At 59.4% G+C, this 54853-nt stretch carries 63 protein-coding genes and 1 tRNA gene (2 of these 64 cut by a window edge); 25 read left to right on the top strand and 39 right to left on the bottom strand.

All coding sequences use genetic code 11. The features are described from left to right. Positions 1-272, bottom strand: partial view of a peptidylprolyl isomerase gene (locus PSJ8397_RS15705; protein ID WP_085865578.1) — the 5' portion only. Its footprint begins 235 nt before the window's first position; 272 of the gene's 507 nt are visible here — the first part of the coding sequence; its start codon is at positions 270-272; its stop codon lies beyond the left edge, outside the window. A gap of 120 nt (positions 273-392) precedes the next feature. Here PSJ8397_RS15705 and PSJ8397_RS15700 point away from each other — a divergent pair, with 120 nt between their 5' ends. The 3 genes from PSJ8397_RS15700 to PSJ8397_RS15690 all read left to right on the top strand — a co-directional run bounded on the left by PSJ8397_RS15700 (position 393) and on the right by PSJ8397_RS15690 (position 3067). Continuing rightward, positions 393-1571, top strand: a complete 1179-nt coding sequence (locus PSJ8397_RS15700) for a phosphoglycerate kinase (RefSeq protein WP_085865642.1) — start codon at positions 393-395, stop codon at positions 1569-1571. 172 nt (positions 1572-1743) lie between these two features. Continuing rightward, entirely contained in the window at positions 1744-2634 is an 891-nt protein-coding gene (locus PSJ8397_RS15695) for a fructose bisphosphate aldolase (RefSeq protein ID WP_085865641.1), read from the top strand. Between the two features lie 136 nt (positions 2635-2770). Continuing rightward, on the top strand, positions 2771-3067 hold the full coding sequence (locus tag PSJ8397_RS15690; RefSeq protein ID WP_085865577.1) for an FtsB family cell division protein: 297 nt from the start codon (positions 2771-2773) through the stop codon (positions 3065-3067). A 3-nt stretch (positions 3068-3070) separates the two neighbouring features. On the opposite strand, the gene PSJ8397_RS15685 is transcribed toward PSJ8397_RS15690, so the two are convergent. After that, entirely contained in the window at positions 3071-3562 is a 492-nt protein-coding gene (locus tag PSJ8397_RS15685; RefSeq protein ID WP_085865576.1) for a GNAT family N-acetyltransferase, read from the bottom strand. A gap of 175 nt (positions 3563-3737) precedes the next feature. Between PSJ8397_RS15685 and pdhA the strand changes: the two genes are divergently transcribed. Genes pdhA through PSJ8397_RS15670 form a run of 3 tightly spaced genes read left to right on the top strand, consistent with a single transcriptional unit; the run spans position 3738 to position 7480 of the window. Further along, the gene (pdhA, locus tag PSJ8397_RS15680; RefSeq protein WP_085865575.1) at positions 3738-4751 is read left to right on the top strand and encodes a pyruvate dehydrogenase (acetyl-transferring) E1 component subunit alpha; all 1014 of its coding nucleotides are present in this window, start codon (positions 3738-3740) and stop codon (positions 4749-4751) included. Beyond that, positions 4751-6130: a pyruvate dehydrogenase complex E1 component subunit beta gene (locus PSJ8397_RS15675; RefSeq protein ID WP_085865574.1), complete on the top strand. Its 1380-nt coding sequence runs from the start codon at positions 4751-4753 to the stop codon at positions 6128-6130. The genes pdhA and PSJ8397_RS15675 overlap by 1 nt, the downstream gene beginning before the upstream one ends. A gap of 12 nt (positions 6131-6142) precedes the next feature. After that, the gene (locus PSJ8397_RS15670; RefSeq protein ID WP_085865573.1) at positions 6143-7480 is read left to right on the top strand and encodes a pyruvate dehydrogenase complex dihydrolipoamide acetyltransferase; all 1338 of its coding nucleotides are present in this window, start codon (positions 6143-6145) and stop codon (positions 7478-7480) included. 216 nt (positions 7481-7696) lie between these two features. Here PSJ8397_RS15670 and cysE read toward each other — a convergent pair whose 3' ends face one another. From cysE to fabF, 21 genes are all read right to left on the bottom strand, one after another. Further along, positions 7697-8506 (bottom strand): serine O-acetyltransferase, encoded by an 810-nt coding sequence (gene cysE, locus PSJ8397_RS15665; protein ID WP_085865572.1) that lies wholly within the window; start codon positions 8504-8506, stop codon positions 7697-7699. Between the two features lie 75 nt (positions 8507-8581). After that, positions 8582-8890 (bottom strand): DUF7742 family protein, encoded by a 309-nt coding sequence (locus tag PSJ8397_RS15660; RefSeq protein ID WP_085865571.1) that lies wholly within the window; start codon positions 8888-8890, stop codon positions 8582-8584. Beyond that, positions 8890-12792 (bottom strand): baseplate multidomain protein megatron, encoded by a 3903-nt coding sequence (locus PSJ8397_RS15655; RefSeq protein WP_085865570.1) that lies wholly within the window; start codon positions 12790-12792, stop codon positions 8890-8892. The genes PSJ8397_RS15660 and PSJ8397_RS15655 overlap by 1 nt, the downstream gene beginning before the upstream one ends. Positions 12793-12797: 5 nt before the next feature. Beyond that, complete coding sequence (locus PSJ8397_RS15650; RefSeq protein WP_085865569.1) at positions 12798-13241, bottom strand: NlpC/P60 family protein; 444 nt, start codon at positions 13239-13241, stop codon at positions 12798-12800. A 2-nt stretch (positions 13242-13243) separates the two neighbouring features. Further along, positions 13244-14128, bottom strand: coding sequence for a DUF2163 domain-containing protein (locus tag PSJ8397_RS15645; RefSeq protein WP_085865568.1), 885 nt, complete (start codon positions 14126-14128; stop codon positions 13244-13246). Next, entirely contained in the window at positions 14125-14757 is a 633-nt protein-coding gene (locus PSJ8397_RS15640; protein WP_085865567.1) for a DUF2460 domain-containing protein, read from the bottom strand. Before PSJ8397_RS15640 ends, PSJ8397_RS15645 begins: the two co-directional genes overlap by 4 nt. A gap of 12 nt (positions 14758-14769) precedes the next feature. Further along, a complete protein-coding gene (locus PSJ8397_RS15635; protein ID WP_085865566.1) occupies positions 14770-15429 on the bottom strand; it encodes a phage tail tape measure protein in 660 nt (219 codons plus the stop codon). Next, positions 15422-15652, bottom strand: coding sequence for a rcc01693 family protein (locus PSJ8397_RS15630; protein ID WP_268794674.1), 231 nt, complete (start codon positions 15650-15652; stop codon positions 15422-15424). The genes PSJ8397_RS15635 and PSJ8397_RS15630 overlap by 8 nt, the downstream gene beginning before the upstream one ends. Then, a complete protein-coding gene (locus PSJ8397_RS15625) occupies positions 15649-15978 on the bottom strand; it encodes a gene transfer agent family protein (protein ID WP_085865640.1) in 330 nt (109 codons plus the stop codon). Before PSJ8397_RS15625 ends, PSJ8397_RS15630 begins: the two co-directional genes overlap by 4 nt. Before the next feature lie 14 nt (positions 15979-15992). After that, positions 15993-16412 carry a phage major tail protein, TP901-1 family gene (locus tag PSJ8397_RS15620; protein ID WP_085865564.1) on the bottom strand — a complete coding sequence of 140 codons (420 nt, stop codon included), beginning with the start codon at positions 16410-16412 and terminating at the stop codon, positions 15993-15995. Between the two features lie 35 nt (positions 16413-16447). Then, complete coding sequence (locus PSJ8397_RS15615) at positions 16448-16858, bottom strand: DUF3168 domain-containing protein (protein WP_085865563.1); 411 nt, start codon at positions 16856-16858, stop codon at positions 16448-16450. Further along, positions 16855-17193: a head-tail adaptor protein gene (locus tag PSJ8397_RS15610; protein WP_456107106.1), complete on the bottom strand. Its 339-nt coding sequence runs from the start codon at positions 17191-17193 to the stop codon at positions 16855-16857. The genes PSJ8397_RS15615 and PSJ8397_RS15610 overlap by 4 nt, the downstream gene beginning before the upstream one ends. After that, positions 17190-17789: a head-tail connector protein gene (locus tag PSJ8397_RS15605; RefSeq protein ID WP_085865561.1), complete on the bottom strand. Its 600-nt coding sequence runs from the start codon at positions 17787-17789 to the stop codon at positions 17190-17192. The genes PSJ8397_RS15610 and PSJ8397_RS15605 overlap by 4 nt, the downstream gene beginning before the upstream one ends. Before the next feature lie 187 nt (positions 17790-17976). Beyond that, positions 17977-19206: a phage major capsid protein gene (locus tag PSJ8397_RS15600; protein ID WP_085865560.1), complete on the bottom strand. Its 1230-nt coding sequence runs from the start codon at positions 19204-19206 to the stop codon at positions 17977-17979. Positions 19207-19250: 44 nt separating this feature from the next. After that, complete coding sequence (locus PSJ8397_RS15595) at positions 19251-19790, bottom strand: HK97 family phage prohead protease (protein ID WP_085865559.1); 540 nt, start codon at positions 19788-19790, stop codon at positions 19251-19253. A gap of 11 nt (positions 19791-19801) precedes the next feature. Next, positions 19802-20017 (bottom strand): GTA head formation protein, RCAP_rcc01685 family, encoded by a 216-nt coding sequence (locus tag PSJ8397_RS15590; protein ID WP_085865558.1) that lies wholly within the window; start codon positions 20015-20017, stop codon positions 19802-19804. After that, positions 20010-21203 (bottom strand): phage portal protein, encoded by a 1194-nt coding sequence (locus PSJ8397_RS15585; protein WP_085865557.1) that lies wholly within the window; start codon positions 21201-21203, stop codon positions 20010-20012. Before PSJ8397_RS15585 ends, PSJ8397_RS15590 begins: the two co-directional genes overlap by 8 nt. Positions 21204-21332: 129 nt before the next feature. Beyond that, a complete protein-coding gene (locus tag PSJ8397_RS15580) occupies positions 21333-22565 on the bottom strand; it encodes a DNA-packaging protein (protein WP_407691758.1) in 1233 nt (410 codons plus the stop codon). A 37-nt stretch (positions 22566-22602) separates the two neighbouring features. Further along, a complete protein-coding gene (locus tag PSJ8397_RS17290) occupies positions 22603-22956 on the bottom strand; it encodes a hypothetical protein (protein ID WP_235000797.1) in 354 nt (117 codons plus the stop codon). A gap of 179 nt (positions 22957-23135) precedes the next feature. Next, the gene (gene mltG / locus PSJ8397_RS15575) at positions 23136-24308 is read right to left on the bottom strand and encodes an endolytic transglycosylase MltG (protein WP_085865555.1); all 1173 of its coding nucleotides are present in this window, start codon (positions 24306-24308) and stop codon (positions 23136-23138) included. Next, a complete protein-coding gene (fabF, locus tag PSJ8397_RS15570) occupies positions 24309-25568 on the bottom strand; it encodes a beta-ketoacyl-ACP synthase II (RefSeq protein WP_085865554.1) in 1260 nt (419 codons plus the stop codon). It abuts the gene before it with no gap. A gap of 157 nt (positions 25569-25725) precedes the next feature. Here fabF and PSJ8397_RS15565 point away from each other — a divergent pair, with 157 nt between their 5' ends. After that, positions 25726-26610, top strand: a complete 885-nt coding sequence (locus PSJ8397_RS15565) for a PilZ domain-containing protein (protein WP_085865553.1) — start codon at positions 25726-25728, stop codon at positions 26608-26610. Here PSJ8397_RS15565 and PSJ8397_RS15560 read toward each other — a convergent pair. From PSJ8397_RS15560 to PSJ8397_RS15545, 4 genes are all read right to left on the bottom strand, one after another. Continuing rightward, entirely contained in the window at positions 26607-26840 is a 234-nt protein-coding gene (locus PSJ8397_RS15560; protein WP_085865552.1) for an acyl carrier protein, read from the bottom strand. The two genes, PSJ8397_RS15565 and PSJ8397_RS15560, sit on opposite strands and share 4 nt — an antisense overlap. Before the next feature lie 203 nt (positions 26841-27043). Then, positions 27044-27781, bottom strand: a complete 738-nt coding sequence (fabG, locus tag PSJ8397_RS15555; protein WP_085865551.1) for a 3-oxoacyl-[acyl-carrier-protein] reductase — start codon at positions 27779-27781, stop codon at positions 27044-27046. Between the two features lie 68 nt (positions 27782-27849). Beyond that, a complete protein-coding gene (fabD, locus tag PSJ8397_RS15550; protein ID WP_085865550.1) occupies positions 27850-28785 on the bottom strand; it encodes an ACP S-malonyltransferase in 936 nt (311 codons plus the stop codon). A 188-nt stretch (positions 28786-28973) separates the two neighbouring features. Next, complete coding sequence (locus tag PSJ8397_RS15545) at positions 28974-29546, bottom strand: hypothetical protein (RefSeq protein ID WP_143515502.1); 573 nt, start codon at positions 29544-29546, stop codon at positions 28974-28976. Positions 29547-29914: 368 nt separating this feature from the next. On the opposite strand from PSJ8397_RS15545, the gene rpsF reads away from it, so the two are divergent. From rpsF to PSJ8397_RS15525, 4 genes are all read left to right on the top strand, one after another. Beyond that, positions 29915-30268: a 30S ribosomal protein S6 gene (gene rpsF / locus PSJ8397_RS15540; protein ID WP_085865548.1), complete on the top strand. Its 354-nt coding sequence runs from the start codon at positions 29915-29917 to the stop codon at positions 30266-30268. Positions 30269-30297: 29 nt separating this feature from the next. Then, positions 30298-30525 (top strand): 30S ribosomal protein S18, encoded by a 228-nt coding sequence (gene rpsR / locus PSJ8397_RS15535; RefSeq protein WP_085865547.1) that lies wholly within the window; start codon positions 30298-30300, stop codon positions 30523-30525. Positions 30526-30537: 12 nt separating this feature from the next. Continuing rightward, entirely contained in the window at positions 30538-31173 is a 636-nt protein-coding gene (gene rplI, locus PSJ8397_RS15530; RefSeq protein WP_085865546.1) for a 50S ribosomal protein L9, read from the top strand. Positions 31174-31311: 138 nt separating this feature from the next. Continuing rightward, complete coding sequence (locus tag PSJ8397_RS15525; RefSeq protein ID WP_159453159.1) at positions 31312-32523, top strand: EAL domain-containing protein; 1212 nt, start codon at positions 31312-31314, stop codon at positions 32521-32523. 1 nt (position 32524) lies between these two features. On the opposite strand, the gene PSJ8397_RS15520 is transcribed toward PSJ8397_RS15525, so the two are convergent. From PSJ8397_RS15520 to PSJ8397_RS15505, 4 genes are all read right to left on the bottom strand, one after another. Next, positions 32525-32992 (bottom strand): hypothetical protein, encoded by a 468-nt coding sequence (locus PSJ8397_RS15520; RefSeq protein ID WP_143515501.1) that lies wholly within the window; start codon positions 32990-32992, stop codon positions 32525-32527. A gap of 125 nt (positions 32993-33117) precedes the next feature. Then, positions 33118-33591, bottom strand: a complete 474-nt coding sequence (locus PSJ8397_RS15515; RefSeq protein ID WP_085865543.1) for a hypothetical protein — start codon at positions 33589-33591, stop codon at positions 33118-33120. A gap of 180 nt (positions 33592-33771) precedes the next feature. Continuing rightward, a complete protein-coding gene (tig, locus tag PSJ8397_RS15510; protein ID WP_085865542.1) occupies positions 33772-35103 on the bottom strand; it encodes a trigger factor in 1332 nt (443 codons plus the stop codon). A gap of 48 nt (positions 35104-35151) precedes the next feature. Further along, positions 35152-35236: transfer RNA gene (locus PSJ8397_RS15505), tRNA-Leu, on the bottom strand. A gap of 292 nt (positions 35237-35528) precedes the next feature. On the opposite strand from PSJ8397_RS15505, the gene PSJ8397_RS15500 reads away from it, so the two are divergent. The 4 genes from PSJ8397_RS15500 to PSJ8397_RS16925 all read left to right on the top strand — a co-directional run bounded on the left by PSJ8397_RS15500 (position 35529) and on the right by PSJ8397_RS16925 (position 38626). Further along, positions 35529-36020 carry a Hint domain-containing protein gene (locus PSJ8397_RS15500; protein ID WP_085865541.1) on the top strand — a complete coding sequence of 164 codons (492 nt, stop codon included), beginning with the start codon at positions 35529-35531 and terminating at the stop codon, positions 36018-36020. Between the two features lie 337 nt (positions 36021-36357). Then, entirely contained in the window at positions 36358-36696 is a 339-nt protein-coding gene (locus PSJ8397_RS15495) for a P-II family nitrogen regulator (RefSeq protein ID WP_085865639.1), read from the top strand. A 54-nt stretch (positions 36697-36750) separates the two neighbouring features. Continuing rightward, a complete protein-coding gene (glnA, locus tag PSJ8397_RS15490; RefSeq protein ID WP_085865540.1) occupies positions 36751-38157 on the top strand; it encodes a type I glutamate--ammonia ligase in 1407 nt (468 codons plus the stop codon). A gap of 169 nt (positions 38158-38326) precedes the next feature. Continuing rightward, positions 38327-38626 carry a hypothetical protein gene (locus PSJ8397_RS16925; protein ID WP_143515499.1) on the top strand — a complete coding sequence of 100 codons (300 nt, stop codon included), beginning with the start codon at positions 38327-38329 and terminating at the stop codon, positions 38624-38626. Here PSJ8397_RS16925 and PSJ8397_RS15485 read toward each other — a convergent pair. Beyond that, positions 38609-39361 carry a heme-dependent oxidative N-demethylase family protein gene (locus PSJ8397_RS15485; RefSeq protein WP_085865539.1) on the bottom strand — a complete coding sequence of 251 codons (753 nt, stop codon included), beginning with the start codon at positions 39359-39361 and terminating at the stop codon, positions 38609-38611. The two genes, PSJ8397_RS16925 and PSJ8397_RS15485, sit on opposite strands and share 18 nt — an antisense overlap. A 94-nt stretch (positions 39362-39455) precedes the next feature. On the opposite strand from PSJ8397_RS15485, the gene dddP reads away from it, so the two are divergent. After that, entirely contained in the window at positions 39456-40796 is a 1341-nt protein-coding gene (gene dddP / locus PSJ8397_RS15480) for a dimethylsulfonioproprionate lyase DddP (RefSeq protein ID WP_085865538.1), read from the top strand. A 102-nt stretch (positions 40797-40898) separates the two neighbouring features. Further along, the gene (locus PSJ8397_RS15475; protein WP_085865537.1) at positions 40899-42107 is read left to right on the top strand and encodes a bifunctional alpha/beta hydrolase/OsmC family protein; all 1209 of its coding nucleotides are present in this window, start codon (positions 40899-40901) and stop codon (positions 42105-42107) included. A 159-nt stretch (positions 42108-42266) separates the two neighbouring features. On the opposite strand, the gene PSJ8397_RS15470 is transcribed toward PSJ8397_RS15475, so the two are convergent. The 3 genes from PSJ8397_RS15470 to PSJ8397_RS15460 all read right to left on the bottom strand — a co-directional run bounded on the left by PSJ8397_RS15470 (position 42267) and on the right by PSJ8397_RS15460 (position 43750). Then, entirely contained in the window at positions 42267-42923 is a 657-nt protein-coding gene (locus PSJ8397_RS15470; protein WP_085865536.1) for a biotin transporter BioY, read from the bottom strand. A gap of 87 nt (positions 42924-43010) precedes the next feature. Next, the gene (locus PSJ8397_RS15465; RefSeq protein ID WP_085865535.1) at positions 43011-43421 is read right to left on the bottom strand and encodes a DUF6314 family protein; all 411 of its coding nucleotides are present in this window, start codon (positions 43419-43421) and stop codon (positions 43011-43013) included. After that, complete coding sequence (locus PSJ8397_RS15460) at positions 43421-43750, bottom strand: hypothetical protein (protein WP_085865534.1); 330 nt, start codon at positions 43748-43750, stop codon at positions 43421-43423. Before PSJ8397_RS15460 ends, PSJ8397_RS15465 begins: the two co-directional genes overlap by 1 nt. An 83-nt stretch (positions 43751-43833) precedes the next feature. Here PSJ8397_RS15460 and purB point away from each other — a divergent pair, with 83 nt between their 5' ends. Beyond that, positions 43834-45135 carry an adenylosuccinate lyase gene (purB, locus tag PSJ8397_RS15455; protein ID WP_085865533.1) on the top strand — a complete coding sequence of 434 codons (1302 nt, stop codon included), beginning with the start codon at positions 43834-43836 and terminating at the stop codon, positions 45133-45135. A gap of 49 nt (positions 45136-45184) precedes the next feature. Here the strand turns inward: purB and PSJ8397_RS15450 are convergent, their stop codons facing one another. Next, entirely contained in the window at positions 45185-45799 is a 615-nt protein-coding gene (locus PSJ8397_RS15450) for an acyl-homoserine-lactone synthase (protein ID WP_085865532.1), read from the bottom strand. Between the two features lie 224 nt (positions 45800-46023). Continuing rightward, complete coding sequence (locus PSJ8397_RS15445) at positions 46024-46632, bottom strand: helix-turn-helix transcriptional regulator (protein ID WP_085865531.1); 609 nt, start codon at positions 46630-46632, stop codon at positions 46024-46026. 144 nt (positions 46633-46776) lie between these two features. Between PSJ8397_RS15445 and PSJ8397_RS15440 the strand changes: the two genes are divergently transcribed. The 5 genes from PSJ8397_RS15440 to nthA all read left to right on the top strand — a co-directional run bounded on the left by PSJ8397_RS15440 (position 46777) and on the right by nthA (position 49784). Then, the gene (locus tag PSJ8397_RS15440; protein ID WP_085865530.1) at positions 46777-47265 is read left to right on the top strand and encodes an autoinducer binding domain-containing protein; all 489 of its coding nucleotides are present in this window, start codon (positions 46777-46779) and stop codon (positions 47263-47265) included. Between the two features lie 105 nt (positions 47266-47370). Continuing rightward, complete coding sequence (locus PSJ8397_RS15435) at positions 47371-48426, top strand: FliG C-terminal domain-containing protein (RefSeq protein ID WP_085865529.1); 1056 nt, start codon at positions 47371-47373, stop codon at positions 48424-48426. Between the two features lie 152 nt (positions 48427-48578). After that, a complete protein-coding gene (locus tag PSJ8397_RS17375; protein WP_085865638.1) occupies positions 48579-48887 on the top strand; it encodes an SH3-like domain-containing protein in 309 nt (102 codons plus the stop codon). After that, the gene (locus tag PSJ8397_RS17370; RefSeq protein WP_085865528.1) at positions 48884-49159 is read left to right on the top strand and encodes an SH3-like domain-containing protein; all 276 of its coding nucleotides are present in this window, start codon (positions 48884-48886) and stop codon (positions 49157-49159) included. The genes PSJ8397_RS17375 and PSJ8397_RS17370 overlap by 4 nt, the downstream gene beginning before the upstream one ends. After that, a complete protein-coding gene (gene nthA, locus PSJ8397_RS15420; protein ID WP_085865527.1) occupies positions 49149-49784 on the top strand; it encodes a nitrile hydratase subunit alpha in 636 nt (211 codons plus the stop codon). The genes PSJ8397_RS17370 and nthA overlap by 11 nt, the downstream gene beginning before the upstream one ends. On the opposite strand, the gene PSJ8397_RS15415 is transcribed toward nthA, so the two are convergent. Further along, positions 49781-50488 (bottom strand): DUF1223 domain-containing protein, encoded by a 708-nt coding sequence (locus PSJ8397_RS15415; protein ID WP_085865526.1) that lies wholly within the window; start codon positions 50486-50488, stop codon positions 49781-49783. The genes nthA and PSJ8397_RS15415 overlap by 4 nt on opposite strands. 263 nt (positions 50489-50751) lie before the next feature. Between PSJ8397_RS15415 and acnA the strand changes: the two genes are divergently transcribed. Together acnA and PSJ8397_RS15405 are read left to right on the top strand one after the other, a co-directional pair. After that, positions 50752-53454 carry an aconitate hydratase AcnA gene (gene acnA / locus PSJ8397_RS15410; RefSeq protein ID WP_085865525.1) on the top strand — a complete coding sequence of 901 codons (2703 nt, stop codon included), beginning with the start codon at positions 50752-50754 and terminating at the stop codon, positions 53452-53454. 145 nt (positions 53455-53599) lie between these two features. Next, the gene (locus PSJ8397_RS15405) at positions 53600-54400 is read left to right on the top strand and encodes an arginine deiminase family protein (RefSeq protein ID WP_085865524.1); all 801 of its coding nucleotides are present in this window, start codon (positions 53600-53602) and stop codon (positions 54398-54400) included. On the opposite strand, the gene PSJ8397_RS15400 is transcribed toward PSJ8397_RS15405, so the two are convergent. Continuing rightward, positions 54376-54853 carry the 3' portion of a DsbE family thiol:disulfide interchange protein gene (locus PSJ8397_RS15400; RefSeq protein WP_085865523.1) on the bottom strand. Its footprint extends 65 nt past the window's final position, so 478 of the gene's 543 nt are visible here — the last part of the coding sequence; its start codon lies off the right edge, out of view; it ends in the stop codon at positions 54376-54378. The two genes, PSJ8397_RS15405 and PSJ8397_RS15400, sit on opposite strands and share 25 nt — an antisense overlap.

Below are 54853 nucleotides of genomic sequence, written 5' to 3'. Positions count from 1 at the left end.
TCAGCCGGCAGATCCGGCAAATCAGACCCGCCGGTGCCCGCGCGCCCGATGTTGAAATCCTTTTCCATGTTGCCGTTGGCCACATCACCTGTCTGCGCCATGAACCCGTCAATCACCCGGTGAAAGGCCACGTTGTCATAGGCACCGGCGCGGGCCAGTTCTTTCATGCGGGCCACGTGTTCGGGTGCGACGTCGGGCAGCAGCTCAATCGTGACCGTCCCGCCTTTCAGCTCCATCAGGATCGTGTTCTCTGGATCTTTGATCTCGGCCATGGGGGCCTCCTTTGATGTTGTTTGGGCGGAACCTAAGGCGCTGCGGCCAGATTGCCAAGCGCGGTTGACGCGACGGTCGCGATTGGCGATATCCCCGCCCATATGAAGCAGGAGGCGAAGATGGGCTGGAACACTCTCGACGATATGGATCTGGACGGCAAAGTGGTGCTGACCCGCGTGGACATTAACGTGCCCGTCGACCAAGGAGAGGTGACAGACGCCACTCGCATCGAACGCATCAAGCCCACCGTGACAGACATCCTCGCCAAGGGCGGCAAGCCGGTTCTGCTGGCCCATTTTGGCCGCCCCAAAGGCCAGCCCAACCCTGATATGTCCCTGCGCATCACCGTGCCGACGTTGGAAAAGGTGCTGGGCCGCACTGTGACCTTCATGGAACGCCCCAGCCGCGACGACATCGATGCCGCCCCCGCAGATTCGGTCATTCTGGTGGAAAACACGCGCTTTTCCTCCATGGAAACGGACAATGATCCCAAAATGGCGCAATTTTTGGCCTCTTTGGGGGATGTCTTTTGCAACGATGCATTCTCCGCCGCGCACCGTGCCCATGCCTCCACGACCGGCGTGGCGAAATTGCTGCCCAACTGCGCGGGCCGCCTGATGGCCGAAGAACTCGGCGCGCTTGAGAAAGCCTTGGGCAGCCCAGAACGGCCCGTGGTGGCTGTCGTCGGCGGGGCCAAAGTCTCCACCAAGCTGGATTTACTCGGCAACCTGATCGACAAGGTCGACGTCATCGTCATCGGCGGCGGCATGGCGAATACGTTTCTGGCGGCCCAAGGCCTCGATGTGGGTAAATCCTTGTGCGAACATGATCTGGCCGACACCGCCCGCGACATCGCCGAAAAGGCCGCCGCGAAAGGCTGCGAAATCCTGCTGCCCCGCGATGTGGTTGTCGCCGCGGAGTTCAAAGCAGGTGCTGCTGCCACCACGGTGATGGCCGAAGAGGTGCCCGCCGATCAAATGATCCTCGATGCAGGGCCAGACAGTGTCGCGCATATCGCGCAGGTGTTCGCGCGCGCCAAAACCGTGATCTGGAACGGCCCCCTTGGCGCGTTCGAGATCGAGCCGTTCCACAAGGCCACCTTTGCCGCAGCGCAGGATGCTGCGGCCAAAACCAAGGCCGGTGAACTGATCACCGTGGCGGGCGGGGGCGACACGGTTGCGGCCCTCAATCAGGCGGGTGTGTCCGGTGATTTCACCTATATCTCATCAGCCGGCGGGGCCTTTCTGGAATGGATGGAGGGCAAGACATTGCCCGGCGTCGCAGCCCTGCACACCTGATCCACCCCCCATGAATGACACCAACAGGGCGCCCCAAGCGCCCTGTTTTGTTGCGTTTTGCGGTGTTAGCGCAACCCGTTAGCGTAACCAGAATTGTGCGCCCCTGCCTGCGTGTCCTAGACCAAAGACAACCTCGGTTTGACCCTTTGGAAAGGAACGCAGCATGTTGGACATGACGAACATTCAGGCAAAGATGGCAGACCAGATCCGGCGCGGTCAGGGATTTATCGCGGCCCTTGATCAATCCGGCGGCTCAACGCCCAATGCACTCAACCTGTATGGCGTGCCTGAGGACGCCTACGCCGGTGAAGATGAGATGTTCGATCTGATCCACGAGATGCGCGCCCGCATCATCAACGCACCCGCCTTTGACGGCAGCAAAGTGATCGGGGCAATCTTGTTTGAGATGACGATGGACCGACAGGTCAACGGCAAACCCACAGCCCTCGCCCTGTGGGAAGACAAAGGCGTGGTGCCGTTTTTGAAAATCGACAAAGGGTTGGAGGCCCCATCGGACGGCGTCAAACTGATGAAACCCATGCCCCATCTGGGCGATCTGCTGCCCCGCGCGCGCGCGGGCGGCATTTTCGGCACCAAAATGCGCGCCGTGATTGATGAGGCAAATGAGGCTGGCATCAACGCCGTCGTCGATCAGCAGTTTGATGTGGGGGCCGAGGTTTTGTCCCACGGGTTGGTTCCCATCCTTGAGCCTGAGATCACAATCACCATGGACAACAAAGCCAAGGCGGAGGCGATGTTGCAGGACGCGCTGCTGTCGCGCCTGGACAAAATGGACGACGACATCATGCTGAAGCTGACCCTGCCCGATGTGGCGGGCCAATATCAGGCGCTGGTGGATCATCCCCGCGTGATGAAGGTTGTGGCCCTGTCTGGCGGCTATGACCGGGCGGAGGCGAACGCACGGTTGGCCCAGAACTCCGGCATCGTGGCCAGTTTCAGCCGCGCCCTGACCGAAGGTCTGTCCGCCCAGCAAAGCGATGACGCCTTCAACGCAACCATCGCCGACACCATCGACAGCATCCACGCGGCCTCGGTCGCGTAACAAATCCTCTCAGAGGATTTGCCTACAGACTTTCGAGGAAAGTCTGGGGTCCGCACAAAGGGGATTCCCTTCGCGAATCAAATATGCGATTCTGTGCCAAAGGCGGCCCGTCAGAGGCCGTAGATGAGGCAGACGAATGCGCAAAACCCGCGCCCCCATGGGGGTTCTTCTTTATTTCGCAGGCAGCCTGATGTTGGCGGTCTATTTCACCTTTGCCGCCGTGCAAGGCGATTTCGGCGTCTTCAAGCGCGCAGAGATTGAGGCAGAGGGCCGGATGCTGCGTGAAGAACTCAGCCTCGTGCAGGCCGAGGTTGCCCGCATGGAAAACCTGACCCGTCGTTTGTCCGACACCTATCTGGATCTGGATCTGTTGGACGAACAGGCCCGCGATGTGCTGGGCATGGTCCGCGCCGATGAGATCGTGATCCGCTAAGGTTTATGGCGTCAGCAGCGGGTGCAGCGACAGCGGCCCCGACGGATCAGCACCAAAAGGCAGGACCTGAATGTAATCCGCGCCCTCCCCTTCGTAGGTGATGGCCGCCACACGTTTGAACCCGAACCGGCTGTAGTACTTGGGGTCCCCCATCAACACGACACCGTCGCGCCCGTACACCCGGGCAACACCCAAGGCGTGGCCCATCAGATCGGACCCGATCCCCTTGCCCTGATGGCCCGGCAGCACCGCGATGGGCCCAAGGCACAGATACGGGCTGTCACCGATCTTGGCCGGCGACAGGGCGACCTGCCCGATCACCTCCCCGCCCGCCTCCGCGACAAGCGACAGCACAAGGCTTCCGTCGTCGCGCAGGCGTTCCACGATCACCGGATCGTCCGGATCCTCAAAGGATTTTCCCTTGAAGGCTTGCGCGACCACATCGCGGATCGCTGCGGCATCGCCTTCTTTTTCTTGTCTGATCTTGTATTTCATACCGCAGTCTTCCCGACCCTTGCACTGGGCGCAAGGCAGGTTTTCAAGCGATCACTAACCTAACGTCATATTGTTGGTCGATTTTTCGGAACAAACGGTTTATGAGATAGTTTAACGCTAAACTATATTTTGGCAGGCGTGTTTTGACGCCGCGAAAACGACCCCGGGAGGACCCATGGCAGCCAAGAAAAGTTCAAAGAAACCAAACATCTCCAAAGAGGAGCTGTTGGGCTACTACGAAGATATGTTGTTGATTCGCAGGTTCGAAGAGAAAGCGGGCCAGCTGTATGGGATGGGCCTGATCGGCGGGTTCTGCCACCTGTACATCGGACAGGAAGCCGTTGTTGTGGGCCTTGAGGCCGTCGCCAAGGACGGCGACAAACGCATCACATCCTACCGCGATCACGGCCACATGTTGGCCTGTGGCATGGACCCGGGCGGCGTGATGGCCGAACTGACCGGACGTGAGGGCGGCTATTCCAAAGGCAAAGGCGGCTCCATGCACATGTTCTCGAAAGAGAAGCACTTTTACGGGGGCCACGGCATTGTGGCGGCCCAGGTGCCACTGGGTGCCGGTTTGGCCTTTTCCGACAAGTACAAAGGCAACGACAACGTGACATTCGCCTATTTTGGCGACGGTGCCGCGAACCAGGGCCAGGTCTATGAGACCTACAACATGGCCGAACTGTGGGATTTGCCCGTCGTGTTCGTCATCGAAAACAACCAATACGCCATGGGCACCTCTGTCCAGCGGTCCACCAAATCCCCGTCGCTGTGGGAACGCGGTGCCGCCTACGGGATTGAGGGCGAGGCCGTGGACGGCATGGACGTGCTCGCCGTCAAAGAGGCCGGCGCACGCGCCACCGAACACTGCCGCGCAGGCAACGGCCCCTACATTCTGGAAGTGAAAACATACCGGTATCGCGGCCATTCCATGTCGGACCCTGCCAAATACCGGACCCGCGAAGAAGTGCAGAAAATGCGCGACGAACGCGATCCCATCGAACAGGTCCGCGATCTGCTTCTCACCGGCAAACACGCCTCCGAAGACGATCTCAAGGCCATCGACAAAGACATCAAGGCCCGCGTGAACGCATCAGCCGACTTTGCCAAGGAAAGCCCCGAGCCTGACCTGTCAGAGCTTTGGACAGACATCTATGCCACCGAAATCCCGCAGGAGAACGTATAATGGCGACTGAACTTCTCATGCCCGCGCTGTCCCCCACGATGGAGGAAGGCACCCTCGCCAAATGGCTCGTCAAAGAAGGCGATGAGGTTAAATCCGGCGACATCATCGCCGAGATCGAGACCGACAAGGCCACCATGGAATTTGAGGCCGTGGACGAAGGCATCGTCGGCAAGATCCTGATCGAAGAAGGCACCGAAGGCGTCAAGGTCAACACCCCCATCGCGATCATCGGCGAAGAGGGGGAGGACATGTCCGCCGCGTCCGCTGCCCCGCAAGAGGCCTCCACCCCGGCCCCTGCCGCGCTCAGCAGCGAAGAAGGCAAGGTTGCGGCCCAACCAACGCAGGCCCCCGCCGCCCCTCAGGCCGATCGGTCCCCCGACTGGCCCGAAGGCACGGAGATGAAAACCATGACCGTCCGTGAGGCCCTGAACGAGGCCATGGCCGAAGAGATGGAGCGCGACGAAGACGTCTTCCTCATGGGTGAAGAAGTCGCCGAATACCAAGGCGCTTACAAAATCTCCCAAGGGTTGTTGGACAAGTTTGGCGACAAACGGGTGATCGACACGCCCATCACCGAACATGGCTTCACCGGCATCGCCGTGGGGGCTGCGTTCGGCGGACTGAAACCCATTGTGGAATTCATGACGTTCAACTTCGCCATGCAGGCGATTGACCAGATTATCAACTCCGCCGCCAAGACGCTCTATATGTCCGGCGGCCAAATGGGCGCGCCCATGGTGTTCCGTGGCCCCAATGGCGCCGCTGCCCGCGTGGGCGCACAGCACAGCCAGGATTACGCCGCATGGTACGCGATGGTGCCGGGCCTCAAGGTGGTCATGCCCTACTCCGCCGCCGACGCGAAGGGCCTGATGAAAACCGCGATCCGTGACCCCAACCCGGTGATCTTCCTAGAAAACGAGATCCTCTACGGTCGCTCGTTCGAGGTTCCGGTGCTTGACGATTTCACCATCCCCTTCGGCAAGGCCCGCGTGGCCCGTGAGGGGGATGATGTCACCATCGTCAGCTTCGGCATTGGCATGACCTACGCCATGGAAGCCGCCGAAAAACTGGCCGAAGACGGTGTAAGTGCCGAGGTCATCGACCTGCGCACCCTGCGCCCCATCGACTACGACACGGTTCTGGACAGTGTCCGCAAAACCAACCGCTGTATCACCGTCGAAGAGGGCTGGCCCGTGGGCTCCATCGGCAACCATCTGGGTGCCACGATCATGCAAAAGGCGTTCGATTACCTCGACGCGCCGGTGATCAACTGCACCGGTAAGGATGTGCCGATGCCTTATGCGGCCAACCTCGAAAAGCACGCGCTGATCACCACCGCCGAAGTGATCGAAGCGGTCAATCAAGTCACCTACCGGTAAGGAGCAACAGAAATGGCAACCGAAATTCTGATGCCCGCCCTGTCCCCCACGATGGAGGAAGGCACGCTGGCGAAATGGCTGGTCAAGGAAGGCGACACCGTTCAGGCGGGCGACCTGCTGGCCGAGATTGAAACCGACAAAGCCACCATGGAGTTTGAGGCCGTGGACGAAGGCGTCGTCGGCAAGATCCTCGTGGCAGAAGGCAGTGAGGGCGTGAAGGTGAACACCCCCATCGCCATCATTGGCGAAGAGGGGGAGGACATGTCCGACGTCGCAGCCCCCAAAGGTGAAGAAACCGTAAATAATCAAGAGGATACCTTACCCGCGGATAAGGCATCCGAGGCCCCGGCAGAGGTTCAGGCCACAGCCGCATTGCCGACCCCGGCACCGGCACCGGCCACCAGTGCGGATGGCTCACGTCTGTTCGCAACCCCACTGGCCCGCCGGATCGCCAAGGACAAAGGTCTCGATCTGGGTCAGATCAAGGGCTCCGGCCCCCATGGCCGGATCATCAAGGCGGACGTCGAAAACGCCAAGCCGCAGACCGCGTCCGCATCTGAGGCCGCAACATCCCCCGCTGCAGCCCCTGCCGCCACCGCGGCCGCCGCTACGGCAACAGGTCCGACCACAGATCAGGTCAAGAAAATGTATGAGGGCCGCACGTTCGAAGAGGTCAGCCTCGATGGAATGCGCAAAACCATCGCCTCCCGTCTGGTGGAAGCCAAACAAACCGTGCCGCATTTCTATCTGCGCCGTGACATTGAACTGGACGCTTTGCTGAAATTCCGCAGCCAGATCAACAAGACACTGGAACCGCGTGGCGTGAAACTCAGCGTCAACGATTTCATCATCAAGGCCTGCGCCTTGGCCCTGCAACAGGTGCCGGACGCCAACGCCGTCTGGGCGGGCGACCGTGTGTTGAAAATGCAGGCCTCCGACGTAGCCGTGGCTGTCGCCATCGAAGGCGGGCTGTTTACACCAGTGTTGCAAGACGCAGACAGCAAATCCCTGTCGGCCCTGTCCACCCAGATGAAGGACTTGGCCTCCCGCGCACGCGATCGAAAACTGGCCCCTCACGAATATCAGGGCGGCAGCTTTGCGATCTCCAATCTTGGGATGTTCGGCATCGACAACTTCGATGCCATTATCAACCCACCCCACGCCGCTATTCTGGCTGTTGGGGCAGGTGCCAAGAAACCGGTTGTCGGGGAAGACGGGGAAATCAAGGTCGCCACTGTGATGTCCACAACCCTCTCCGTGGATCACCGCGTCATCGACGGGGCATTGGGTGCGGACCTTCTGAACGCAATCAAAGCCAACCTTGAGGATCCAATGGGCATGCTGGCCTAACCGCCCCATCCCATCCCCGAAAACACGAAAGCCGCGCCTCACCCGCGCGGCTTTTTATTGGACTTTTTCGAAATCCCCGGCCTCCACGGCCCCCCGTCTTTGGCCTCCTGTCTTTGTTTCAAAAATATCCTGGGGGTGGCGCCTTGCGCCGGGGGCAAAGCCCCATGCGCCGCGTCAGCGGCGCGGATCGGACGGGCATAGCCCGTCCGAAATCCTTTAGCCGTGTGTGCGCAACAGCTGATCCATGGTCTGCGACGGCTGCGAACATCCCGCCTCACCCACGACCTTGGCGGGAACCCCCGCGACGGTCTTCATCGGTGCCACGGCCTCCAACACCACAGACCCCGCAGCAATGCGGCTGCAGTATCCAATCGTGATGTTACCCAAAACTTTCGCGCCAGCCCCGATCAGCACACCGTCACCGATCTTGGGATGACGATCCTCTTCCTCTTTGCCCGTCCCGCCCAAAGTCACGGAATGCAGCATCGACACATTGTCGCCAACCACAGCCGTCTCCCCGATCACGATCGAATGGGCATGGTCAATCATCAGGCCCTTGCCAATCGTGGCACCAGGATGAATGTCGACGCCGAAAATTTCAGACACGCGCATTTGCACATAATAGGCCAAATCACGCCGTCCCTGCCGGAACAACCACGCGCCCAGCCGGTGTGCCTGAATGGCTTGAAACCCTTTAAAAAACAACAAGGGCTGCAAAAAGCGGTGGCAGGCCGGATCTCGGTCAAAAATGGCCACGATATCCGCACGGGCCGCCTCCGCCAGAGACGGCTCTGCGGCGTAGGCCTGATCTGCAATCTCACGCAGCATCTGCGCGGACATGTCGGCAGAGGCCAGCTTCATCGAAATCCGGTACGCCAATGCACTTTCCAATGAGGCGTGATGCAAAACGGAAGTATGCACAAAGCCCCCCATCAGCGGCTCGTCCGAGATCGCGGCCTCAGCTTCGTCACAGATACGCTGCCAAACCGGATCGACTTTTGCAATTTTCGGTTGGATCTGGGCCATGGTGCACCTCACTTTCAGGATTGTCCTACTCCACATAAGGTGGATTTTCAAAGAACAAACCTGTGACTCTGCAGATCAAGAATTTTGATGGCCCATACGCCGCCCGTCTTTCCGCCATGCCTGCAATGCGTTCAAAACAATGGACATTGCGTCAACATAGGCAGAACTTGCCCCCACCACAGGTGCCACATCGTAAAGCTGGGCTTGCGCATGAAGTGAACCCGTTCCGCCCGATGGATGGGCCACGCCAAAACGCTTACGCCAGAGATCACTGGCATGGGCATCCTCGATCAAACCTGAGGCAAATTGCTGCTGCCTTGGCCCAGCGACGCGCATCACAGCGCGCGCCGCAAGGTCAAGATCGGTCAGGCCAACTGCCCGCATTATGCACCAACCGCGATGGACGCCGCGGGGCCTTCTCCGAAGGCGTCGGAAATCTGGGCAACTTCAATGCGGATGTCACCAGACCCATCCAAAATCCGCATCAGGTTCGTGTAACGCCAGGACGGGGCGTTTGATGTGGTCCGGCGCCGCAGAACGCCGTCGCGGTAAACCCGAATGGCATAGCGTTCAAAGGCTTCTGACAAGGGCACCTCTTCGGTCTCCCAACTGTCTCCGCCCACCCGCGCGCGGCGGATCCAGCTGACATCGTAGGCGTCGCCATCCTCTGACACGGTCAAATGCGCCACGCGGTAGGGTCGCAGTCCGACACCCGCAAAGGTTTCTGTGCGGTAGCCATAACTTTGATCTGTCAGAGGCCGCGTGCCCGGACCGAACCGCAGGTGTTGTGTCACCCCAACGGACGCAGGCGGAAGCGCCATTTGTTCCGGTGTGCCGTCCAACAAAACGAAAAACGACCCCGCAGGCCAGGCCTGTGGTGCAATTCCGTCCGTGCCCGCTTGCCCGCGCAGTCGCAGGCTAAGCTGATAGGTGTTTTCCCCAACAATCTCTGCACTTTGGAATTGGAAGACCTCCCAGTTTCCAACGGTGCCGTCACCGATGGCGGCGGTATTGGCACCGCTTAGCATTTGGGTCAGAGAAACGGACGAAAGCGCGCCGCGGATCAATTCAACCTGCAAGGATGGCCCCCGATCAACGACCCCGGGGCAGGCCCGCCCCATCTCACTTTGTGTGATCCCCATAACCGAGGCCGACGCCACAAGACGGTTCAACCCGTAATCCGCATCTTGCGGGGCCGAATACACAGCCACACTGCCCGGCCAAGGCAGACCCGACGCCGCAACATAGGGCGCCACCGGGTCTTCATCCCCGCGCAGCAAGGGCAGATCCATGAACTGAACTTCGACCGGCACCGGCGCCACGAAATCACGCAAATTGAACGTCTTTTCGGTGACGTCTTGCGGTTCATAGACCGCAGGTTCGATCCGCACCGCCTCAAGCGTCTGGCGGTCTGTTTGTTCTGAATGGTCCACACGATAAAGGCCGTCCCCCTGCTCATCCGGCAGACGGACCACATCGCCCGCACCCACATTCATCATCGAAGGTGGCAAGGCAAAGCGCGCAGTATCCCGTGCCACGCGGGCCTCAGACAGCCAACGTTCCGCGATCCGCTGCCCTTCCGCATAAGTCAGAACAAGCGGCAATTCGGACCCAGACGTCGTCAGGCCTCGGTCATCTGGAAACACCGCCTCGGCGCTGCGCACTTCGTAGTCGGCGTCTGCCTCCACGAAGCCCAGCCGCACGCGACCAGCGACCTCTGCCTCTTGGTTGCGGGTCAGTTCCACCGCGCCATCCGCGTCATACTCATACACAAACCCATCAGAGGAGAGCGCCGCATCCAAACGCGCGCCGCGCGTGCGGAACACCAACACGCCGTCCCGTTCAATCGCATCGAACCCGTAGGCCACCATCAAAGGCTGCAATGCGGACCGCGCCGTCGTCACATCATCGACGCCGTAGCCACGCACAACACCGTGCAGGTCAGACACATCGTAAGACGTGATGCCCGCGTCCTCACAAATCTCTGCCACCACCGACGACAACGGACGAGAAGCGGCACGCCCGTTGATCCAGTGCCCGCGAGAATAATTCACGTTGTCTGACCACAAGGTCGCATTGCCAGGAAAGGCTGGAAACGGCCGCGCGTCCCAGGCCCATACATGAATGCGGTCCGGGTCAACCATGCGAATACCTGTGACATCCGACGTTGGATTGGACAGATCATCATTGTAGAATTGATACATCGCGCGCAGATATTGCATCTGGATATAATCATCGCGGATCCCGTTGGACGCCCGCGGCAGACCACTTTCTGACGATTTCAGATCGACAAAGCGGTTGGGTTCGTTGGTCGCCTTATCGACTGCGGCACAGCCGATCTCTGTGAACCAAATGGGCTTTGACCCTGGTTCCCACGCTGTGGGCAACGGTTGGCGCACCCCGTCAATCCGGTCATGATGCGCCCGCAGCCACCAGTTTTTAAGGTCTTTATACCGCCAAATCCACGGCTCCCCCTCACCATCGGTGATGGGCGTGCGAATTTGCGCCTCGGTTGCCTCCGCGCTGGCATAGAACCAATCATACCCCTCACCGCCGGCGATGTTCGCCGTCAGGTAATCCAGGTTATAAATCGACCCGAAGTCTGCATCGAGGTGCTCCTCCCCCTCGCGCCAATCGGACAGGGGCATGTAGTTGTCGATACCGATGAAATCGATGTCCGCGCTGGCCCACAACGGATCGAGATGGAAGATTTTGTCGACCGTCCCGACTGGCTGATAGCCATGATATTCCGACCAATCCGCCGCGTAACCAATCTTGACGTCAGGCCCCAGAACAGCGCGTACATCCGCCGCCAAAGAGACCATAGCGTCCACCGCAGGAAATCCATTCGCCCCGCGAATTTGCGTCAGCGACCGCATCTCAGATCCGATACAGAACCCGTCCACATCACCGGCAAGCGCGCACAGATGTGCGTAATGCAAAATGAAGCGCCGGTAGGACCACTCATCCGGCCCCGAATAAACGACGCGGTCACCGACAACGGCAAAATCACCTGGCTGCGCCGTCCCAAAGAACGCCGCGACCTCCGCATCGGCGGTCGCGGTCCGGTCCGGCGTACCCGCCACAGTGGGCGCGAGAGAGGTCGTAATCCGGCCGCGCCATGGCAATGGCGGCTGACCTTCGGCGCCGGTCCACGGGTCTGTCAACGTGTTGCCCGCAACCTGTTCCATCAAAATAAACGGATAAAAGACTGCCTTTTGCCCTCGTTCCGTCAAATCACGCAAAGCTTCAACAACCGCGGCATCCGCAGGTGTGCCACCATAAAGTGGGCGCCCCGCCTCAAGCGGAACGGTTTCGGCCTCGGCCCGGGCAATGTCGGCCACGCGCCATGCCATTTCGTCACCGTCGGCCTCTGTCTGTTCGACCTTGGGCTTCAGCTGGCAGTTGCCGCAGCGCAAATCGTCGCCAAACCACGAAACAACCATGGTCACGGACCCGCACTTTGGCAGCTCCTCTTCCATGGCCTCCACAGACACCAGATAATCCGTCTTGCCCGACGGAGTGTTGACGTTGGCCGACTCCCGCCGTCCATACCCCTTCGGCAGGGTCACAGCCGTTGTGGCCAAGGAATACTCCCCCGTGCCCGGCACCAAGGCCACGCCGGTGACCAAGGAGGCCAGATCGGAATGCACCGCCTCATCGCCCTGCCCCGGGCGCATCACCTCGAACGAGAATTGCGGCACACGGTTGCCGAACTGCCCCAAATCAAGATCTTCCAATACCACATAGGCCGTGCCGCGATAGGCCGGCACCTGCCCCACGCCTTCGACGGCTTCCATCTTGGGGTCGGGCAGTTGGTCATCGCTGCCGGTGTAGACCCGCATATTCAGATCATCACGCGCAATTTCCTCGCCGTCGGCCCACACACGCCCGACGCGCGAAATCTCCCCCTCGCCCAGACCAATCGCCAGCGAAACAGAATAGCTATAGGTCGTCGTCTTGGGCTTGGGTGGCCCGCCTTTGCCCCCCCCGGAGGTCGAGGAGGTTTCAACAAACCGCGTGGCCCAAATCACCTGCCCCGCCACCCGCATCCGGCCATAAAGCCGCGACATGCCCGAGCCTTCGCTGGCCCCCGTCAGACGAAACCGGTCCACGCGACCGGTTTCAACCGCATCGCTGCCCGCCCCCATCAGGCGTTGATCAATCGCGCGGCCAAGTGTCGCCCCCGCCGCGCGTCCAATCGTCGCCATGCCAAGGCCCAAAACCGTGCCCCCAACGGAGCCGCCCAGCGCCATACCCGCTGCCGAAAGTACAATCGTCGCCATGGTGTTCAGACCTCTTTAAGTTCAAAAACGGGGGCTGCAAACCGCGCAACCATCCGGCGTTGCCAGGGGGCGGAGAAGGCGTTTTCAACCACGCCATGCCCCTGATATGCATGAATAAAAGTCGGGGTATCGCCGCATGCCGCCTGCAACCCCACGTGTTTGGCCACAGCGCCCTGGCGCATGCGGAATAACACCACGTCGCCTGGTGCAGCATCGCCCAATTGTTTGCGGGTCAGGCGTTTTGACACCTCTGACCACAACCGTTCATCGCCCTGCGCTTCGGACCAATCAGGGGTATAGGCGGGCACGGGCTGCAAAGGCGTTTGCGTAACCTGGGCCCAAACGCCGCGCAACAGCCCCAAGCAATCGCATCCCGCGCCGCGTACTGCGGCTTGATGCACGTAAGGCGTTCCAATCCACGCGCGGGCCTCTGCCACCAATATCGACATCGTTACACCCCCCGCCGCAGGCTGCCGCCGGTGGTCTGGCCCGACCGTGTGGGGGTGCTGACCAGCCAGTCATCGCCCGGAATGTCGGGAAACCCGCGGAAATTCACCAAATTGTTGAACTTTGTCCGGCAGGTCTCAAACCGTTTGTCGCAACCGGCCTCAAGTCGCACCAGATCGCCGGGGGCGAGTTCCGCGCGAAACGCCTCCCAGACCTCAATATGGCGATCCTCACCCACAAAGCGGTCCCGCTTGATCACGGCGATCAGCCCCTCTGCTGCCCCGGACAGAACACGCAAACGCCCGCGTTCGAACCACGCAGGCTCAAACGTGGTCATGTCGGGAAAGATCAGGCGGCGGGCTTCTTCAATCTGAACCACCGAAAGTTCCGCAAAGAACCCATCCGTATTCAGATCAAAGGCACATGCCCCATCGCCCAAAACCGCAGGACAGGCCGTTTGATAGATCTTGCCTTGCGGCTGGTTGAGCATTTCAGTCAGCCCGCGCAATTCGGCATGAAACGCACCGCCTGCGCGCCGCAACTCCCCGATGGAGCCTGCGAACCGCAGGCTGCGCATTTCAACATCCGCCCAATTGACAAGCCACGCCTTGACCTCGGCGCCATCAAACCGGCCCGCTTCGATGTCAGCTTCGGTGATCGCCGCATCACTCAACGCACCCATCGCCTCAGAGTTATCGACAGACAACCCTGTCGCGGACACAATGGCCCGTGCCGTCATGCCCGCATCCGCCTTAAACGTGATCCCATCAAACGTCAGCGGACGGTCATGATCGGTGAAGCCGTAAGTCGTGCCATCACGGCGCACCACAGCCCAACACCGCGCCAGCGTGGTGGTGCCCGTGTCCAGATGATCCTGCAAAGATGTCATACGCGCACCTCGACCACCGGAATGTCGGGGACTTCGCCTGCTTGAAACGTCGCCATGGATGTCACGATCGCATCGGTATCAAACCGCACGGGCACGTCGTATTCATAGCCCGCGGTGACCTCACCCTGCAGATCCGGCGGATGATCAAACGTCACAACACCTGTCAGATGATCGACAGAATAATCGACCCCTTCGACCATGACCTCACCGCCCACAGCAACCAGCACCGTCCCCTGCACGGGTTTGACCACCGGGCGGCTGTAAATTTGTGTGCCGGAACGATAGTTCTTCAGCAGTTGAAATTCGGTGCGAACCTCGTCCCCCATGCCCAGAACCTGATCATCTGGCGTGATTTCGGCTTTGGGCTTGGCGGACCGAAAGTCAGCCCAGTCTTTCCAGCGAAACCCGAACATCTGACCCTGCCGCGCCTCAAAGAAGGCAACCACAGCCTCCACATCCTCCAGCGACCGCAGCCCCATTCCTGCGTCATACCGGCGACGCGAATGGGCCCAGGGCGTGTTACGCTCCTCAAACCCGTTGGCCAACGTCACAATCTCGGTGCGCCGCTCAGGCCCGCCCAGCGCGCCAAAACTCAAACCCGTTGGGAACTGTACTTCGTGAAAACTCATTTTTCGTCTCCCTTAGCGGTTGCGCTGGCCACGGCTCAGTGCGCGGCTCATTGAGGCAGCAATCTGGCTTTGGCTGCGTTGGAAACCCGCCACATCGGGCGTTGAGATATTCATGGTCACATTGACGGTCTGCCCCCCCTGCGCCTTGACGCCAAGGCTGCCATCTGGCCCACGGCTGAGCGGCATAATCGCCTCTGGCCCCGCCTCGCCCATCAGCCCCGTGCCGCCCCGCATAGGAAACGTCATCGGCCCATCCACGACGCCGCCACGGGCGAATGCCCGCACCTGACCACCGCTGAACGCCCCGCCTTTTTCAAACGGCATCAGCCCCGACACCAACGCATTGACACCACCGGCCAAAATACCGCCGAAATGATCGGTGACCGGCTTCATCGCGTTGTTGTAAACCGTGCGCGACATGGCCTGACCCAATGTCGCAAAGGCATCGGACAGCGAATTTCCGTCAAACACCAACCCATCAAAGGCTTTGCGCAACCCGCCAGAAAACCCGCGCTCCAGATTGCCCAGATCGCGCGTCGTGTCGCCCAACGTTCCCTGAACCCGCCGCAACTGACCCTCAAAAGCGTCTGTCATGGCCGTCACCGACCCCAATGTCTCTTCCAAAGCCTTGGCCTCGGTCTCAAGGGCGTCCAACCCGTCGATATCATCCATCTTTCGCTCCTATATCCGAAGTCTCATCAGGAAAGCGGGCGGCAAGGGCCTCCAGCGTTCCCCGCGCCATTGGCGCGTCTCCTGTTTCGGGGCCCAGCAACAGCCAAAGCTCAGCCGGTGTCAGCGCCCAGAACTGATCAGGGCGCAGCCCCAATCCGCGCATTCCTGCCTGCATCAAGGCCGGCCAGTCGAAACTGGCCGCGTGGGACGAATACCGGCTCACGGGGTGGCAAAGGCGCGGGCCAAAAGCTCCGCCGCCGCCTCTGCTGCCCGCACTGGGCCGCCCTCGATCTCGACGCTCAACAAATCGCGCGCACTGCCCTGCCAGCCGCCGCCGCGCAGGCCCGCCACGATCAAGGCCAAAACGTCGCGGGTCGAAAACCCGCCTGCCTCAAACCGTTTGACCAAGGCCACCAACGAGTCGGCGTGCAATGCGGCCTCAAGCTCTGCCAATGCCCCAAGCGTCAGCTTGCAGCGGTGCGGGACACCATCCAGCACCAGGGCCACCTCCCCCGCCCATGGATTGAACGGGGGAGTGTGAGCAGGCATCTGCGCGCTCAGGCTCATACAGGGAAGGCCACAAAGGTGATTTCACCTGCCGACGCCAACGACAACTCATAGGTCGCCTCGCCATTGTAGTTGCCCGCATATTCGACAGAGCTGACAAGGAAAGGCCCCTCAATCGTGCCAAAATCAGGAATGATCACCTGAAAATCTGGGGTCAGCCCGCCAAAGAACACCTCTCGCACGCGCTCATCGGTGCTTTCATCCTTGAACACGCCTGATCCGCTGATCGAGGCGGATTTTACGCCCGCGCCGCCCAGCACCTCGCGCCAGCCACCGGTGCTATCCAGCGACGTGACGTCCACGGTTTCCGCGTTAAAGCTGATGCGCGTGGCCCGGAGGCCTGCGGCTGTTTCAAACAGGCCATCACCTGTCATATCGATCTTGATCAACAGATCCTTGCCATTTTGGGCTGTCATTGTCCGTACTCCGTAAGGGATTGAAAAATTTGGGTTTAGTTGTCCTGCACAATGGCATTGAACGTCACATCGATCCGGCGTTCATCGGCGGTGCCAACACGCACGGCCTTTGCGCGATAGAAATTGAGGGCGATCAGCTGACCCCGGGTCAGCGTCAAATCCGCATCGACCAGCACATCCGAGACAGCGCCCGCCGCTTGTTTCGCTGTGGCAAAACCGGCAGTGTCCGTGACCACGGAAATCGTGAACTGGTGCATCGCACCGGCGCCTGTCTTGTCGGACAGGTCCTTGACCTGCTCGGGGCCCAAGGCCACATACAGCGGCGGCAGGCTGCCAGAGGGCAAGGCATCATAAACGTGGTCCCCCACCACGGCGCCCAGCGCCGTGTCGTTGATCAGCGCCTGATAAACAGCAGACTGAAGGGCCGCAGAAACACCATAACTCATGCCACTGTCTCCTCTTGTGCCGTGCAGATCAGATACCGCCCGTCCGCATCGTTCTCCGTCACCGACAGGATCAAAAAGACCCGGTCGCCTTCGACGAACCGCTGGTCGGGCTTGGGCCGCGATTGCGCCCCCACTGGGGCCGCACGCACGATTATTTTGTATGCAATCCGGCTCATAGGCGCGGCCACGCCTGCCGCCTCACGTCCTGTGCGGGCGGTCACCTCGGCCCACAGACTGCCCATCGGCATCCAGCTTTGTGTAAAGCCACCTGCGCCATCAGGCACGCGCGCAGGGCTTTCCAACAACAACTGACGGTTCAGACGCGGCGCCATCACTGCTGGCCCCCGCCCGTCAGCCGCATCACGCGGTAGCGTTCGATCAACGCACTGACACCAAAGGGCATGCAGCCCCCGTCATATTGAACCTCATGTCTGTATTCGTAGTAATGGGCGGCCAGCAGCAACACGGCCTGCGCCAGATCCGCGGGTAGATCCCCCCACTCAGGGCCAAAGCCCGCCAGCATTTGAATCTTCACCGAACCCGCCTGCGGAATAGATGGCAACGCGACACCAGCCGCGACAATCGCGGGGCGCTGCATGTCGGGGCGCAGCGTATAGGCGTCAGCATCAACCACGATCTCACCACCCACGCGGTCCACCAGCGTCACATCCACAATCGCGCTCACAGGACCAAGGGGCAGCACCTGCATCGACGCATCCCGCCAACGTGTCAGGGTCCATGAAAACGTCCGCTCCAACAGCGCCTTGCCTGTCCGCGCCTCAATCGCTGCCAAGGCGGAGCGCAAAAAGCTCTCCAGCAAGGTGTCCTGCAATCCGTCATCGGAAAAGCCCGACCCAAGGCGCAGGTGTTCCTTGAACAAGGCCACCGGCAGCGCCGCCGCGGGCGCGAAGGTTTCTTCAATCAACATCATCGACGTACTCCGAAAACGGTCTCAAATTAGGTCCGCCATTTGGTAGAACCGGACGCGTGCCCCCGCATTGCTCGGACGGAAGGAAGCAGCTGGACAACGCAAGGTGAACTCGCGCCCTGCACGCGCCCGGACCCGGCCCCGCCCCCCTCGCTAGAAAAGGGCGAAACCGTCACTTGCAGCACCTCGCTTAGGCGGTGCCGAACTTCAGCAGCTTGATCGCGGCATAGTCGCTGACCGCACCACCCACGCGCTTGGTCGCATAGAACAGAACGTGCGGCTTGGCGCTGAAGGGGTCACGCAGAACACGCAAATCAGGGCGTTCAGCCACAGTGTAGCCCGCGCCAAAATCACCAAAAGCAATGGCGGTGGCGTCAGACCCGATGTCGGGCATGTCCTCTGCGATCAGAACGGCATAGCCCAGCAGACGGGCAGGCTCACCCGCGGTCAGACCATCGGACCACAAGAAGCGGCCATCGTTGTCCTTCAGCTTGCGCACTGCACCGGCAGTCTTGGAATTCATCACGAATGTGCCATTGGCGCGGTATTCAGCACCCAGCGCATAGACCAGATCAATCAGCGCATCCGCACCATTGAAATCACCATCAGCGCCGGTCACGACATAGCCAAGGTTGCCCCAGGCCCAAACGTCATTGTCCACGGAGGGCGCTGTCAGGAAACCGGTGGGCTTGTCCACACCGTCACCGTTGACGAACGCCGCAGCCTCGGAACGGGCGAACTTGTCGGCGATACGGCCTGCAAGCCATTCATCAATGTTGAACGCGCTGTCATCCAGCAGACGCTGGGACGCTTTGGGCAGCGCAGAGAGCTCATGCAGCGGGATGGAAATGCGGTCGATGGACCCTGTGCCCGTCTCGGTTGCAGGGTCCGTCTCTGTGGCCCAGCCAGCGCCCAGCTCGGCATGGTCGATCAGCACATCATAAGATGTCGCTTCAACGTTCACCACATTGGCGATCGCGCGGATGGACGCCGTTGCGGCCAGCGTGGACTGCACAGTGGCAGAGGTCTGCGGGTCCACAAGATAGCCACCATCAGCGGCGACGGCTGTGGACATGGATTTGCCTTCCATCTCAAGGCCGCGCAGCGCGTCGTCATCGCCAGAACGCAGATAGTCCTCGAACGCCTTCTGATGCGGTGCCTCGACAGAGGCAGCGGTGGCCAGCGCGGGGCGTGCGCCGAAGGTGGATTTACGGTCAAGTTTGGTCATGCGGTCATCCTGCTGTTGCAACTTGGTTTCGATATTGGTCGTGAAGTCTTTGAATTCGCTCACAAAGCCCGCCATAGCGGCCTTCAGTTCAGCGGCCGGGGTCCGGGCCCCATCCAGGGCCCGATCTTGGGCCGGGATCGCCACAGCGGACGCATCTTTCCCGGCCCGAGCCTTAAACTCGGGTGTCGTCATGGTTCGTGATCCTTTCAGATCGTTTCGGTGAATGCGCTCAGGCTTTAGATCCGGCCCAGCACGGCGCGGGCATCATTCAGCACCCCCGCCAGATCACGCATGGCAGTCTCAAAGGGGTCATCCCCCTTTGCGCCCACCCGCGCATCAGGAAGCATCGGAAAGGTCACAAGGGACACCTCCCAAAGTTCCAGCTCCGACAACAGGCGACCGCCCGTGTCATTTTTTGTGGCCCTTACCGTGCGGTAGCCGATGGACAACCCGTCGATGGCGCCCGCCTCGATCAAGGCCGCAGCCTCGCGGCCCTTTTCCACGTCGGTCAGAATGCGGCCCTTGACCCAAAGGCCGGACGCATCCTCGCGCACCTCATCCCAAACGCCGATGGGCTGTTCCGGGTCATGCTGCCATAGCATTTTCACGCGGTTGCCCTTTGCGGCCAGCCGCTCCAAAGACGCTGCATAGGCACCTGTTTGCACCACATCGCCCCCCTGATCGGCCTTGCCGAACAAAGACGCATAGCCCGAAATCTCAATCCCGTTGTCCACGGGCACCGTGTCGCCCAGGGCCACAAACTTGTGTTCCAACATCGTCACTCTCCTTAAACCGTTCCGGTCAGGATGGATTCAAACGCCTGCGCCAAAATCACACCCACCACGCCATAAACCGTCAGCCACAACCGCCGCTCCAGCCGCTCCATCATCTCTTCGATCTTGCCCAACTGCGTGTTAAGCTGCGCAAACTGCAGCGCCGTCAGCCTTTCCTGCGCCTCAATGCGCAAGGACGGCCCGCACTCGAACATCTCGCCACTACTCATGGCCGACCTCACGGGCGGGCAAGCCCAGCAGATGGCGTTTTTCATCGTCGCTCAGGAAGGTGGCCGAACCCACGCGCTTCCACTGCGCATCACGCTCAGCGGCCAGCGCCGGCACCTGATCCAGGTCGGGCTTCAGATCAAACCGTTCGCCTGCAAAATCGCCCAACCAGTCGGCAATCGTTCCGGCCACCCGCGTCACCAACGGCAGCACCGTCAGTCGGTAAAACGCGCGGTTGGCCTCTTGGTAATTCGCATAAGTCGCATCACCTGGAATGCCCAGCAACATGGGCGGCACCCCAAACGCCACAGAAATCTCACGCGCGGCGGCTTCTTTGGTCTTCTGGAACTCCATGTCAGACGGGCTAAAGCCCATCGGCTTCCAATCCAGGCCCCCCTCCAGCAACATCGGACGTCCGGCATTCCGCGCGCCTTGATGCTGGGTTTCCATCTCATGCAGCAGACGATCGTATTGATCATTCGACAGCTGCGACTGCCCGTCTGCGCCCCGATACACAATCGCCCCCGACGGCCGCGCGGCATTGTCCAACAGCGCCTTTGACCACCGCGAGGCCGCATTGTGCACATCCAGCGCCGTTGCAGCCGCCTGCATCGGGCTAAGCCCATAGTGATCATCTTGCGGATGGAACGATTTGATGTGGCACACCGGCGCGGCGCCCTCGCCCACGGCAAAACGGTGTTTCCGCCCGCCCACGGTGTAATCATAGGCCACGGGCCAGCCATCGGCCCCGGGCACAATCGACATCCGGTCCGACCGCAACACGTGCAGCTCAACAGGGCCTTCTTCACCGCCCACAGCTTCAACATAGCCGTTGCCAGTCAACAAAAGCTGGCCGAACAACGCCTCAAAAAACTCCGCCCGGCCCTGCGCGCCATTGGGGCGGTTGATCAAATCCAACATCGGATGGGCGTCATAGCGGCGGGCGTTGTCCTGCAACACCAAAGGCAACGCCGCTGCCGCCTCGGCAATCATCTTGACCGCGCGAAAGCCGACAGGGTTCGCCGTAAACCCACTGCGCGTCAGGCTTGCGGTGTCCCGCGCGCCCCAAACAGTGCGTCCCGCGGCCCCCCAGGCGGCAATCTTGCCGGTGGCCGAGGCTTTGGTCTCAGGCACATCCATATCGGCCTGCACCTGCCCTGCTTCAGATCGTTTCAGAAAATCAAACATCCAAATCTCCTTGGGTCCGCTGACATCGCGGCAATCGCTGCAACTTGAGGACAGTTTCATATTTATAGGTTTAAAAGGTGAAAACCGACCGAGCGCGCACCACGCAACAGCCACTTTTCACCAGTTAAATCAAACATCTAAGGTGCGCACACGGGGCGCACGCCAGGATTTGGCGGGCTCGATGAATAAATCCGTCAGCGCCCAGACAAGCGCATCCACACGGTCCGGTGACCCCTGCCCGTCAAACCCCTGTGCCGTCATCTGGCACATCTCGTCTTCCAACGCGCCCAGATTGCCCACATGGCGAACACGTCCCTGTTCATAAAGGGCAGCAACCGGTTCGGCGCGGGCCGATTTACCACGCGTGGCATGTACCCCGCGGTAAGACACGGTCGGATTGATCGACCGCACGATGGTTTCCACCATCGCACCGCCTTGGTTGACCTCGGCCACCATCCTGTCGGCCCCATGACGGTCCATCGCCGCAATCGCAGCGGCCGCCCAACCATTGGGGCTGGCACCCTGCACGCTGGCATCCTCCAACACATAGACGCGCCAATCCTGAACCGGGCCCTGTGCCACAATCCCTGCGACAACAATCCCGCAGGCATCTGACGACGCCCCTGCGCCCGCAGGCGGGTCCACCGCCACAACGATCCTGTCCAATTCCGGCACGGTTCGTGCGCGCGATGCCTCCAATCCCGCCGTCGTCCACAACGCGCCTTCAATGTCGGGCAGCATCACGCCCTCCAATTCCTGACGGCCTTGTCGTGATCCAGCAAACTGCGCCTGCACCTCTTCCAGAAAACTGTCCGCCAAATTGGCTCGGTTGGCCTCAGTCGGTGCATGGGTCATCACCGTGCTGTCCCGCGCCAAAAGGGCTTTCAATATTTCAACATTTTTGGGCGTTGTCGTGATACAAGCCTGCGGATACTTGCCCAAACGCAATGCAAACTGCAGCGTCTCCCAGGTGGATTTCGCCTTCGGCCATTTGGCCAATTCATCCGCCCACACCGCATCAAACTGCGGTCCCCGCAGCCGCTCCGGATCGAAGGCAGAATACAAGCGCGCTTCTGCACCGTTGGGCCAAACCAACATCTGCCGGCTGGCCAACCAGTCAGGCCGGCGGTCCGGCGGAGAACACGCAAGAATGCCGCTCTCGCCAAAAACCATCACCTCACGGGCCTGTTCCATCGTCTCACCGATCAACCCGATCCGGCTGGCACGGCCGGGGTCGCGCGGACGCGACCCCTCAACCATGGTTCGGACCCATTCTGCACCAGCGCGGGTTTTGCCCGCGCCGCGCCCCCCCAGAATGACCCAGCTCCGCCAGTTCCCCACCGGCGGAAGTTGGTGCTCCATCGCCCAGAAATCAAACACGTATGGCAGCGCCCTCAACTCAGTCCGCGTCAGGCTTTTGAGGAACGCCTTGCGATCTGCAACACTTGCGGATGCGACGCAGGCGGCACCCAATCTGGTAGCGGACGGCGTCAAAGTCGATGTCGCCGTCGGCCAATCCGGTTCCGAATTGTCCATTGAACTCTGCCTCTTTCTTTCTGGTTTCAGCGAACACATTGTTCAGCTGCGCCATCTGCTTTGGCAGTTTGTCGATCTCTCCCAGATCGCCACTTTCCACCAAATCCAGCACAGCCTTCAGTGTCCGGTTGATATTGCGTTGAAGCTGCCTAGCCTCCTCAATACGTTCGGCAGCTAGTTTCTGCTCGGTGGCCTCGCCACCGCTTTGGGTTGTCATGGGGCAGTCCCCTTTCAGGTTGCTCCGCCCGATTGCGAAACAAAAAAGGGACCTTGGGGTGTATGCCCCAAAGTCCCGTTTGCTTCGTCCAGCATGGGGGTAAACCTACCCGCAGCCTGTGATTTTCCCAAATCTTAACAAAATGTTAGCGCCCGCCGAGGACACGTCTCGTTAACTGATCAGTTGCCAGATGCAGCATCCCGTTCAGCCTCCAGCTGACGATAGACAGCCACATTGGCGTTATGTTCGGCCAGCGTCACCGCGAAATTGTGCCCGTCCCGTGGATCAAGCGTTTTGGCCACAAAGAAGATGTAATCCGTGTCGGCCGGGTTCAGCGCCGCCTCAATCGAAGACGCGCCAGGATTGGCGATGGGCGTCGCGGGCAACCCGTCAATAACGTAGGTATTCCAAGGGTTTTCAGCGCGCAGCTCACTCTGTCGCAGGCCCCGTCCCAACACGCCGCGCCCTTCGGTCACCCCGTAAATCACCGTGGGGTCCGTTTGCAGACGCATGCCTTGGTTCAACCGGTTCACAAACACCGATGACACGTCAAACCTCTCATCGCTGGTCGACGCCTCTTTCTCGATGATCGACGCCAGAATCAGCGCCTCTTCCGGGGTCTCAAGTGGCAGACCATCGGCGCGGGACGCCCATGCCTCGGCCAAGATCGCCTCTTGGGAAGCTTGCATATCAGCCAACAACTCCGCCACCGAATCTCCAGGCGACACCTGATAGGAATCGGGGGCCAACATGCCCTCTGGCGGGATGTCCTCGACTTCACCATCCATGAATTCCAACGCATTCAGCGCCTGAACCACCTGCCAGCTTGTCACGCCCTCAGCCACAACCACACGGTACTGCGTGTCGGAGGCCTCGCGCTTTTCAGCATAGGTCGCGGGGGCATCCTCAACCGCAGGCTCAAAGCTCGCCAACTGATCAAACCGTCCTGTCGCCGGATCCAGCTCGCGCACCTGGGCCACCACACGGGTCACCCCCACACGGTACACAATTTCCGTGCCGCAAGTGCTTTGCCCGCCGCGCGTGACGATATCGACGATTTCCTCCATGGAAGATTCCGCCGGCACCAGAAAAGACCCAGCCTTCAGCTGGCGTGTCTTGTCCGCATAATCCGCCCCGATCCTCAGAAGAGACGAAGATGAAATCGCGCCCCGCTCCTCCAGGTCTTCACTGACACGGCGCATGTTGCTGCCCGATGGGACCTGCACACAAATCGCCTCATCCAGCGGTCCCGCGGCGGAATACTGGGACGTCCCCCACATCACAACGCCGCCCGCCATAAACAGCAGGACAATCAAAAACGTCAGCGCATTGCTGGCGATATGTTTCCACATTTAGCTGACCTTACCGAACAAGACGGATGCGTTGGTGCCACCAAACCCAAAGGAGTTGGACAAAGCCACGTTGATCTCACGTTCCACCTTGGCGTTAGCTGCCAGATCGACCTTGGTTTCCACGGCGGGATTGTCCAGATTGATCGTGGGCGGGGCCACCTGATCGCGGATCGCCAGGATCGAGAATATCGCCTCAATCGCGCCAGCAGCCCCCAACAGGTGCCCGGTGGCCGATTTGGTTGACGACATCGTCACTTTAGACGCCGCATCCCCCATCATCCGCTCCACCGCGCCCAACTCAATCGTGTCGGCCATGGTCGAGGTGCCGTGCGCGTTGATGTAATCAATATCGCCGGGCTCCAGCCCTGCATCCTTCAACGCCATCCGCATGGACCGCTCGCCACCCTCGCCGTCCTCGGACGGGGCGGTGATGTGATAGGCGTCACCGGTCAGACCGTAGCCCAGAACTTCGGCGTAGATCTTCGCGCCCCGGGCCACAGCGTGGTCATACTCCTCAAGGACAACCATCCCCGCGCCCTCGCCCATCACGAACCCGTCGCGATCCGCATCATAGGGGCGGCTGGCGGCCTTTGGGTCATCGCCTCGTTTTGTGGACAGCGCCTTGCAGGCATTAAAGCCCGCGATGCCAATCTCACAAATCGTGGCCTCGGCCCCGCCTGCAATCATCACATCCGCACGGCCCGATTTGATCAGCTGCGTCGCGTCCCCAATGGCATGCGCGCCCGTCGAACACGCGGTCACCACCGCATGGTTCGGCCCCTTAAACCCGTACTTGATGGCAATCTGACCAGAGATAAGATTAATCAAGGCCCCCGGCACAAAGAACGGCGACACGCGGCGCGGTCCCTTTTCTTTCATCATGACGGCGGTGTTGGCGATGGAATTCAGCCCCCCAATGCCCGACCCCGTCAGAACGCCCGTGCGCTCCAACGCGTGTGAGTCTTCAGGCTGCCACCCGGCATCCTCCACAGCTTGCTGAGCAGCCGCCATGGCAAAAACGATGAAATCATCAACCTTCCGGCGCTCTTTGGCAGGCATATAGGCGTCAGGGTTAAATGTGCCATCGCTGCCATCACCATAAGGAACCTCGCACGCATAGGTCGTGGCAAAGCCCTCGGGGTCAAAATGAGTGATGGGTCCCGCGCCAGATTGCGCGTCCAAAATGCGCTCCCAGCTTTTTTCGACACCATCAGCCAACGGTGTGACCAGACCCAGTCCTGTAACGACAACTCGACGCATTGCGCACCCCTCACGATTGCATGTCTTTTGCTCCGTTTACCGTGCTTTTTGTCATAGGGGCAAGCCCAGCGCGGCAGGGGCACCGTCACGTCGGCAAGGTTAAGCATTTTGAAAGCCTGACGGTGTACGGCTGTATGCATAAGCGAAGAGGTGCGCCATGCAACGCGTCGGTGTTTTTGTAGTCTTGTTCAGTCTGGCCAGCGCCCTCCCCGCTTGGGCAGATTTCTGTGAGGCTCTGGCCGAAATGGATGCGATCGAAACCCAGATACAGCAGCCCAATACAGCAACCACCCCTGAACTGATCGCCGCCTTTTCAGGGGCCGTCGACCTTCTGGCCGAATATTTCCCCGAAGAACGTGATCTCAGACACGCCTCCGACCATTTCTTGACCTTCGCCCTTATTGATGTGCGCCAAGCGGGCCGAAACCCCGAAGCCTTGCGCGCCGCGGTCAGCAAAGACGCGCATCAAAACGCCTTCGGCAATCTGATCCGCGTCGCCAAGCCCTATTGCGAAGACACCGAATTCACCACCACACCGCCCGGGACCAGCGCAACAAAATCCGCGTCCTCTGACACGTCGATGATGGGCCAATTGTTGTCGTGGTATGTGGTGGGCCCCGCCCTTACACTGTTGGTGACAGTGCCTGTGCTGGCCTTGGTTTTCGTGCATCGCAACAAACAACGCAGCGACCGCCGCCGCAAGCGCATCTTGTGCCATTATCCCATCAAAATAAAGACCAACGCAGGGGACTTCACAGGCATTATGGCAGATGTCAGCCGTTTGGGCGCAAAGTTGAAAGTGGAAAACCTACCGCCAGATGTAACCGCGCTGGCTGTCACGATACAGAACATTCGTATGCAAGCGACGGTGTGCTGGCGTAACGATCATTTCATCGGCGTCGTCTTTTCCCAGACCCTGCCCCGCCGCGTGGTGCAAACACTGGCATCAGACTATGCCGCGATGCTCAAACAGGCCGATCTGACAAAACAAAAGGCGGCACCAAACGGCGCCGCCTCTTACATTCCGAACGAAGCGATTTAGGACGCTTCTTTGATGAACTTCACGGCGTCGCCGAAGCTCTGGATCGTTTCGGCTGCATCATCAGGGATTTCGATGCCGAATTCTTCTTCGAACGCCATAACCAGCTCAACAGTGTCGAGGCTGTCTGCGCCCAGGTCGTCGATGAAGGACGCGCCTTCAACAACTTTATCTTCTTCCACACCCAGGTGCTCTACAACGATCTTACGAACACGATCTGCGACGTCGCTCATGTCAAATTCCTCACATAGTTCAGGGCTTTATGCCCGTTGGTCAGCCCAGAACCGTTGTCACGGCGAAAGGCCCATTTTTGCCCACTGATGGGGCGAAAAGGCCACGACGCAACGTCACGAGCCTCAATTCTGCGTGGCCTATAGCAGAGATTCCCCGCTTGGCAAACGCTTTGCGACCCAAAGGTCAGAACCCCAATATAGGGTTACAGCATCGCCATACCACCATTGACGTGCAATGTCGTCCCTGTGACGTAGGCCGCCCCATCGCTGGCCAGATACAGCGCAGCCGCCGCGATCTCGGCTGGGGTGCCCATACGGCCTGCAGGGATTTGCACGTTGATCTTGTCTTTTTGATCATCGGTCAGCTTGTCGGTCATGGCCGTCGCGATAAAGCCCGGGGCGATGCAGTTCACGGTGATGCCACGCGACGCGACCTCATAGGCGATGGATTTGCTCATCCCCACCATACCGGCCTTGGACGCTGCATAATTGGCCTGTCCCGGATTGCCCGTGGCCCCCACGATGGAACTGACGTTGATAATCCGCCCCGACCGCGCCTTCATCATGCCGCGGATGACCCCTTTGCACAGCCGCATGGTGGACGTCAGGTTGACGTTGATCACGTCCGCCCATTCGTCGTCCTTCATGCGCATGAACACCTGATCGCGGGTGATGCCTGCGTTGTTGACCAGAATATCAACCGACCCCATGGCCTCCGCTGCCTGTTTGGGCAGCGCATCAACGGCTTCGGCGTCGCTCAGATTACAAGGCAACACATGGGCGCGCCCGCCCAGTTCGGCGGCCAGCGCCTCCAACGGCTCAACCCGTGTCCCCGACAGCCCCACCGTGGCGCCTGCGGCGTGCAAGGTTTTGGCAATTTCTCCACCGATGCCGCCCGATGCGCCCGTGATCAGCGCGTTTTTACCTGTCAAATCAAACATATTCCATCCTCTCCTAAGTGTCCAAACCCTCATCGAGGGTTTGTCAGCAGGCTTTCCTTGAAAGCCTGTTACCCGTTCAAAGCAGCAACCGCCGCCACAACGTCTTCGGGCGTGCCCACCGCACGGGTCGCCACACTGCGGTCAACCCGTTTGATCATGCCGGACAAGGCTTTGCCCGCGCCGATTTCCCATGCCTCCGTCACACCGGCCCCGGCCATCCAACTTACGCTTTCGCGCCAGCGCACCGATCCGGTCACCTGTTCAACCAACAGCGCCTTGATCTCATCGGCCTCAACAGCCGCAGCCCGCACATTGGCCACCAAAGGAACGGCAGGTGCATTCAACGTCACATCCGCCAAGGCGCCCGCCATCACATCAGCAGCAGGTTTCATCAAGGACGAATGAAACGGCGCGCTGACAGGCAGCAACATCGCGCGCTTTGCACCCTTGTCCTTGGCAATTGCCACGGCCCGTTCCACAGCGGCCTTGTGGCCCGACACGACGACTTGCGATGGATCATTGTCATTCGCCGCTTCGCACACTTCACCTTGGGCGGCCTCGGACGCGACAGCCTGCGCGCCCTCAAAATCCATGCCCAGCAGCACCGCCATCGCGCCCACACCCACCGGCACCGCGTCCTGCATTGCCTCGCCACGGATGCGCAGCAGGCGGGCCGTATCGGCCACGCTCAACGCGCCACTGGCCGCCAATGCAGAATATTCGCCCAAGGAATGGCCCGCCACATAGGACGCAGCCCCGATCGCCACGCCTTCGGCTTCCAACGCACGCATGGCCGCCATTGACGTGGCCATCAAAGCGGGCTGGGCATTGCGCGTCAGCGTCAAATCAGCAACGTCGCCCGTCCAGATCAGATCAGACAACTTCTCACCCAAGGCGTCGTCCACCTCATCGAAAATCGCCTGCGCTGCGGGATAAGCGGCCGCCAAGGCCTGCCCCATTCCGATGGTCTGGGCCCCCTGGCCAGGAAAAACAAACGCCTTCATATCGCTCCCCTCGTCGTTTGATCATATGGGTGGAGATGGTCCCCACGGATGTTGCACAAGGGGTTACCCTGCACACTCACTTGGCACAAGGGACAGGGTGGACCAGACTGGAACAGCACAGCCGCGCACAGCAAAAAGGGGGCCGCAGCCCCCATGATCTCCAGTTGTGTCAGTCCAGACAGGTCACATCAGTCCTTAGACAATGGCCCAGACCAAACCGGATCCAGCACACGCCCCTGACGGACCCCGCAATCCGCCGCGATCCGGTCGCGCAAGGACGTCAACGTCGTGACGCATCCGTCGGCAGCAACGATTGGACCATACCCCTTGATCCGCATGTGAATCTGGCCAAACGACCGATCAAAGTCGGAGGCCACGATCTCAACAGAAGACACCGTATCCATGCTGTGTCGCGTCAAGATGGTTTCCGGCCCAAACCGCCCGCGCGTCACCTGACGCACCTCACCGTTGCGCGTGTCAATCTGCACCCGAACCCGGCGCGTCCTGTCTGCCACTGTCGCACAAATCAGGGTCAACGCCGCCAAGATCATCAAAGTGAATATGCGAATCTCGGGTGCCGCGGCCCCAAGACCAATCAAGGCAGAGACGAACATCACAGCCGTCGTAAGCCCAAAGACCGCCGCACCAAAGGACGCAAGGCCCCGTACGATCAACGCCGACGTCATCTCTGACTGGGTCATCTTGATCTCATACCCCCAAAACCGTTCCTCCAGCGACGGATAAACAGCGATCTCACCCATGGACGATGGTCGCAGGGCACCCTGCTGTGCGTGGGTGAAAAAAGAAGGGTCTGGCAGTGCAGTCATGGCGTTCTCTCTCATTGGCTACATCACCATCACTGACGGGGAATTCAGGCGGAAAAACGTCATGCCCGCGTCCACCACGTGTTAATAAATCGTTAATGTCCTTCCCTGCGCGTCACCCGATGCAACGCCCCCCCCTTTGTCCGGCATCAAATGCGCAGGCTTTCCCTTGATCCCCTGCCCTGTCTCTGTATAAGGCCCCATCGCGTCCGCAGATCATCTTATGAACTGCGCAGTCTCTCGTGGGTGGGGGCGGACGTGCAAACCCTGCCCTATGAAATGCGCCGATATGACTGGAGTTACGCATGCCACTTTATGAGCATACGTTTATTGCGCGTCAGGACTTGTCCAACACGCAAGCTGAAAGCCTCATCGAACACTTCTCCACTGTGCTCGCCGACAACGGCGGCAAAGTGATTGAGTCCGAGTACTGGGGCGTCAAGACTATGGCCTACAAAATCAACAAGAACCGCAAAGGCCACTACGCCTACCTGCGGTCCGACGCGCCAGCGACTGCCGTGCAGGAAATGGAACGTCTGATGCGCCTGCACGACGACGTGATGCGCGTTCTGACCATCAAGGTTGATGAGCACGAGGAAGGCCCCTCCGTTCAGATGCAGAAACGTGACGAACGTGGCGACCGCCGCGAGCGCCGCTAATTCATCAGATCAAGAAAGGACTGTAAGTCATGGCAGCTAAACCATTTTTCCGTCGTCGTAAGTCTGATCCGTTTGAGGGCGATAACGCCCCCAAGATCGACTACAAAGACACCCGCACCCTGCAGCGCTACATCTCTGAGCGTGGCAAAATCGTGCCGTCCCGCATCACCGCAGTCGGTGCCAAGAACCAGCGTGCCCTCGCCCGTGCGATCAAACGCGCCCGGTTCCTCGCACTGCTGCCTTACGCTGTTAAGTAAAGGACCGACATCATGGATATCATCCTTCTCGAACGCGTAGCCAAATTGGGCCAGATGGGCGAAGTCGTCTCCGTCAAGGAGGGCTATGCCCGCAACTTCCTGTTGCCCCAAGGCAAAGCCCTGCGCGCCAACGAACACAACATGAAAGCCTTTGAGGACCAGAAAGCGCAGCTTGAAGCCCGCAACCTGGAATCCAAAAAAGAGGCCGAGGCGCTGGCTGGCAAGCTGGACGGCGAAACCTTCATCGTGATTCGTCAGGCCTCCGACGGCGGCAACCTCTATGGCTCCGTCTCCACCCGTGACGCAGCTGACGCTGCGACCGAGGCTGGGTTCTCCTTGGATCGTGGTCAGGTTGCCCTGACCGCCCCCATCAAAGAACTGGGCATTCACGACGTGATCGTCACGCTTCACCCTGAGGTCGACGCGACCATCAAGCTGAACGTCGCACGTTCAACCGAAGAAGCCGAACTTCAGGCCGCAGGCAAATCCATTGCCGAACTGGCCGCAGAAGAAGAGGCCGCCGCTGAGTTCGAAATTCAAGAACTCTTCGACGATATCGGTGCAGCCGGCATGGACGATTTCGGTGACGACGATGCGGCACCTGCCGCTGACGACGCCGACACGGCCGAAGGCTCCGACGAAGACTAAGTCTTCCGACAAAAACATATTGAAATGGGGCCGCGTTTTTAACGTGGCCCCTTTTTTATTTAATTGAAGCTATTCAACAGTTCTTAAGAACTGGCGGATAGCAACCTGAGGATGGATTTTGCCACTCAGGAAACGCACATGAAACCGATTGAGCTTGTGAATCTTCGTAAGGGCGACATCCTTTACGAACAAGGCAGCAACAATTCCGACATCTTCCTGATCGCCTCGGGTCAGGTCGTCATGTTTCATTCGGACAAAGACAGCCGCACAGACTGTGAAACCCGGGGGCGTGGATCCATCCTGGGCGCGCTCTCTGTTATGATGCAATCGCCTCGGTTTGTCAGCGCGCAAGCCCTCGAAGACACCTGCGTCATCCGCATGCCCGCAGAGGCCCTCCTTGCGAATTATGATACCGTTGACCCGATACTGCGTGCGTGCATCGATACCGCTATTTGCTTCAACGCACGTCTGAACACAGCCCAGGCCTCCTCAAATACAAGCGTTCCAAAAACCGGAACAGTCGTTGCCAATGCAGATGCCCTCCTTGAAAGGTTGAAGTTCGAAATCGATTTGCAAACCAGCATCATCAACCGCGAATTTACAATGGTTTACCAGCCCATCGTGAATCTGCAGACCGGTAAAATTCTCGGGTTTGAGGCCTTGATGCGGTGGATTCATCCCGTGCGCGGCTTTGTTCCACCTGATGAATTTATCACCGTGGCCGAAGACCTCGGCGCAATCGGCGCGCTGACCGATTTCGCCGTCGAAGAAAGCTGTCGCACCCTCAAAAACATCTTGGATCAAACCGACGGCGATCCGGATTTCTTTGCGTCGATCAATGTGTCCGGCCGTGATATTTCCCGTCTCGGTTTTGCGGAAAGTCTGGCCTTAACGCTTGACCGCTATGGGATCGCCCCGAAATCCATCCGCCTCGAAATCACGGAAACGGCTTGCATCTTTGATTCCCAAATCGTGAGAGACAATCTCGAGGCCTTTAAAACAATGGGGTTCGGGCTCTCAATTGATGACTTTGGCACCGGCTATTCCAACCTCGCCCATTTCAAAACGATGCCTCTCTCAACGCTTAAGATAGATCGTGCCTTCGCAGGCGACGCCCATGAAAATCCGGTCTCAGGCAGCATTGTGGCCATGCTGGTGGGCCTTGGCACGGCCCTCAACGTCGACATCGTGGCAGAGGGGGTCGAAACGGTCCATGACGTTCGGGCCCTCACCAATCTGGGCTGCCGAATGGCGCAGGGGTACTTTTTTCACAAACCCACCAACAGCAACGACCTGCTCGCCCTTGTCAGCGCGGATCAGGGCCGACATCCGATCAGCAGTGTGGCGTAAATCAGCGGTCAAACGTCTCAAGGATAACCGTGGCGTCGCAGCTGGTTTGCCTGGCAGACCCGACCCACACCTGCAACGGCCCATCAGGCGCGCCCCAAACGACAACCTCCTGTCGATCATTCGCGCTCTGCCCGAAATGCCATAGCCCATCACCGGACCTGACAGCCAATATGGGATCGCATTGCGCATCCGCCATGACCATCAAGATATGGGGCGCCATCCCCTCCAGATTGAACACCGCTGACGGCGCAATCGGCAAATATCCGACCAACTCATGGGTCAGCACATCATTTTCGGCCCAGTCCGCGCACGGCACTTGCGCCTCCGCCGTCGCCTGCACCGCCCAAGATTGCGGCGCAATCAAATCTGGCCCGGTCGCATTGTATGTTTCGGCGGGAAGGAATGGATCAGGACAACTGGCCTGCGCCATACCCGCCCATCCAATGAAAATCAGAACGCTGTACTTCATACTGCATGATATACCGCGTTGCCCGCGCAGGTCACGCTACAGGCCCTGACTTTTTCGTCAGCTCCCATAAGAAAGCCGCCCCCAACATCCGTCAGGGGCGGCAAATGCAAACACGAAAGACGTGGTTATTGAGCCTGAATGATCAGGTTTGCGTCGCAATACCCGCCATCATACGTGCCAACCCAGATATCGATCTGCCCACTGCGCGGCCGTGTCAAAACGATCTGCGGATCCAGATTTCCGGCGTCATCGTCATCGTAGTACCACGTCGCAGTGCCGGTGTTGATCAACAGTGCGCTGTCACAGTTGCTGTTCACACGCAGGATCAGGCGATTGCCTTCGATGTTGTTCGCGAAAATGCGCACGTCAGGCGCAGAGGTGAAATACCCCGCCCCCGTGTCGGTCTGTGGGTTCACGTTCGGGCAGTTCCAAACGTAGTTGTTGCCGCCAGCCTGAAGGCCAACACGCTGACCAGACCGCATCTGCCCCAAAGTCAGGTTGTAGGACCCATATGTCGGGTTCATGCTCCAGTTCGGACACGCCTGTGCCGCCCCTGCAAACCCCACCAATGCTGCAACCGTTGCCAATAGTTTCTTCATAGTAATAATCCCCGAAGTAAAATAGTCGTGAGGATTTTTTAACCAAACATTCAGGATTTACCTAACGGAAATTTGTGCAGTTCGGGTCGGGTTTTCCTTAGTTTTTGGCAACTACCGGACCACGACAAAGGGCCGCCCCTTTCAGGACGGCCCCAAAAATGTGTCGCCAAGTCGAAGACTTTACTCTTCTTCGAGAGCCTCAACAGCCTTTTGAAGATCGTCTTTAGAGACCTCTTTCTCGGTCACTTTGGCCCCTTCCACAATGTGATCGACGACTTTGTCTTCGAACAGGGGCGCGCGGATCTGCTGCTGCATCTGCTGGTTTTGTTGCACGAATTCAAAGAACTGGCGTGCTTGGTTGCCGTATTGGCGCGCTTGGTTCATCACCGCTTGGGTGAATTCCGCATCGGTCACTTGAACTTCGGCCTTCTGACCAACTTCGGCCAGCAGCAAGCCCAACTTCACGCGGCGCTCAGCCAGTTTCTTGTGCTCATCCGTCGGCTCGATCTCGGGGTGATCATGGCCCTGAACGTCAGGGTTTTCTTCGTGCCACAGCTGATGCGCGATCTGGCCAGCCTCGGCGTCCACCAACGAGGGTGGCAACTCGAACGATACGGCCTTGTCCAGCTCATCCAAAAGTGCACGCTTGGTCACAGCCCGCGCGGCGCCTGCGTATTCTTCTTCCAAACGTTCAGAAATCTGGCCTTTCAGACCGGCCAGATCTTCTGCGCCAAACTGCTTTGCCATTTCGTCGTCGATCTCGGCGGCCTTCGGCTCTTTCACGTTGTGAATTTTGCACTCGAACACAGCCTCTTTGCCGGCCAGATGTTCTGCGTTGTAATCTTCGGGGAAGGTCACGGTGACGTCCGTTTCGTCGCCCGCTTTCACACCGACCAAGCCCTCTTCGAACCCAGGGATAAACTGACCAGAGCCCAGAACCAGCGCGTGACCTTCGGCAGCACCACCCTCAAACGCTTCGCCATCAACTTTGCCCAGGAAATCAAAGATCACCTGATCGCCGTCTTTCGCCTTGGACCCCTTCTTGCGGTCTTCGAAATTCTGCGCGGTCTCCGCCAGTGAGCCCAGCGCCTCATCCACGGCCGCGTCGTCGGCTTTCACAACCAGTTTTTCCAAGGCGATGCCGGAAAAATCGACTTCGGGGATCTCAGGCAGCTTTTCGTAAGACACGTTGACGACAACATCGTCGCCCTCTTTCCAGTCTTCGTTGGCCATCTTCATTTCAGGCTGCATCGCAGGGCGGTCGCCACTTTCTTCAAGATGCTTGTTCATCGCGCCATCAACAGCTTCCTGCATGGCTTCACCAAGAACACGTGGGCCAAACTGCTTTTTCAGCAGCGCCATCGGCACTTTGCCCTTGCGGAAACCCTTCATCTCGATCTCGGGCTGCGCTTCTTTCAGCTTGTCGTTGACCGCGCCGTCCAGATCGGCGGCCGTCACCGTGATCTCGTAGCCGCGCTTCAGGCCGTCGTTCAGGGTCTCTTTGACCGTCATGGATATCGTCCTTCTTTCATCTCTCACGCCCCGATCGGGGCAATTTCTTGGTGCGGGTGGAGGGACTTGAACCCCCACGCCTTGCGGCGCCAGAACCTAAATCTGGTGCGTCTACCAATTTCGCCACACCCGCAGTATTCATAAGGGGACGGCACAGCCATCCCCTTAAGTTGGGCGCGTCTTAGCAAAGTCGAATGAAGGATGCGAGAGGAAAACGCCACCCATCCCACAAGGTTTTGCAGCGGTTTGGAAGCCTCGCAGCATCAGCCCCGCCCTGCATCGGTGGCAGCAAGGTGCGTGACGAAAAAGACTCACCTCTCATCAATGCCGCGCAAAAACACAAAAGAAGTCCCGCCGGTAACAATTTGTTGCCATATTTGCGGCTACAAACGAGGCAGAACAACAAGCACAGAGCGAGAAACGCCATGCACTTGGGACAGAACAAAGACTTTACTGATGCGGAGGCTGTGCAGGCCCCCGTCACATCTATCGTCACCGCAAACGCATCCGGCCTGACAACAGGGACAACCGTCATGACCATGGCGGGTGAAACACCTGTCGAAGACTTGGAAATCGGGGATCGTGTCATCACGCGTGACGCCGGCATGGCCGTGCTGCGCGATATTCGCAGCAAAAAGGTTAAGGTTACCCCGATCTGCATCAAAGCAGGCTCTTTGGGCCATACGCGTCCGCAACATGACATGGTGCTGGGCCCCGATACGCTGGTCCACATCCGCGATTGGCGCGCCAAGGCTCTGTTCGGGGCCGACGTGGCCACCGTGAAGGCCAAGCGTTTGCTCGATGGTGAATTTGTGTCCCAACAGGACGAGGCCACAATGACGGTGTATGACCTGATCTTTGATCGTCAGCACATCATCTATGCAGATGGCCTTGAAATCGCGAGCACGAACATCTGATCAAAAATCGATCCGCCAATCGGTCAACGCAGTCCTTTGGGGCTGCGTTTTGCATTTGAGGGCGCTGCCCTCGCGCGTGCCGCGCTCACCCGAGGTATTTCAGACCCAAAGAAGCAAAGGCAATTCGCATCCATTTTGGGCAGGCTGCCACCCGTCGCTTGTTCTGAATGCAAAGGCGCGATTCACTTTCGCTCTTTCCTGCGCCGTTTTGCTTATTTTTTGTGCAAACCTATATTTATTGGCCAGCGCCCTTTCGATCCTTGGCGGCGCAGAATTGAGGCCCAGCGCCGAAAATGATCTGACCCAAGCAGAAACATCTGCCAAGGGAGATCGGCACGTGAAGAAGATCGAGGCCATCATCAAACCGTTCAAGTTGGACGAGGTCAAAGAAGCCCTGCAAGACGCCGGTATTCAAGGTCTGAGTGTTGTCGAAGTCAAAGGCTTCGGCCGCCAAAAAGGCCACACTGAACTCTACCGTGGTGCGGAATACGTCGTGGACTTTCTGCCAAAGGTAAAGATCGAGGTCGTCCTGGCCGACGATCAAGTGGATGGCGCGATCGAAGCCATCATCACTGCTGCGAAGACAGACAAGATCGGCGACGGCAAAATTTTCGTGTCCGACGTGGCGCAAGCCATCCGCATCCGGACCGGCGAAGAAGGGGATGACGCGCTGTAAGGCGGGCCAACCAAATCTATCCAAACCCAATATTCATCAGGGGAAACGTAAGTAATGAACAACAAAGATCTCGTGAAAATGATCGCTGACGAAGATATCGATTACGTTGATATCCGCTTCACTGATCCACGCGGCAAACTCCAGCACGTCACATTGATGTCCGACCAGGTCGACGAAGACTTCCTTGAAGAAGGCTTTATGTTCGACGGCTCCTCCATCGCCGGCTGGAAATCCATCGACGAATCCGACATGAAGCTGATGCCCGACACATCCAGCGCCTATGTTGACCCTTTCTATGCGGAAAAAACCCTCTGCCTGCACTGCTCCATTGTTGAGCCTGACACAGGCGAAGGCTATGACCGTGACCCACGCGGCACCGCCGAACGCGCTGAGGCTTATCTGAAATCCTCCGGCATCGGTGATGTGGCCTACTTTGGCCCTGAAGCTGAATTCTTCCTCTTCGACGACGTGCGCTACTCCGTAGGTATGAACAAAGTGTCCTACGAAGTGGACGCGATCGACGCTGCCTGGAACACCGACACCGAGTACGAGATGGGCAACACCGGCCACCGTCCCGGCGTCAAAGGCGGCTACTTCCCCGTCAACCCCATCGACGACGCGCAGGATATCCGCTCCGAGATGCTGTCCACGATGAAGCGTCTGGGCATGAAAGTGGACAAGCACCACCACGAGGTGGCCTCCTGTCAGCACGAACTTGGCCTGATCTTCGACAGCCTGACCAAGCAAGGTGATGAGCTGCAGAAGTACAAGTACGTCATTCACAACGTGGCCCAGGCCTACGGCAAGTCCGCGACCTTCATGCCCAAGCCCATCGCAGGCGACAACGGCACCGGCATGCACGTGAACATGTCTATCTGGAAAGACGGCAAGCCGCTGTTTGCAGGCGACAAATACGCCGATCTGTCTCAGGAAGCCCTGTACTTCATCGGTGGTATCCTGAAGCACGCCAAGGCACTCAACGCCTTCACCAACCCGTCCACAAACTCCTACAAGCGTCTGATCCCGGGCTTTGAAGCCCCCGTTCTGCGCGCCTACTCTGCCCGCAACCGCTCCGGTTGTGTGCGTATTCCATGGACAGAAAGCCCCAAAGCCAAGCGCGTTGAGGCCCGTTTCCCTGATCCCGCAGCCAACCCCTATCTGTGCTTTGCGGCCCTGTTGATGGCCGGCCTTGACGGCATCAAGAACAAGATCGATCCCGGTCCTGCGTCTGACAAAGACCTTTATGATCTGCCCGCAGAAGAGCTGGCCGAAATCCCAACGGTCTGCGCATCGCTGCGTGAAGCCCTGGATGAGCTGGAAAAAGACATGGACTTCCTGCTGGCCGGTGACGTGTTCACCAAAGACCAGATCGAAGGCTACATGGAACTGAAGTGGGAAGAGGTCTACGCCTACGAGCACACCCCCCACCCCATGGAATTCAAGCTGTACTACAGCTGCTAAGTCCGGTTTTGAGTTTGCAAAAGGGCGTCCCTCGGGGCGCCCTTTTCATTTTGGGGGCCCGCTGATCTGCGACGCGCCCTGTCGTGTGCCTCCGCCGCGTCACAATTTATTCCCAAACTTGCCTTTACGTTTACTCCGTCTTGACGATTTTAGCTGACATTCCGGCAGTATGAGTAATGTGAACCAGTATATCCCGCCGTCATCGCCCTATGAACAGACCGCCAGTTTTGGGGCCCACCGCAACCGTGACTTGCCCGCATCCGCGATCCAGTCTGGGGCGTCGACCCTTCCTGCCGCGTGGCAAACCCGCGGCGTGGCAATGAGCGGGAACCTTCCCCGCCACACGTCTGAGCCCCGCAATCTGGCTGAGGTCGCCATGGCACCGCTTCGGTGGTGTTTTACAGGCTCTGTGAGGGCCGCGTTCACCGCAGGCGTCATCGCGGCCTGTGTCCTAATGGTCCTTTTCTGATCTGACCTGCACCAGCGTCGTGTGAATGACGAAAGCCACTGCGTCTGGATGCTCCAGACGCAGCACGGTTTGTCGCTCACTCCGAATAAAGGGATCATCAGGTTGGCCCACGGGGCGTTTGTCCACCTCGAGCCGAGGCTGAAACAACGCAGGATCACTGTATCGCAGTAAATTGGCCCGCCACATGGGCCGGCCCCTTTGCACACCATCAAACAACCGCTGCACGCGTGCAGCAATCCCAGCGTCATAATCAGCCACTGGGCGATGAATGCGAACCAAAGGCCGTCCGATCTTTTCGGCCAAGGTCCAACTGGCCGGAAAACACAGGACAGCGCCTGTCAAAACATGTTCATCTCCGCGTTTTTCAAGAATGCAAACGTCCTGTTGCAGGATCCGGCCCACGGTTTGCAACGGCTGGTCCCAATCGACGGTCTGAGACGTTCCATCGGGACACCGCACCGTTCCAGCATCTAACGCGAACCCCTCTGGCAAACAGCCCAAGACATCGTTCAGAAATGACCGGGCTGCGACCAAACCGTCAGGCTGCATAGCACACACGTCGTCCAACTGCGTGTCCAACAACCGACGTCGTTCGACCATCTGCGCGCCATAGGCGTCGTCGCAAAACAACCATGGCCCTACAACCGGTTGCATGGACGGCAACCGCGCCGCCGCGCGCACGGCCTGCCCCTCCGGCAGGGCCTTTTGCAGGATAGATGTCGGTTTTGCGTCCATCAGCCCGCCCCTGAATGTCGTTTTTGGGCCGGACAGCTCTCACCCTCGCCGCCACGCTTCCCCCATCGCCTGATCATAGCCGGAGGAGGCCGCCATGAACACGCATTATCGCGACACCCGCAAGATTGACCCGACCCGCGGCGCGACACTGGGGGATGGAACGCCCAACGATGCGGACCGTATTGAAATCGGCCCCACCCAACTGGCCTTCCGCGAATGGGAGGCCGCAGGCCTCACCCTGCCCAACCTCGCCAACCTGCGCGCCTTTCGCTGGCGGCGGCTGACCCAACACATCGTGGACCGCGACTATGGCGGTCTGCTGATGTTCGATCCCCTCAACATCCGCTACGCCACCGACAGCACCAACATGCAGCTGTGGAACACCCACAACCCGTTCCGCGCGGTCCTCATCTGCGCCGACGGCTACATGGTCATCTGGGATTACAAAAACTCTCCTTTCCTGAGCACCTTCAACCCGCTGGTGCGCGAACAGCGCAGCGGCGCGGATTTGTTTTATTTCGACCGTGGCGACAAAGTCGATGTCGCCGCCGACACTTTCTCAAACGAGGTCCGCCACCTGATCGCACAGCACGGCGGCGGCAACATGCGGCTTGGTGTGGACAAGATCATGCTGCACGGGCTGCGCGCCCTCGAAGCCCAAGGATTTGACATAAAAGAGGGCGAAGAACTCACCGAAAAGGCCCGCTCCATCAAAGGCCCCGACGAAATCCTGGCCATGCGCTGCGCCAACCATGCCTGCGAAACCTCCGTCAAAGCCATGGAAGACTTCGCCCGTGCGAACGCCGGAAACGGCACCTGTTCGGAAGACGACATCTGGGCGGTTCTGCACGCAGAAAACATCAAACGCGGCGGTGAATGGATCGAAACACGTCTGTTGGCATCAGGTCCTCGCACCAATCCGTGGTTTCAGGAATGCGGGCCGCGCATCACAAGGCCCAACGAAATCATCTCCTTTGACACTGATTTGGTGGGCAGTTACGGCATCTGCATCGACATCTCGCGCAGTTGGTGGATCGGCCCCGACAAGCCCCGCCCGGACATGGTCGAGGCGATGAAACACGCCGTCGAACATATTGAAACCAATATGGAAATGCTGAAACCGGGGGTGAATATCGAAGACCTCAGCCGCAACACCCATGTGCTGCATGACAAATATCAGGCGCAAAAATACGGCTGCCTTATGCATGGCGTGGGCCTGTGCGATGAATGGCCCCTCGTGGCCTATCCAGACAAGATGGTGCCCGGCGCGTTTGATTACGAACTGCAACCAGGCATGACATTGTGTGTAGAGGCGCTGGTGGGCGAAGTCGGCGGCGATTTTTCGATCAAGCTCGAAGATCAGGTGCTGATCACCGAAGACGGCTATGAACGCCTCACCACCTACCCTTGGGATGACGCGCTGATGGGGCTGTAACCAGTCGGTGACATTTCTCACCATAGCGTGACGCCCCCGTCACATCCCTTGCGCAGTCAGCCGCGCAGGCGCAGGTAAAGGTCAACACAAGGACCAAAACCCATGCCCACCACACGTTTCACCTTCCCAGGCCACGATGGCCAACAACTCGCCGCCCGTCTTGATCTGCCCGATGGGCCGCATCTGGCCACGGCCCTCTTTGCGCACTGCTTTACCTGTTCCAAAGACATCCCCGCCGCCCGCCGCATCGCGGGCCGACTGGCGGCCATGGGCATCGCGGTGCTGCGGTTCGATTTCACCGGCCTGGGCCACTCGGAAGGCGAGTTCGAGAATACGAACTTCACCACCAATGTCGCTGACCTCTCGGCCGCCGCGGCAGAGTTGGACAAACGTGGCATGACCCCCTCCCTGCTGATCGGTCATAGTCTGGGCGGGGCCGCCGTGCTCAAGGCAGCGCCTGATTTGCCGTCCATCAAAGGCGTCGTGACCATCGGCGCGCCCTTTGACCCCGAACACGTCACCCACAACTTCGCCGACAGCCTGCCCGACATCATCCGAGACGGCGTGGCCGAGGTTACGCTGGGCGGTCGCCCCTTCCGCATCTCCAACGACTTTCTGGAAGACGTCGCCAAAGGCCAGCTGACGCCCGCCATCGCCAAATTGGATGCCGCGCTGCTGGTCCTGCACGCCCCGCGGGATGCAACAGTCAGCATCGACAACGCGTCCGAGATTTTCTTGGCCGCCAAACACCCCAAAAGCTTCATCACCCTCGATGACGCCGATCACCTGCTCACACGTGCGCAAGACGCCGAATACGTGGCCAATATGATCGCCAGCTGGGCCACCAAATACGTTGACCTGAACCGCCCCGCCCCCCCCATCGGCATCCCCGAAGGCGTGCTACGGGTGTCCGAGGCCGACGCCTCAGGCTTTCTGCAAGACATCCAATCAGGCCCCCACCACGTCCTCGCGGACGAACCGGCGGCCTACGGCGGCACCAACAAAGGCCTCACGCCCTATGGCTTTCTATCCGCAGGTCTCGGGGCCTGTACCTCCATGACCATCCGCATGTATGCGCGCCGCAAAGGCTGGCCGCTGACCCATGTTTTGGTCGATGTGACACATGACAAAGTCCACGGACAAGACGCCGGCACCGAAACCAAATCCAAGATCGACAACTTCACCCGCACGATCCACCTCACCGGTGATCTCGACGACGCCCAACGGGCCCGCCTGCTGGAAATCGCCGACCGCTGCCCCGTCCACCAATCCCTTGAGCGCAGCAACCGGATTGAGACGAAATTGGCATAGGCCCCTGTCTTTGTTTCAAAAATATCCCCGCCGGAGGCGCAGGTCACACCCCAAATCCACGCCTTCGGAATGGGCTCACACCTGCCACAGGCACCCATAAACAAAACGAGGCGCGGAGCATCGCTCCGCGCCTCTCATTTTAACACCTATAGGCCGGTTTTAGCCGCGGGCGTCGCCCACCAGCTTCCAGATCGCAGGGAATGCGATGACCGCAACAACCAGCTTCAGCGCATCAACCCAGATAAAGGTCTTCACGCCGTAGGCGTACCAGTTAGCCCACCCGTAACCGGTGAAGGCTTCGCCGCCCACAAACCCGGACACAGCAGCCGTCGCCGCAGCGCCCAGCAGCGCCGCACCGGCGCTCAGCCACAGCACGCCTGGGATGTAGACGCACAGGATGCCCACGGCCATGGCCGCAGCCATCCGCAAAGGGGAGCGGTCCCAACCGGCAGAGGCCAGCGCGCCAACAGCATAGGCCGCAATCATAAAGCCCAGCAGGTAGCCACCCGTCGCACCCAGCACATAGGCCGGACCCGCGACAGCGCCCGCAAACACAGGCAGACCCTGCAGACCCAAAGCGATGTAGGACGCCACCGTCGCAGCCCCCAGCTTCGGCCCGTAGGCTGCACCGATCACCATGACAACCAGCATCTGCAAGGTCACCGGCACCGGTTGCGTCAGGATCTGGATCTTCGCGGAAACCGTCAGCGCGGCCACACCGGCCACCAGCAAAATTGCACGTTTGATCCAAAGGGCCGCGCCCTGTGCATCCCAAAGGCGGTCGCTCAGGACCATGTTTGTTGTGGCTGTCGACATGACGCTCTCCTTTATTTCGTTGGCCGCAGATAACCCTGTGCGCGCGCGTTCTGCAAGTGCGAAGGCCGCCTTTACCGCCAGATATCGCTAACGTCGCACATACCAGGTGACCGAAGTGTAATCCTTGCGCGGTCCCGTGACGTCCCAGCGCACAGCCCAGCAGGTCCATTCCGAAAAGTCATAACCGCCCCGATACATGTCCGCACCGCACAGATGTTCCGTGGCCTGCCCGCCAACCTCTGGGTCGAAATCATGAAACGGGCGGCCGTCTGCGAACAGCACCTCAATCCGTCCTGCCGTCGTCCGCCAAAGATAGGACCGCTCTGCTGCAAACCGCCCCGCCGGAAGGATCAACTCCCCCGCCTCCGCATAGGTCGCGCCCTCTGGCGTGGCGATGATGTCCGCTGTCCCTTCAAACTGGCTCTGTGCACCGCTCCGCCGGTCCTCAATGGTGCGCGACACTGTGAAGTGCCCGCAAAAATCGCCCAAACCTCGCATCAGTCTCTGTATGTCCCGTCGGTAAAGCTTCCGTCCTCTGCGATGAACCGCAGACCATCGCCCTGCCGCGCCATGTCATAGCAGAACCAACCGTCGCTGGGCGGCCACTGGCTGCAATACTGGTCGCCGCGCACGGCCCAGTACCCCCAACTGTCGCGGCCTGCATTATACAACGTGCGGCCAGAGGCGCGGAAATCCTGTGTCGCCCCGTCGTCATAAACCAAGGCACGGTCCGTCAGGGCCGCCGCGATCTGCGGTCCTGTCATGGGCTCCATCTGCGCCAATCCCACCGTCGGCGCACACAACAGCGCCATTGTCATCCCTCGCATCTCAACGCCCCTGTTGTTCTCACCCCGTCATCAGCTTATGACGCAGCGAACCCTGATTGCACGTCACAAAAGGCCATTTACCCATGATTCCTCGCTACGCCCGCCCCGCCATGACACAGATCTGGGAGCCCGCCACAAAATTCCGCATCTGGTATGAGATCGAGGCCCACGCCTGCGACGCCATGGCCGACCTCGGCGTCATCCCCCGCGAAAACGCGGACGCCGTCTGGAAGGCCCGCGACGTTGAATTCGACGTGGCCCGCATTGATGAGATTGAGGCCGTGACCAAACACGACGTGATCGCCTTCCTCACCCATCTGGCCGAACACGTAGGCTCCGAAGAGGCGCGCTTCGTCCACCAAGGCATGACGTCGTCCGACGTCCTGGACACCTGTCTGAACGTGCAACTGGTCCGCGCCGCCGACATCCTGATCGAAGATCTGGATAACCTGCTGGCCGCTTTGAAAAAGCGCGCGATGGAACACAAGATGACCGTCCGTGTGGGCCGCAGCCATGGCATCCATGCCGAACCCACCACCATGGGTCTGACGTTTGCCCGCTTTTACGCCGAAATGGATCGCAACCGCGCCCGCATGGTCGCCGCGCGGGACGAGATTGCCACCGGTGCCATCTCCGGCGCCGTGGGCACCTTCGCCAACATCGACCCCGCCGTGGAGGAGCATGTCTGCGAAAAACTGGGCCTGCACCCCGAACCGATCAGCACCCAAGTCATCCCCCGTGACCGTCACGCCATGTTCTTTGCCGTGCTGGGTGTCATCGCGTCGTCCATCGAAAACGTCGCCATTGAAATCCGTCACATGCAGCGCACCGAAGTCCTTGAGGGGGCGGAGTTTTTCTCAATGGGCCAAAAAGGCTCCTCCGCGATGCCGCACAAGAAAAACCCGGTGCTGACCGAAAACCTCACCGGTCTGGCGCGTCTGGTGCGCATGACGGTCATTCCGGCTATGGAAAACGTCGCCCTCTGGCACGAACGCGATATTTCGCATTCCTCTGTCGAACGTGGCATCGGGCCTGACGCGACAGTGACGCTTGATTTTGCGCTCAACCGTCTGACGGGCGTTGTCGACAAGATGTTGATCTTCCCCGACAACATGCTGGATAATATGAACAAATTCCCGGGCCTTGTGATGTCTCAGCGGGTGCTTCTCGCCCTGACACAGGCTGGTGTCAGCCGTGAAGACGCCTATTCCATGGTGCAACGCAATGCGCTGAAGGTCTGGGAACACCGCGTCGATTTCCGCGAAGAACTGCTCGCGGATGAAGAGGTTGTCGCAGCCCTTGGCGTCGATGGCATCAACGAGAAATTCGACATGGATTACCACACCAAACACGTCGACACGATCTTCAAACGCGTGTTCGGCTAACACCCGTTTCCTCCGTGGGTCCCCACCCCACGGAGGCAAAACAGCAAGATCAGGCGACCTGACGGTCCGCCTCCTCTTTGTGACGGGCCGCAATCGCCATGACCGCGTATTTGTGGCCGTCATCATCGTTCTCATAGGGTTCGCCCAACAACTGCGCGCCATAGCCCAGACGTTTCAGCGCCCGCAGCAACCACAGGTTCGACAAGGAAATCAACGTGGTCGCGCCCTCGGCCGTGGCCATGTCGATCAGCCCCCCCACGATCAAATCCAGACATTCCGTGCGCGCCCGCATTGATTTCACTTCGGGTGAAATAACCAACCGCGTGCATTCCCAGGCCTCTGGGCCGTCGATGATCGTGTCCAGCAGGTCGGTGGGGATCGTGGACAGTTTGCCGGTCATGGCATCTTTCAACATATAGGTGTGATCGCCCCATTGCGCCGCACAGGACATGGCACGCGCACCGGCCATCACGCGGCCCTCATCGTCCAGCACCAGACAGTAGCGGGCCATGGGGTTGTCGTACTGGTCCATTTCCACATCTGCGTTGTGCGGGATCTGCCAGTTCAGGGTATCGACAAAGAACGATTTCCGCAGGGCGAGGTAATCAAAGAACGCACCGCCGTGTTGATGCACGTTAGACAAGTTAAAGGTGATATTTTGCATTTCCACTCTCCTATTTGGAGAGTCTATTTAGCGTTCATTCCACAGGTAGATTAACCACATTTTCCCTTTGGAATGAGGTTTTTAGCCTCCAAACCGCGCGACTCTATGACCCCATAATTTGGTTAAAATATCGTTAACCATTACACCGCGCAAAATTCGCGCATAGGTTGTAATCCGTGTCAATATTGGGCGCAGTCCGGCCCAAAAACATCGCCCAAAAAGAATCAGATCAGGCCGAATTGTTTGACCATCGCCGCCGCCTGCGCCGACGTCTGCGCCCCCAATTTGGACTTGGCATTCTTCAGCCGCTGCTTCACCGCCCCTTCGGTGACACCCAAATCATGGGCAATCTGTTTCAGGCGTTGCCCGTCGCGCACCATGGCCAGCACCTCAAGCTCGGCCGCAGTCAGATTGGTAGGCGGCGCTTTGGCGTGATGCAGATTTTTGATGTAGGTCGACAGGGCCGCAATCTCGTCATCCGTGAACTCCCGGTCAGGGCGCGCAAAATGCCCGAACGATCGGTGGCCATCGGCGTTGCCATCAAAATAGGACACCGCCGCGCCGTAGCGCAGACCGAACGTTTGGGCCTGATCCAGCACCCGCATCGGATCATCGAAGTCAATCGCACTCCACCGGATGGATCCCGTATTGCTGTAGACCCAGCGTGTCACCGGATCATGCAACATAAAACGTAACTTGGTGTAGTGATCGATCCACGGCTGCGGCAGGGCGTTCACCTCTTCCATGGGAAAGGCAAATCCGACCCGCAGGGCGATGTAGTATCCTGATCGGGCGAGGGCTGTGACGTCATCTGATGATGCGAGATCGCCCAAACTCTCCCCTTCCCTGCTGCAAACCTATCGCGGGACCTGTCTAAAAGACAAAAAAGGGCACTTTCCCGCTGTCCATGCCTCGTGAAACTTTCTACCCACTTGAGCGAGTCGTAAGCAACCGTCAAGCGAACCGGAGCGCGTAAAATGGCCGATCTAGAAAAGATCACCGATCTGATTGAAACAGCAGAAGACATGGCCCCCGCGGGGTTTGCCATTGCGTTTCACATCCGCATGACATCGTCCGAATTCCAGTTTCAGACCTATCCCAAGGCGTGGATGGATTTGTACAACAGCAAAGGGTTCATCATGTCGGACCCAACAGTGGGATGGGCGTTTGCCAATACCGGATCCATCAGGTGGTCCGCCCTGTCGGATCAGGACGCATTGAAAATCTACGAACAATCCGCAGATTTCGGGATCAAATATGGCACAGCCATCGGGGTTGAAGCCGGCGGATCACGTTCCATCGCGGGCTTTGCCCGTCCAGACCGGGAATACACGGACGCGGAAATGCAAACCTTGACGGACCACGTTCAAGATCTGCACAGCCTCACCGCATCCGAAACCGGCATGACGCCCGAGGTACGGGCCGAATTGCACAAACTCTCAGTCCGCATGACACACCCCAGCTAACCCCAAGGGGATGTGCGCAATTTGGGGCACATCCCGCTTCAGCGTTAATCGGCAATTTACCGATACCCTCTATCACCATGCTGAATTGACAAGCTTTGGTGATTTATGTCTGGCTCTGCTGCTCTTTCGAATGCCTCCCCCTCCAACCTGCCCGCGATCTCACGTTCGCAAAAGGCTGCGATGGTTGTGCAGTTCTTACTGCGCAACGATGGCGATCTGCCCCTGTCTGATCTGCCTGAGGCGACGCAGGCCCGCCTGACCCGCGAACTCGGCGCGCTCAGCATCATCGACAAAAAGACGCTGAATCAAGTGATTGAGGAATTCTCGTCTGAGCTGTCCTCCATCGCCCTCACAGCGCCCGGCAGTGTTGAGGCTGCTTTGCAATCCCTTGAGGGGCGCATTTCACCGGGCACCGTGGCCAAACTGCGCGAAGAGGCAGCCGCCCGCGCAGGCCACGACCCCTGGAAAACGGTTCTCGAACTCGAAAACGAAGATATCCTTCCGATAACCGAGGCCGAAAGCCCCGAGATTTCCGCGATTCTGCTGTCAAAGATGACGACGGCAAAGGCGGCTGAGCTGTTGGGCATGATGCCCGGCGCGCGCGCCCGTCGCATCGCCTTTTCCATGTCGCGCACCACCAAAGTCACACCGCAGGCGCTTGGCCGGATCGGGGCCAGTTTGGCAAAAAACTACTGCGGCGTCTCGATCTCTGCCTTTCCCGACACACCCGAAAGCAGAATCGGCGCAATCCTCAATTCCAGCTCCGCCAGCACGCGCGATGGCATCCTTGAGGGACTGCTGGCGGAGGATCCCACCTTCGGAGAGGGCGTGCGCAAGGCCATCTTCACCTTTGCCGACATTCCCGCACGGCTGGCGGTGCCGGATGTGCCCAAGGCCATCCGCGAGGTCGATCAGGCCGATCTTGTCACTGCAATCGGCTTTGCCAAGCAGGAAGGCGGCGATTTGGAGGCCGCCGCCACCTTCATCCTCGAAAACATGTCCAGCCGCATGGCCGACAACCTGCGCGAAGAAATCGGGGAACGGGGCAAGATCAAACAATCGGATGGCGAAACGGCCCAAACCGCCCTTGTCACCGCGATCCGTGCGGCGGCGAGCGATGGCACGCTGACCTTGATTGTGCCGGATGAGGATGAAGACTGACCTTGGCAAAGGGGCAGCTCAGGGTCTAGCCTCCCGACATGGCTGAAAAAACTAACCCCCAAGAGGGCACGCCCTCAAAAAACCCCGCGCGCCGCTGGCACGATGACCCTGCGCGCCGCTGGCACGACAATCCCGCGCGCCGTTGGCATGACATGGGCGGCGATGACGCAGGACCCGTCCCCACAGACCAACATGATTTCTCCCTTTGGGAAAAACGCGTTGATGCCTTGATGATCATCGGGTCAGCCAAGGGCTATTTCACCGTCGACGGATTGCGCCGCGTTCTTGAGGACATGGGCGAAGACGCCTTTGAAACCATGACCTATTACGAACGTTGGATCGCATCGGTGAACCAGAACCTCATCGAAGGCGGCGCCTACACCACCGCTGAATTGGCCGCAAAAATGGACGACGTCGCAAGGCGCGGCCTTACCTACGGCGACGCGGCTGGGGCCCCATGATGCAAAAAGTACGCGTCAAACCCCTGATGCCGCCCGGCCACGTGCGCACTCCGCACTATCTGCGGGGCAAAGCCGGCGTGATCGAACGCAGTCTGGGCGCCTTTCCCAACCCCGAAGACCTCGCCTATGGACACGACGCACCCGCCCTGCCCTTACACCGTGTGCGGTTCCGCATGGGTGACATCTGGGGGCCGGACACGCCCAACCCCGACGACACCCTCGACGCCGAAATTTATGATCACTGGTTGGAGCCCGCAGACGATGCCCCATGATCACCACGATTCCCTTAGCCCGTCCGGCCATCCCTACCGCGCCGATGACGACACCCCGCTCAGCTACTGGCAAACCATGGAAATCGCCGTGCGCGAATTGCTGGTCGAAAAAGGCATCACATCGCCCGAAGAGATTGCGTCCCAGATCAACACCATGGACGCCCGAAGCCCCGCAAATGGCGCGCAAGTCGTCGCGCGCGCCTGGACAGATCCGGACTTTCACGCAGCCCTGATGCAAGATGCCTCCGCCGCGACGCGGGATATGGGGTTCGACATTGGCCCGCTGAAATTGATCGCCGTCGAAAATACGGCCCATGAACACAATATCATCGTCTGCACCTTGTGTTCATGTTACCCGCGCAATCTGTTGGGCCTGCCGCCCGATTGGTACAAATCGAGGGCCTATCGCAGCCGAACAGTGCGCGATCCACGCGGTGTGCTGGCCGAATTTGGCGTCACCCTGCCCGACACCACAAGAGTGCGCGTCCACGACAGCACGGCCGACATGCGATATATTGTGATCCCCGCGCGACCGTCGGGCACCGATGGCATGTCTGTTGATGAATTGGCAAAATTGGTGACCCGCGACAGCATGATCGGCACGGGGGTCGCCCGTCAACCTTAGCGCAAAACAGCCGTCGCCAAAACAGCACCGGGGCCATTCGCGGCACCTTCTTGCTGTACGATCACAACAATCGGCGCGTCGCCCTGCACGGGGATGGACAGCTGCAGGCTGTCTGCACCGGACCATTCGCCCACGGTCTGCCAGTCGGTAACGATGTTGGCATATTCGAGGGTGCGCCCCGCATTTTCGCCCCGTTGGATATCCACTGTCTCGCGCGCACTGAAACGGACGACCTGGACCGTGGTCCCTGCGGGCAAGGCCTGCTCGGTGGTTCCGGTGATTGTCAACGCACCGCCCGCGACGGCCGCATCAACCGCAACGCCAGTGGGGGCTTGATGGGCCTTGATCGCATCGGCCACCTGCATCGGCTTTGCACCAATCACATGCGTCTGCCCTGCAATCACCATCTGGGGCGTGTAGATCGTATTGTGCCCCGCCGCCGCAGCATATCCTTGCTGTCGCACAGTGTGGCGCGGATCGGCAAAGCTGTCCGCCCAGCCGATATAATCCCAATAATCCACATGCAGCGCCAATGGGATCACGTCATCGCGGTCCGCCAAATCATGCAAAAGCGCATCCGCAGGCGGGCAGCTGGAACACCCCTGCGATGTATAAAGCTCAATGACCACCGGCCCCTCAGCAGACGCGGGTGCGGCCCCCATCATGGTGATGGCGACAGACAAACTGGCGAGTATTTGACGCATATAGATTCCCTTATTCTGCCCCATGGGTAACGGGGCTGTCTTCCATATGCCAATCAACCGTTCGCGAGGCGTCTGTTACAATTGCGACACCCGCAGCCGTTCATCACGTCGTAAGGGATCCTGTCGCGAGATAAATGGGAAAAATCACATCGCGCCTGCGTCACTCAAACGCATCAAAATAAGTATAAACAACACTTGGCAGCTATTGTGTGCGATTGTATACCGCAGCCAGAATCATCCCACGTTCATCGCAGGAGACGCACATGCCCATCACAGTTGGCCACGACAGCGCAAAAACGCGCAAGACCCTAACGGTTGGCGATCAAACCCTCGCCTATTACTCCATTCCGGCCGCGCAAGACGCCGGTTTGGGTGACTTTTCCAACTTGCCCGCCGCGTTGAAGGTGGTGCTGGAAAACATGCTGCGTTTCGAAGACGGCAAGACCGTCAGCGTGGACGACATCAAGGCCTTCGCCGAATGGGGCGCCAAGGGCGGCAAGAACCCCCGCGAAATCGCGTACCGCCCTGCCCGTGTGCTGATGCAGGACTTCACCGGCGTTCCGGCGGTGGTCGATCTGGCCGCAATGCGTGACGGCATCGTGGCCTTGGGCGGTGATGCCCAGCAGATCAACCCGCTGAACCCTGTTGATCTGGTCATCGACCACTCCGTCATGATCGACGAATTCGGCAACCCGCGCGCCTTCCAGATGAACGTGGACCGTGAATATGAACGCAATATGGAACGCTACACCTTCCTGAAATGGGGTCAGTCCGCGTTCAACAACTTCCGCGTTGTCCCACCCGGCACCGGCATCTGCCATCAGGTGAACCTGGAATATCTCTCCCAAACCGTTTGGACCGATACGGACCAGAACGGCGAAGAGGTGGCCTACCCCGACACGCTGGTGGGCACCGACAGCCACACCACCATGGTCAACGGTGCGGCCGTTCTGGGCTGGGGCGTCGGCGGGATTGAGGCTGAGGCCGCGATGCTGGGTCAGCCGATCTCAATGCTGATCCCAGAGGTTGTAGGCTTTGAGCTGACAGGCGCCATGATGGAAGGCACCACAGGCACCGACCTTGTGCTGAAGGTGGTGGAAATGCTCCGCGCCAAAGGCGTGGTGGGCAAGTTCGTGGAATTCTACGGTGCGGGCCTCGACAGCCTGCCGCTGGCGGATCGTGCCACCATCGCCAACATGGCCCCCGAATACGGCGCCACCTGCGGCTTCTTCCCGATCGACAATGAAACCCTGCGCTACCTGCGCAACACCGGCCGCGACGAAGACCGCATCGCGCTGGTCGAAGCCTACGCCAAGGAAAACGGCTTCTGGCGCGGCGACGATTACGCCCCCGTCTACACCGACACCCTGCACCTCGACATGGGCGCCATCGTGCCCGCAATCTCGGGCCCCAAACGTCCACAGGACTACGTGGCCCTGACGAATGCGAAATCTGCCTTCGCAAAGGAAATGGAAGAGACGTTCAAACGTCCCATGGGCAAGGAAGTCGCCGTTGCAGGCGAAGATTACACGATGGAAAGCGGCAAGGTTGTGATCGCCTCGATCACGTCGTGCACCAACACCTCCAACCCCTACGTCATGATCGGCGCGGGCCTTGTGGCGCGCAAAGCCGCAGCCTTGGGTCTGGACCGCAAACCTTGGGTGAAAACCTCCCTCGCCCCCGGCTCTCAGGTCGTGTCTGCCTACCTTGAGGCCGCTGGCCTGCAGGACGATCTGGACAAGATCGGCTTCAACCTCGTGGGCTATGGCTGCACGACCTGCATCGGCAACTCCGGTCCGATCCAGAAAGAATTGTCCGAAGCCATTGCCGAAGGCGATCTGGTCGCGACCTCCGTTCTGTCGGGCAACCGCAACTTCGAAGGTCGGATTTCACCAGACGTGCGCGCCAACTATCTGGCCTCACCGCCGCTGGTCGTGGCCTATGCGCTGGCCGGCACGATGGACATCAATCTGGCCACAGATCCGATTGCCCAGACGCCCGACGGCAAAGATGTGTACCTGAAAGACATCTGGCCCACGTCTCAGGAAGTGGCCGAGCTGGTCGAGGCGACCGTGACCCGCGAAGCGTTCCAGTCCAAATACGCTGACGTCTTCAAAGGCGACGAAAAGTGGCAGGGCGTTCAAACGACGGATGCAGAAACCTACGATTGGCCCGCCCAATCCACCTACATCCAGAACCCGCCCTATTTCCAAGGCATGTCCAAGGAGCCTGGCGTGATCACCAACATCGAAGGCGCGCGTGTTCTGGCCCTGCTCGGTGACATGATCACCACCGACCACATCTCGCCTGCTGGTGCGTTCAAGGAAACGACGCCCGCCGGTCAATATCTGGTGGACCGTCAGGTGCCTGTGCGCGAGTTCAACTCCTACGGCTCACGCCGCGGCAACCACGAGGTCATGATGCGCGGCACCTTCGCCAACATCCGCATCAAGAATGAGATGCTGGACGGCGTCGAAGGCGGCTACACCAAAGGCCCCGATGGCGCGCAAACCTCGATCTTTGAGGCGGCGATGGCCTATCAGGATGCGGGCGTGCCCACGGTGATTTTCGGTGGTGAACAATACGGTGCGGGATCAAGCCGTGACTGGGCGGCCAAAGGCACAAACCTGCTGGGCGTCAAGGCTGTCATCGCCGAGAGCTTCGAGCGGATCCACCGTTCAAACCTCGTGGGCATGGGCGTCATCCCGTTTGAATTCACCGGCGGCGACACGCGCAAATCGCTGGGTTTGACGGGCGATGAAACAGTGTCAATCTCTGGCCTTGATACAGTGCAACCTTTGCAAGAGGTCCCCTGCACGATCACCATGGCAGACGGCAGCGTGAAAGAAATCACGTTGAAGTGCCGGATCGATACCGCGATCGAGATCGAATACATCGAACACGGTGGAGTTCTGCACTACGTGCTGCGCAACCTGGCCTCCGAGACCGCCATCGCGGCGGAGTGATGCTCTAAAATTCCGGAATTTTAGAGACGCGACTTTAACGCGCCGCCTGACATTCAGGCGGCGCGTTTTTTGTGGGCGGGTGATTTTGCATATTTTTGAAACAGCGAAACCTAGACGGCGCGCTGGGTCGGCGTATGGTGGGGGCATGACGCACCGATCTTTTGAATTTACCCATGCCCTGTGTCGCACGCCCGCGCTGTCTGTAACAGACGGATTGCGCGCCACCGATCAGGGTGACCCCGATCCCCTTGTCTTTGCGGCTGAACACGCAGCATACGTCAGTGCATTGCGGGATGCGGGGTGTGACGTGACCGTTTTACCGGCAGACGACAGCTTTCCAGACAGCGTGTTCATCGAAGACCCTGCTTTGGTGCTGAACGGTGTGGCAATTGTCTTGCGTCCAGGTGCAGACAGCCGAATAGGTGAGGCCGCAGCATTGCGACCTGCGTTGCTGGAGACCATGGCGGATGTCGTTGATTTGCAGACCGACGGCTTCGTCGACGGCGGCGATATCTTGTGCACCGATGATCGCGTTCTCCTTGGCTTGTCTGCCAGAACAACCGCACAAGGGGCTGAGGACTTGCGGCCTTTGGTTGAGGCGCAGGGTTACCGTTTGGACATCCTGCAAACGCCGCCCGAAATCCTGCATTTCAAAACAGAAAGTTCCCTGCTGGATCATGAGACCGTTCTAGCGACCCCAAAGCTGGCCGCCTCTGGCGCGTTTCAAGGGCTTAACGTCATTGAAACACCGCACGGGGAAGAAGCCGCAGCCAATGCCATCCGGGTCAATAACGACGTGTTTGTGTCTGCGGGTTACCCGCGCACGGCAGATCTGTTGGATCAGGCCGGTTACGCGGTCAAGGTGCTGAACACATCGCAGGCCGCCTTGGTTGATGGCGGGCTCAGCTGTATGTCGTTGCGTTATTCGCTGGCCTTAGCTGCGTAAGCCGCCTCAAGCGCAGGGCGCAATCTGCCCTCCAGCTCTCGGGATGTAATCGGGGCCGCCATTCTGAACAGGATCGTGCCATCCCCATCCAGCACAAAGGTTTCCGGCACGCCGTACACACCCCAATCGATGGCATAAAACCCTTGTTTGTCAGATCCCACGGCCACGTAAGGATCGCCCAATTCCTCCAGAAATGCCGCAGCGTTGGGATCGAAATCCTTATAGTTGACGCCGTAGATCGGCACGCCCTCTTGCGCCAACGCCGTCAGGTTGGGGTGTTCCACACGACAGGGGGCGCACCAGCTGGCCCAGAAATTCACGATCTTGACCTCTCCGTCACGCAACATTTCATCGGTCAGAAGGGGCAGCCCCTCGACCTCTTCGACCTCCACCACCGGCGCGGGCTCTCCGATCAGGGCCGAAGGCAATTCATCCCCCTGGCCCAGAAACATG

This window comes from Pseudooctadecabacter jejudonensis, assembly GCF_900172275.1.
In the GTDB taxonomy this organism is placed as follows: domain Bacteria; phylum Pseudomonadota; class Alphaproteobacteria; order Rhodobacterales; family Rhodobacteraceae; genus Octadecabacter; species Octadecabacter jejudonensis.
The sequence above is the reverse complement of the archived record's forward strand: the minus strand, read 5'-3'. Positions and strand labels throughout refer to the sequence as shown.

Bases quoted from the DNA above. Each gene is read 5' to 3' on its own strand.
- PSJ8397_RS15700 (WP_085865642.1), top strand. From the start codon at position 393: ATGGGCTGGAACACTCTCGACGATATGGATCTGGACGGCAAAGTGGTG.
- PSJ8397_RS15695 (WP_085865641.1), top strand. From the start codon at position 1,744: ATGACGAACATTCAGGCAAAGATGGCAGACCAGATCCGGCGCGGTCAG.
- PSJ8397_RS15690 (WP_085865577.1), top strand. From the start codon at position 2,771: ATGCGCAAAACCCGCGCCCCCATGGGGGTTCTTCTTTATTTCGCAGGC.
- PSJ8397_RS15685 (WP_085865576.1), bottom strand. From the start codon at position 3,562: ATGAAATACAAGATCAGACAAGAAAAAGAAGGCGATGCCGCAGCGATC.
- pdhA (WP_085865575.1), top strand. From the start codon at position 3,738: ATGGCAGCCAAGAAAAGTTCAAAGAAACCAAACATCTCCAAAGAGGAG.
- PSJ8397_RS15675 (WP_085865574.1), top strand. From the start codon at position 4,751: ATGGCGACTGAACTTCTCATGCCCGCGCTGTCCCCCACGATGGAGGAA.
- PSJ8397_RS15670 (WP_085865573.1), top strand. From the start codon at position 6,143: ATGGCAACCGAAATTCTGATGCCCGCCCTGTCCCCCACGATGGAGGAA.
- cysE (WP_085865572.1), bottom strand. From the start codon at position 8,506: ATGGCCCAGATCCAACCGAAAATTGCAAAAGTCGATCCGGTTTGGCAG.
- PSJ8397_RS15660 (WP_085865571.1), bottom strand. From the start codon at position 8,890: ATGCGGGCAGTTGGCCTGACCGATCTTGACCTTGCGGCGCGCGCTGTG.
- PSJ8397_RS15655 (WP_085865570.1), bottom strand. From the start codon at position 12,792: ATGGCGACGATTGTACTTTCGGCAGCGGGTATGGCGCTGGGCGGCTCC.
- PSJ8397_RS15650 (WP_085865569.1), bottom strand. From the start codon at position 13,241: ATGTCGATATTGGTGGCAGAGGCCCGCGCGTGGATTGGAACGCCTTAC.
- PSJ8397_RS15645 (WP_085865568.1), bottom strand. From the start codon at position 14,128: ATGACATCTTTGCAGGATCATCTGGACACGGGCACCACCACGCTGGCG.
- PSJ8397_RS15640 (WP_085865567.1), bottom strand. From the start codon at position 14,757: ATGAGTTTTCACGAAGTACAGTTCCCAACGGGTTTGAGTTTTGGCGCG.
- PSJ8397_RS15635 (WP_085865566.1), bottom strand. From the start codon at position 15,429: ATGGATGATATCGACGGGTTGGACGCCCTTGAGACCGAGGCCAAGGCT.
- PSJ8397_RS15625 (WP_085865640.1), bottom strand. From the start codon at position 15,978: ATGCCTGCTCACACTCCCCCGTTCAATCCATGGGCGGGGGAGGTGGCC.
- PSJ8397_RS15620 (WP_085865564.1), bottom strand. From the start codon at position 16,412: ATGACAGCCCAAAATGGCAAGGATCTGTTGATCAAGATCGATATGACA.
- PSJ8397_RS15615 (WP_085865563.1), bottom strand. From the start codon at position 16,858: ATGAGTTATGGTGTTTCTGCGGCCCTTCAGTCTGCTGTTTATCAGGCG.
- PSJ8397_RS15605 (WP_085865561.1), bottom strand. From the start codon at position 17,789: ATGATGTTGATTGAAGAAACCTTCGCGCCCGCGGCGGCGCTGCCGGTG.
- PSJ8397_RS15600 (WP_085865560.1), bottom strand. From the start codon at position 19,206: ATGACGACACCCGAGTTTAAGGCTCGGGCCGGGAAAGATGCGTCCGCT.
- PSJ8397_RS15595 (WP_085865559.1), bottom strand. From the start codon at position 19,790: ATGTTGGAACACAAGTTTGTGGCCCTGGGCGACACGGTGCCCGTGGAC.
- PSJ8397_RS15590 (WP_085865558.1), bottom strand. From the start codon at position 20,017: ATGAGTAGTGGCGAGATGTTCGAGTGCGGGCCGTCCTTGCGCATTGAG.
- PSJ8397_RS15585 (WP_085865557.1), bottom strand. From the start codon at position 21,203: ATGTTTGATTTTCTGAAACGATCTGAAGCAGGGCAGGTGCAGGCCGAT.
- PSJ8397_RS15580 (WP_407691758.1), bottom strand. From the start codon at position 22,565: ATGGAGCACCAACTTCCGCCGGTGGGGAACTGGCGGAGCTGGGTCATT.
- PSJ8397_RS17290 (WP_235000797.1), bottom strand. From the start codon at position 22,956: ATGACAACCCAAAGCGGTGGCGAGGCCACCGAGCAGAAACTAGCTGCC.
- mltG (WP_085865555.1), bottom strand. From the start codon at position 24,308: ATGTGGAAACATATCGCCAGCAATGCGCTGACGTTTTTGATTGTCCTG.
- fabF (WP_085865554.1), bottom strand. From the start codon at position 25,568: ATGCGTCGAGTTGTCGTTACAGGACTGGGTCTGGTCACACCGTTGGCT.
- PSJ8397_RS15565 (WP_085865553.1), top strand. From the start codon at position 25,726: ATGCAACGCGTCGGTGTTTTTGTAGTCTTGTTCAGTCTGGCCAGCGCC.
- PSJ8397_RS15560 (WP_085865552.1), bottom strand. From the start codon at position 26,840: ATGAGCGACGTCGCAGATCGTGTTCGTAAGATCGTTGTAGAGCACCTG.
- fabG (WP_085865551.1), bottom strand. From the start codon at position 27,781: ATGTTTGATTTGACAGGTAAAAACGCGCTGATCACGGGCGCATCGGGC.
- fabD (WP_085865550.1), bottom strand. From the start codon at position 28,785: ATGAAGGCGTTTGTTTTTCCTGGCCAGGGGGCCCAGACCATCGGAATG.
- PSJ8397_RS15545 (WP_143515502.1), bottom strand. From the start codon at position 29,546: ATGGGTGAGATCGCTGTTTATCCGTCGCTGGAGGAACGGTTTTGGGGG.
- rpsF (WP_085865548.1), top strand. From the start codon at position 29,915: ATGCCACTTTATGAGCATACGTTTATTGCGCGTCAGGACTTGTCCAAC.
- rpsR (WP_085865547.1), top strand. From the start codon at position 30,298: ATGGCAGCTAAACCATTTTTCCGTCGTCGTAAGTCTGATCCGTTTGAG.
- rplI (WP_085865546.1), top strand. From the start codon at position 30,538: ATGGATATCATCCTTCTCGAACGCGTAGCCAAATTGGGCCAGATGGGC.
- PSJ8397_RS15525 (WP_159453159.1), top strand. From the start codon at position 31,312: ATGAAACCGATTGAGCTTGTGAATCTTCGTAAGGGCGACATCCTTTAC.
- PSJ8397_RS15520 (WP_143515501.1), bottom strand. From the start codon at position 32,992: ATGAAGTACAGCGTTCTGATTTTCATTGGATGGGCGGGTATGGCGCAG.
- PSJ8397_RS15515 (WP_085865543.1), bottom strand. From the start codon at position 33,591: ATGAAGAAACTATTGGCAACGGTTGCAGCATTGGTGGGGTTTGCAGGG.
- tig (WP_085865542.1), bottom strand. From the start codon at position 35,103: ATGACGGTCAAAGAGACCCTGAACGACGGCCTGAAGCGCGGCTACGAG.
- PSJ8397_RS15500 (WP_085865541.1), top strand. From the start codon at position 35,529: ATGCACTTGGGACAGAACAAAGACTTTACTGATGCGGAGGCTGTGCAG.
- glnA (WP_085865540.1), top strand. From the start codon at position 36,751: ATGAACAACAAAGATCTCGTGAAAATGATCGCTGACGAAGATATCGAT.
- PSJ8397_RS16925 (WP_143515499.1), top strand. From the start codon at position 38,327: ATGAGTAATGTGAACCAGTATATCCCGCCGTCATCGCCCTATGAACAG.
- PSJ8397_RS15485 (WP_085865539.1), bottom strand. From the start codon at position 39,361: ATGGACGCAAAACCGACATCTATCCTGCAAAAGGCCCTGCCGGAGGGG.
- dddP (WP_085865538.1), top strand. From the start codon at position 39,456: ATGAACACGCATTATCGCGACACCCGCAAGATTGACCCGACCCGCGGC.
- PSJ8397_RS15475 (WP_085865537.1), top strand. From the start codon at position 40,899: ATGCCCACCACACGTTTCACCTTCCCAGGCCACGATGGCCAACAACTC.
- PSJ8397_RS15470 (WP_085865536.1), bottom strand. From the start codon at position 42,923: ATGTCGACAGCCACAACAAACATGGTCCTGAGCGACCGCCTTTGGGAT.
- PSJ8397_RS15465 (WP_085865535.1), bottom strand. From the start codon at position 43,421: ATGCGAGGTTTGGGCGATTTTTGCGGGCACTTCACAGTGTCGCGCACC.
- PSJ8397_RS15460 (WP_085865534.1), bottom strand. From the start codon at position 43,750: ATGCGAGGGATGACAATGGCGCTGTTGTGTGCGCCGACGGTGGGATTG.
- purB (WP_085865533.1), top strand. From the start codon at position 43,834: ATGATTCCTCGCTACGCCCGCCCCGCCATGACACAGATCTGGGAGCCC.
- PSJ8397_RS15450 (WP_085865532.1), bottom strand. From the start codon at position 45,799: ATGCAAAATATCACCTTTAACTTGTCTAACGTGCATCAACACGGCGGT.
- PSJ8397_RS15440 (WP_085865530.1), top strand. From the start codon at position 46,777: ATGGCCGATCTAGAAAAGATCACCGATCTGATTGAAACAGCAGAAGAC.
- PSJ8397_RS15435 (WP_085865529.1), top strand. From the start codon at position 47,371: ATGTCTGGCTCTGCTGCTCTTTCGAATGCCTCCCCCTCCAACCTGCCC.
- PSJ8397_RS17375 (WP_085865638.1), top strand. From the start codon at position 48,579: ATGGGCGGCGATGACGCAGGACCCGTCCCCACAGACCAACATGATTTC.
- PSJ8397_RS17370 (WP_085865528.1), top strand. From the start codon at position 48,884: ATGATGCAAAAAGTACGCGTCAAACCCCTGATGCCGCCCGGCCACGTG.
- nthA (WP_085865527.1), top strand. From the start codon at position 49,149: ATGCCCCATGATCACCACGATTCCCTTAGCCCGTCCGGCCATCCCTAC.
- PSJ8397_RS15415 (WP_085865526.1), bottom strand. From the start codon at position 50,488: ATGCGTCAAATACTCGCCAGTTTGTCTGTCGCCATCACCATGATGGGG.
- acnA (WP_085865525.1), top strand. From the start codon at position 50,752: ATGCCCATCACAGTTGGCCACGACAGCGCAAAAACGCGCAAGACCCTA.
- PSJ8397_RS15405 (WP_085865524.1), top strand. From the start codon at position 53,600: ATGACGCACCGATCTTTTGAATTTACCCATGCCCTGTGTCGCACGCCC.